Source organism: Streptomyces odonnellii, assembly GCF_000981895.1.
GTDB classification, from domain to species: Bacteria; Actinomycetota; Actinomycetes; order Streptomycetales; family Streptomycetaceae; genus Streptomyces; species Streptomyces odonnellii.
In genome coordinates this window covers 54899-95979 of sequence record NZ_LATD01000005.1, presented here as the reverse complement: position 1 = coordinate 95979, position 41081 = coordinate 54899, and the positions used below count along the sequence as shown (strand labels likewise).

Below are 41081 nucleotides of genomic sequence, written 5' to 3'. Positions count from 1 at the left end.
CCGATCCCCCGACCGACCCGCCCACCGGAGGGGCCGCGCTCTTCGACGACTTCGACTACACCTCGTACACCGATCCGGCGCTCGCCTCCCACGGCTGGAGCGTGCGCGCCAACTCCGGCGGACCCGGGGTGCCGGGCGCCACCTGGGCGCCCGAGAACGTCACCTTCGCCAAGGAGGGGACCAACTCGCTGATGAACCTGGAGACTTCGACCGCCGGTACGAGCGGGACGACCGAGCAGACCGAAGTCCTCACCAGGGCGACGAAGTTCAAGAACGGCACCTACGCGGCGCGGGTGCGGTTCTCCGACACCCCCAAGTCAGGCCCGGACGGGGACCGTCTCGTCCAGACCTTCTTCACCATCAACGACCTCAAGGCCCCGATGGCCGACGACTACGCCGAGTACGACTTCGAGTATCTGCCCAACGGCGGCTGGGGCGAGCCCGCCAACATCCTCTACACCACCTCCTGGGAGACCTACCGGCCCGATCCCTGGGAGGCCGTCAACCAGCACTCCGAGTCCCGGGTCAGCTACGCCGGCTGGCACGATCTCGTGGTCACCATCGACAACAACGCCATCACCTACTACGTCGACGGCCAGACCTTCGGCACGCATGACGCCCGCTATCTGCCCGAGCGGCCCATGTCGATCAACTTCAACCAGTGGCTGATCGACCTGGCGGGCCAGACCAGCACCACACCGCGGGCGTACGACCAGAAGGTCGACTACGTCCTGCACGTCAAGGACCAGGTGCTGACCCCCGCACAGGTCGCCGCGAAGGTGAACGCCTACCGGAAGGCCGGCACCGCCTTCGAGGACACGGTGCCCGCGAGCTGACATCACGGCGCCGGAGCAGCCGGCATCGGGGGAACGGGCGCCGTTCAGGCGGCCGTTCCCCTCCGTCCTCCTCGGGGACTTGACCCTCCTCTTGGTCCATACCAAAATCCCACACACCCGTGCGAACACCGTTCGCATCCCCCCACGTCGGGCCCTCTCTTCGTGCCGTCACGCCAGAAGGTTGACCTACGTGAAGAACCGATGTCTCGCCTGTTCCGTGGCAGTTGTCTCCTCCGTCGTGCTCGGCGGCTGTGGAGTGATGCCAGGTGGGGGCGGCTCCACCACGGTCACCGTCTGGCTGATGAAGGACAGCGTCTCCGACGACTTCCTCGAACGCTTTGTGCGCGACTACGAGGACGAACACCCCTCCGTCGAACTGGACATCAAGATCCAGGAGTGGACCGGGATCGGCGAGAAGGTGCTGGCCGCGCTGGACAGCCAGGACGCGCCGGATGTCATCGAGGTCGGCAACACCCAGGTCGCCCAGTACGCGGAGAGCGGGAATCTGCGCGACCTCACCCTGGAGTCCGTACGGGACCTCGGCAGCGAGGCATGGCTGCCCGGCCTCGCCCAGCCGGGCCAGATCAACGGCGCGCAGTTCGGTGTCCCGTGGTACGCGGCCAACCGGGTCGTCATCTACAACACGGAACTCTTCGCGCTCGCCGGGATCGAGGAGCCGCCCAAGACCCGCGACGACTGGCTGGCCGACACCGAGAGGCTGAACCGCGGCAGCAACCAGGGCATTTATCTCGCCGGCCAGGACTGGTACACCCTCGCCGGGTTCATCTGGGACGAGGGCGGCGAACTGGCCGTCGAGACCGGCGGCGACTGGCAGGGCGCGGTCGACTCGCCCGCGGCGCTCAGAGGCATGTCCTTCTACAAGGACCTCCAGGCGCTGGGCGACGGCCCCACGAACTCCGACGAGGCCAAGCCCCCGCAGGCGGACGTCTTCGCCGGGGGCGATGTCGCGCAGATCATCTCCACCCCCAGCTCGGCACGGCTCATCGAGGAGAAGAACCCGGAGCTGAAGGGCAAACTCGGCTTCTTCCCCATCCCGGGCAAGTCGGCGGACAAGCCGGGCGCGGTCTTCACCGGCGGCTCCGATCTGATCGTCCCGAAGAACTCCAGCCACCACTCGGCAGCCGTCGACGTGGTGAAGGCGCTGGCGGGCGAGAAGTGGCAGACGGATCTCGCCAGGACCATGAGCTACGTGCCGAACAAGGTGACACTCGCCCGTGTCATCCGCGGTGACGAGGGGACCGCGGCGATGGCCGAGGGGGCCGCCGGGGGCCGGGCCACCCCCAACTCCCCGCAGTGGGCGAGCGTCGAGGCCGACAACCCGATCAAGCCCTATATGACGGCCGTCCTCGAAGGCGCGGACCCCGAGGCGTCCGCGAAGGAAGCCTCGGAGCGCATCACCGCCGAACTCGTCTCGGGCTGAACCACCGGTGACGGTAAGGGCTCGGAGGGCGCTCGACCGCGCCCGAACGTCACGGAGAGTCATGGCAAGGTTACGTGCCGGTGAATCCGTCACCCGCTCCGGTCCCCGGCATTCAACCGTCCCACATCCGCTCTCCGCCGTGTGGTCATGTCAAATCCAGCCGGTCACGGAAGAAACAAGGTGCCGGGCCCTTCGCGCCAGCGTCGGGCCCCCGCAGCCGCCTTCCCCACCGGCACAGGAGACAGCCATGTCCGCCATCGCACCCGCTCCGCTCACGACCGCACCGTCGCCCGTCGGCACATCCGCTCCCGCCGACGCCGAGACGCGCTATGTGGTCTCCCTCGCGCGCAACCAGGAGGACGTACGGGCCGCGCAGCGGCTGCGCCACCTGGTCTTCGCCGGGGAGCTGGGCGCCCGCATCGAAGGACCGGAGCCCGGTCTGGACGTCGACGCCTTCGACGCCTACTGCGACCACCTGCTGGTACGGGAGGAGACCACCGGCGAGGTCGTCGGAACCTACCGACTGCTGCCGCCGGACCGGGCCAGGGAGGCGGGCCGGATCTACTCCGACAGCGAGTTCGACCTGTCCCGGCTCGGCCCGATCCGGGACGACCTCGTCGAGGTCGGCCGTTCCTGTGTCCACCCGCTGCACCGCACCGGCGGTGTCATCGCCCTGATCTGGGCCGGACTCGCCCGCTACATGACCAACAGCGGCCACAACTGGCTGGCGGGCTGCTGCTCCATCCCGCTCGCGGACGGCGGCGCCCTGGCGGCCACCACCTGGGCCACCGTCAAGAACAAGAACCTCGCGCCCGAGGAGTACTGGGTCACCCCGCACCGGCTCTGGACTCCGGAGACCGAGGCCGCGCCCGGCTCCGCCGCCGACCTGCCGCCGCTGCTGCGCGGCTATCTGCGGCTCGGCGCCTGGGTGTGCGGCGCGCCCGCGCACGACCCGGACTTCGACTGCGCCGACCTGTACGTGCTGCTCTCGATGCGCCGTACCAACCCGCGCTACCTGCGGCACTTCCTTTCCCTCGTACCGTCCGTACCGTCGGCATGAGCGCCTGGCTGCCCGTCGCGCCCTGCACCCCGCAGGGCTGCGCCACCCACAACGGCCCCGCCGTCGGCATGCTCACCGCGATCGGCCGGCTGGCAGTGGGAATCCCCATCGTCCTGGCCGGGGTGGTGCTCACCCCGCTGGTCTCCCTGTTCAGCGGCGCGCACCGGGACCGGCTGACCCGGATCTGGGCCCGCACCCTGATCCGGGCCTTCGGTCTGCGCGTCCGGGTCGCGGGCGAACCCGCGCCGCCGCGCGGCACCGGGATGCTCGTCGTCTCCAACCACATCTCCTGGCTGGACATACCGCTGCTCGCCGCCGTCTTCCCCGGGCGGATGCTGGCCAAGAGCGAGATCCGGGGCTGGCCGGTGATGGGCGCGATGGCGACCCTGGGCGGCACGATCTTCGTCGAGCGCGAGCGGCTGCGGGCACTGCCCGACACCGTACGCACCCTGGCCACCGCCATGGACGAGGGCTCACGGGTCGTCGTCTTCCCCGAGGCCTGCACATGGTGCGGCAAGGACCACGGCCGGTTCACCACGGCCGTCTTCCAGGCCGCCATGGACGCGGACGCCGATGTCCGGCCCGTACGGCTGACCTACCGCGGTCCCGACGGGGAGCCGTCCGGCGCGCCGGCCTTTGTGGGAGAGGACTCGCTGGGGACCTCGCTGTGGCGGGTGGTGAAGGCGCAGGGGCTGACGGCGGAGATCGCGGTCCTGCCGGTGATCCCCGCGGGCCGGCACCCCGACCGCCGCGCGCTGTCGCTGGCGGCCAGGCTCGCGATCGCGCCGGACGGGGTCGTCACGCCCGACGCGGCTCCCCGGGACACGGCCGACACGGCTTCCCGGGGCACGGTCGGCTTGCGCATGACCAGCAGGCGCACCGGCGGCAGGCGCACCGGAGGCCGGCGCGCCCGCGGCCGGAGCGTCACAGCTCCGGCCGCTTCAGCGCCGACCGCCCAGGCTCCGGCCGTTCCCGTCCGGGCCGCCGCAGCCGCGCAGACCGCGGCCGCTCAGACCGTCCCCGCTCAGACCGCTGTCGCGAGCGACAGCGCGAAGCGGCCCGCCTCGTCGGTCCACCAGTGCGCCAGTTCCAGCCCGGCGGCGGAGAGCTCGGCGCGGATCCCGTCCTGACGGAACTTCGCCGAGATCTCCGTCCGTACCTCCTCACCGGCCTCGAAGTGCGTCACCAGATTCAGTTCGGGGATCTTCACGGTGAGGGCCCGGCGCGCCCTCAGCCGCATCTCGATCCACTCGTGCTCCGCGTCCCAGAGCGCCACATGGTCGAAGTCGCGCGGATCGAAGTCGGCCCCCAGTTCCCGGTCGATGACGGAGAGGACGTTCCTGTTGAACGCGGCCGTCACCCCGGCCGTGTCGTCGTACGCCCTGACCAGGACGGACTCGTCCTTGACCAGGTCCGTACCGAGCAGCAGCGCGTCACCGGGCGCCAGCAGCGCCCGGACCGACGCCAGGAACACCGCGCGCTCGGCGGGCAGCAGATTGCCGATCGTGCCGCCCAGGAACGCGACCAGCCGGGGACCGGGGGTGGCGGGCAGGGCGAGCCCGCCGGTGAAGTCGGCGATCAGGGCGTGCACCCGGAGCCCCGGCCGCTCGCCGAGCAGCGCCTCCGCGGCCCCGGCCAGCGCGCTCTCGCTCACATCGACCGGCACATACACCTGGAGCGAGGTCAGCGCGTCGAGCAGATGACGGGTCTTGTCGGACGATCCCGACCCCAGCTCGATCAGGGTGCGCGCCCCGGTCGCCGCCGCGATCGCGGGCCCGCGCGCCAGCAGGATCTCCCGCTCGGCGCGGGTCGGATAGTACTCGGGGAGCCGGGTGATCTCCTCGAACAGTTCGCTGCCCCGGGCGTCGTAGAACCACTTGGGCGGCAGGGTCTTGGGGGTACGGGTCAGCCCCTGGAGCACATCGGCGCGCAGCGCGGCGCCGGTGGCGTCCTCGGGCAGGGTGCGGGTGATGTCGTACGGGGTCACGCGGGTGGCTCCTTGAGAGGGGAGAGCAGAACATCGGCGCGGGTCGCCACGAGCAGCGTGCGGTCGGGGACCTCGTGCCAGCGCGGATCGTCGTCGTACGGCTCGGACGCCACCACCGTGCGCTCGCCGGGACCGGTGAGGTACCAGAGCGAGTCGCCCCAGGCGGTCGCCGCGATCCGGGCGCCGTCGGTCAGCAGCAGATTGAGCCGGGAGGCGGGCGCGGCCGTGGCGATGTCGAGAACGGTGTCGCTGAGCGCCTGGCCCGGTTCGTCCCCGGCCCGCAGCCGGTGCAGCAGCAGCGCCCACAGCAGCGCGGAGTCGCTGCGGGCCGGGAGGGCGAGCAGTTCCTCGGCGGGCAGTGTCGCGGCGGGGGCCGCGACGCTCGCGGGCCAGCCGTCTATGGAGCCGTTGTGCCCGAACAGCCAGGGCCCGGCGGCGAACGGCGCCGCCGCCGCCTCGCCGTCGGCTCCCGCCACCGTCGCGTCACGCACCGCGGCGAGCAGGGCGCCGCTGCGGACGACCCGGGCCAGATCGGTGAATCCGAGGTCGGCCCAGATGGGCAGGGCACGCCGGTAGCGGGCCGGTACCGGATCGCCCTCGGCGTACCAGCCGACCCCGAAACCGTCGGCGTTGACCGTCCCGTGCCGCTGGCACCGCGGCGCCCAGGACTGCCGGTGGAGCGCGTGCGGAGGCGCGAGCAGCACCTCGCCGAGCGCCACCGGCGGTCCCAGATAAGCGATCTGACGGCACATCAGGACTCCCCGGCGGGGGCGGTACGGGCGGTGCGGAAACCGGAGAAGATCTGGCGCCGGACCGGCAGGTCCCAGTTGCGGAAGGTGCCCCGGCAGGCCACCGGGTCCACCGCGAACGAACCGCCGCGCAGCACCTTGTGGGCGCTGCCGAAGAACACCTCCGAGTACTCGCGGTACGGGAAGGCGGCGAAGCCCGGATACGGCAGGAAGTCGCTCGACGTCCACTCCCACACATCACCGATCAACTGCCGTACCCCCAGCGGCGAGGCGCCCCGCGGATAGCTGCCCGCCGGGGCGGGCTGAAGATGGCGCTGGCCGAGGTTGGCCCGCTCCGGGGTGGCGTCCTCGTCGCCCCAGGGATACCGCAGCGACCGCCCGGAGTCCGGATCGTGCCGGGCGGCCTTCTCCCACTCCTCCTCGCTCGGCAGCCGCCGCCCCGCCCACCTGGCGTACGCGTCGGCCTCGTACCAGCTCACATGGAGCACCGGCTCGGCCGGCGGCACCGGCTCCACCACGCCGAAGCGGCGGCGCAGCCACTGCCCGCCCTCGCGCCGCCAGAACAGCGGGGCGCCGATGCCGTGTTCGCGGATCTGCGCCCATCCCTCCGGGGCCCACCAGCGCTCGTCCGTATAGCCGCCGTCCTCGATGAAATGCAGATAGGCGCCATTGGTCACCGGCACGGTGTCGATGAGGAACGCGGGCACGAGCCGCTGATGCGCCGGGCGCTCATTGTCCAGCGACCAGGGCTCGGTGGAGGTGCCCATGGTGAACGGACCGGCCGGTACGAGCACTTCGGCGGGCAGCCCCGCCGTGTCGCCGGCGGGCGGCGGGGGCGCGGTCAGCGCGGCCGGTCCCCTGCGCAGTTGATGGGTGATGAGCATGGTCTCGTCGTGCTGCTGCTCGTGCTGGGCGATCATGCCGAAGGCGAAGCCCGCGTCCAGCAGCGGGGCACCGTGCAGCGGGGTGCGCTCGATGACGTCCAGGACCCGGCCCCGTACGTCCGACGCGTACGCCCGTGCCTCGGCGGGCGCCAGCAGCGGCAGGGTGGGCCGCACCGAGCGGGGATGCTCGAAGGCGTCGTAGACCGAGTCGATCTCGGGGCGGATCGCCGCACGGCCCGCGACGGTCCGCAGCAGCCACTGCTCCTCCTGGTTGCCGATGTGCGCCAGGTCCCAGACCAGGGGGGACATCAGCGGGGAGTGCTGCGCGGTCAGATCGTGGTCGTCGACGCACGAGGTGAGCAGCGCGGTACGGTCCCGGGCCGTGGTCAGCGCGTCCACGGCCAGGCTGCGCAACTGTTCGGCCGGTATCCCGGCGGCGCCCGTGCCCGTGGGGCTCGTCGCGGCCGCGCCCGTCCCGCCGGTGCCCGTTCCCGTGCCGTTTGTCTCAGCAGTGTCCGTGGAGTCGGTGGTCATGTCCTGGATCCTTTCCGTTCAGTGAGACGCGCAGCTCGTCGGCGGGGCAGCGGCCCGGCACGACATAACGGTCGTTGAAAGCGGCGACGGCTTCCTGTACGGCCGGAGTGGCACCGATGCGCGGAAGTGCTTCCTGGGCGACGGCGAAGCAGGCCATCGCGGCGATGTGCAGCTCGGGGTCGGCCAGTCCGTGCCGCGCGGCGTTGACCCAGAGCAGATTGCGCGGCGCGGGCAGTGAACCCGCCGTCTCCGCCAGCGCTTTGACGGTCCGGTAGACGGTCTCCGACGCCTCGGGATCGTCGAACAGCGCGGTGGTGACCGCGAGCGGCACCATCCAGCCGTCCTCCCCGGGCTGCGCGTCGATCATCCGCAGCTCAAGATGGCCACGCGGCCTGACCGGCGGAAAGAGCGTCGTGAGGTGGTAGTCGAGATCGGCGCGGACCGGCGGGCGCGGTAGCCCGGACCGGATCCAGTCGCGGAAGGTCAGCCCGTCGGGCACCGCCCAGGGCCCCTTGGGCGCCCGGATGCACATCACCGGCGCGTCCAGGGCGTGCGCGGCCCAGCCGGCCCGTGGCTCGTACCGCGAGGACGGCGCCGACGTACGGGGCGGGTCGAGCTGCGCCCACAGCGCCTGCCGGTTCGAGCGCCAGCCGGTCGGTCTGCGCTCCCGCATCGGTGAGTTGGCGAACGCGGCGACCAGCACCGCTCCCAGCAGATGGGCGAGCTGCCAGCGCCGGCCGTAGCCGAGAGGCCCCGGCTCCTCGTGGCCCGCGTCGAGACAGACCTGGATGGAGGCGGTGGACCGCATCATGGCGCGGCCGGCCGGACCGATCCGGTCGAGATAGGTCTCCATCGCGTCATAGCGCGGCTCGCGCAGCAGACGGCCGGGAGAGTGCCAGGGGTCCTGACCGAGACCCGCGAGGGTGAGTCCCGCCGTACGGAGCGCCGCGCGTACGAGGGCCAGATCCGCGGCGGTGGAGGTGATGCACTCCATCAGCGACGCGGCGGGCGCCGAGCTGAGTTCGAGCTGGCCGCCGGGTTCGAAGGTGAGCGCCGATCGGAGGCGGAGGGTCCGCAGTCCGTCGAAGGCTTCGCTGAGCCGACGGGCGGGGACGGGTCGTTCGGGGGAGTGCAGATCGTGCACGAGCCATTCCAGTTCCACCCCTACGGTGCGGGGCGGACCGGTCTTGAAACAGATACCGCGCAGTAGTTCCTCGGCGTCTTTCTCGCCGAGTACGGGTCCCTCGTCGGTGAAACTCTCGGGTGGCATGGCCGGATCCTCCTGTCGAACTCCGTCCCGGGTCCGGGGCGAAGCGCTTCGTCCAACCTAAAGCCCCTGTCGCCGCTTCGCACAAGAGTGCCCCTGACGTCATCGTTTCGCTAGAAATGCAGTTGCCCCGTGCGAGACCGCTCACCCAGGATTCGCTTATGAGCGCACGGCTGCGGGGGATCGCGAAAGAAACCGAGGAGATCGTCCGAATGGGGAGATACCGTGCCCCGGACGGCCGCGACGTGCTGATTCGTGCCGCTCTGGACGCCTCGCTCGACGGGACACGGATGTACGGACCGGAGCCGGTCGCGATTCCGGCCGTAACGGAGGCGGACCGTACGGCGGGCCACCGGACGGCCGTCGAGGTGACCGGTGAGAGCAGCCTCGAGGCCGCCCGGCGGCTGACCGCCGACGCGCCGGACGCGGCGGTACGGCCCGACGGTACGGCAGGACCGGGCGCGGTGGCCGTGCTGAACTTCTCGTCCGCGCGCAATCCCGGCGGCGGCTATCTCAATGGCGCCCAGGCCCAGGAAGAGGCGCTCTGCCGGGCCTCCGCGCTCTACACCACCCTGCTGCGCGTACCGGAGTTCTACGCCCACCACCGCGCCGACCGCAGCCCCTTCTACACCGACCGTGTCATCCACTCACCGGGTGTGCCGGTCTTCCGGGACGACAGGGGCGGCCTCCTCGGGGCCCCGTACCACGTCGGCTTCCTCACCTCGCCCGCGCCCAACGCGGGTGTGATCGTCCGGCGCACGCCCGACGAGGCGCACCGGATACCGGACGCGCTCGCCGCCCGCGCCGAACGGGTGCTGGAGACGGCGGCAGAGCGCGGCTACCGGCGGCTGGTGCTGGGCGCCTGGGGCTGCGGGGTGTTCCGCAACGATCCCGCGGTGGTCGCGGGGACCTTTCACGCGCTGCTCACCGGGGAGGGCCGGTTCGCGGACCGCTTCGACGAGGTGGTGTTCGCGGTGCTGGACCGTACGGCGGGGGCGACGACACTGGGCGCGTTCCGCGAGGCGTTCGCGTAACGGCCGCGGTCGGCCGAGTCCGCGGTCGGCCGGGGCCGCGGCCGACCGAACCCCTGGCCGGCCGGGCCCCCGGCTGGTCGGCTCCGGCCTTCGTCAGCTCCAGCCGTAACGTTCCCGCAGCCGGTTCACCACCAGATTGAACCGCCCCCGGTCCAGCGCGCAGGCCTCCCGCCGCATCCCCTTCTCGTGGACCCGCAGCACCCGGTCGACATCCACCCAGGACTCGCGGCCCGCGCGGTCCCACGGGCCCACCCCGATCGGCACCCACTCGCGGTCGTGGTCGTGCCGCTTGCTGGAGAGCTGTACGGCGAGCAGCGTGCCCGCGGCCTCACGCGCGACCACCAGCACCGGCCGGTCCTTGCCCCGCCCGTCGTTCTCCTCGTACGGCACCCACGTCCAGACGATCTCGCCGGGGTCGGGGTCGCCGTCGTGCTCGGGCGCGTACGAGGTGCGGACCGGGCCCACGGCGCGGGGGTCGGCCTCGGTGGTGGCGGCGGGACCGGTACGGCCCGGCAGGTCGTGGCCGGCCTGCTCGGCGTCGGTGTCGGTGTCGGAGAAGCGCGTCATGCGCACGACGGTAGAACCTCCGCCGCGCACCCCGGCGCCCGGGTCTCCCGGCAGTGCTGACCGGCGGGCCCGGAGCGGCCCGTCCGGCGTTCGAGGACACGGCACGCGTCCGCCCGTCCGGCGCCCGACGACAAGGTGCGCGCCTGCCGCGGGGTGGCTAGCGTCAAACCATGCGCACCGTTCCGCAGCGCTTCGAGATCCTCCTCGTCGCCGAGTTCACCGAGGGCGCCGAAGGCCCGCCCTCCGCCGGCAACGCCCTGCGCTCGGCCGTCGTCGAGGCGACCGGTGACACGGGCGCCTCCGGCTATCCGCGGTACGCGGGCCACGGCATGGTCGCGGACATCGATCCCGAGACCTTCACGGTGGAGGCGCTGCTCGTCGACGGTGAGGAGCTGGACTACGGGCTGTCCGTCCGGGTGCTCCCCGTCGCCCCCGTCTGAGTCCGGAACCCCGCTCCGCGCCCGTACGCTCCCCACTTCCCAGGAACGGCAGGACCGTTGACAGCGGTCGGCGACGGGCAGACACTCGGGGCCCGCCTGATGCGAACCAAAGTTCACCAGGCGAACGCCCCTGTCTGTCGTCGCCGTTGGAGACCTTCCATGCCCCTGCTCGACCCGAAGACCTGGCAGCCCGGCACGCTCTCCGGAGGTGAGTCGGCGGTCGTCGAGCCCGCCACCGGAGACAGGCTCGGTACGGTCACGCTCGCGTCGCCCGACGACATCGCGGCCGTCTCCGCGACCGCGGAGGCCGCGCAACGGGCCTGGGCCGCGACCCCGTATCCGGTCCGGGCCGGCGTACTGCGGCGCGCGGGCGACCTGTTCGCCACGCACGCGGACGAGCTGCGGGAGTGGCTGGTACGGGAGTCCGGCTCGGTGCCCGGCAAAGCGGACTTCGAACTGCGCATCGCCGCCCAGGAGTGCTACGAGGCCGCCGCGCTCGCCTCCCGCCCCACCGGCCAGGTGCTGGCCAGCGCGGAGCCCAGATTCTCCTGCACCCGCCGGGTCCCGGCCGGGGTCGTCGGGGTCGTCGCGCCCTTCAATGTCCCGCTGGTCCTCGCCGTACGGTCCGTCGCACCGGCCCTGGCGCTCGGCAACGCCGTCCTGCTCAAGCCGGACCCGCGCACCGCGGTCTGCGGCGGGCTCGCCCTCGCCGCGGTCCTCGCCGAGGCGGGCCTGCCGGAAGGGCTGCTGCACGTCCTGCCGGGCGGCGCGGCGGCCGGGCAGGCGCTGGTCGCCGACGAGCGGATACGGGTGATCTCCTTCACCGGCTCGACGGGCGCGGGCCGCGCGGTCGGAGAGACCGCGGGCCGCTGCCTCAAGCGCGCCCATCTCGAACTGGGCGGCAACTCCGCGCTCGTCGTGCTCGCCGACGCGGACATCGAGGCGGCGGTCGGTCAGGCTACCTGGGGATCGTTCTTCCACCAGGGCCAGATCTGTATGACCACCAGCCGCCATCTCGTCCACGCCTCGCTGTACGAGGAGTACGTCGAACGGCTCGCCGCCCGCGCCGAATCGCTCACGGTCGGCGATCCGTACCGCGAGGAGGTCCATCTCGGCCCGGTCATCGACAAGGCCCAACTCGCCAGGATCGACGCCCTGGTGAAGGCGAGCGCGGTCCGCGGGGCCAGGGTCGCCGCAGGCGGGCGGCACCAGGACCTGTTCTACCGGCCCACCGTGATCGCCGACGCCGGTGACCACACGCCCGCGTACACCGAGGAGGTCTTCGGACCCGTCGCGCCCGTACGGTCCTTCGCCACGCTCGACGAGGCCGCCGCGCTGGCGGCGGCCGGTCCGTACGGGCTCTCACTCGGCATCGTCACCGCGGACACCGCCCTCGGGCTCGAACTGGCGGACCGTATCCCCACCGGCATCGCCCACATCAACGACCAGACGGTCAACGACGAGGCGGTCGCACCGTTCGGAGGCCTCGCCGCCTCGGGCACGGGTGCCCGCTTCGGCGGCGAAGCCAACCTGGACGCGTTCACCGAGCTGCGCTGGACGACCGTACGACGCGAACCGGCGGGCCATCCCTTCTGAGTTCCGTCGTGGCGACGGGCCACCGGGCCGACGCGTCTGAACTCAGCCGTGGCGACGGCCGCCGGGGATCAGGCGCTCTCGGCGCCCTTCGCCTTCGCCTCGGCCTCCGCGACCGACTTGCGCACCTCGTCCATGTCCAGCGCGCGCGCCTGGCCGATCACATCCTCCAGCGCCGTCTCGGGCAGCGCTCCGGGCTGGGCGAAGACCGCGACATTGTCACGGACGATCATCAGCGTGGGGATCGAGCGGATGTCGAAGGCGGCGGCCAGCTCCTGCTGCGCCTCCGTGTCGACCTTCGCGAAGACGAGGTCCTCGTGCCGCTCCGAGGCCTTCTCGTACACCGGGGCGAACTGGCGGCACGGACCGCACCAGGAAGCCCAGAAGTCGATCAGGATGAAGTCGTTCTCGGACACCGTCCGGTCGAAGTTCTCCTTGGTGAGTTCCACAGTGGCCATGTCCTGGTACCTCTTCCTGACTCTGAGGGGGAAGCCGCCTGCGACAACCGCCGATGACGGCGGCGTATTCCTGGAGCCCCTGCCCGAAGATCATGTGGCCATGCGGCGGGCGCCCCACCAGACTGTCCCCATGACGCAAGCGACGGATGCGACGGAGTACGACGTAGTGGTGCTGGGCGCGGGTCCGGTCGGCGAGAATGTCGCCGACCGCACCAGGGCGGCCGGGCTGAGCACGGCGATCGTCGAGAGTGAACTGGTCGGCGGAGAATGTTCGTACTGGGCCTGTATGCCCAGCAAGGCGCTGCTGCGCCCGGTGATCGCGCGCGCCGAGGCACGCAGGGTGGCCGGACTGCGCCAGGCGGCGAGCGGGCCGCTCGATGTGCAGGCAGTGCTGGCCCACCGCAATGAGTTCACCTCGAACTGGAAGGACGACGGCCAGGTCGGCTGGCTCACGGGCATCGGCGCGGACCTCTACCGCGGCCATGGCCGCCTGGACGGCAAGAGGCGGGTCGTCGTCACCGCTCCCGACGGCGGGACGCGGGTACTGAACGCCCGCCATGCCGTCGCCGTCTGCACGGGCAGCCGCGCCCTTCTGCCCGAGCTGCCCGGGCTTGCCGGTGCCAACCCGTGGACCAGCCGCGAGGCGACGGCCTCGCAGAGCGTCCCGGGGCGGCTCGTGGTCGTCGGCGGGGGAGTGGTGGGTGTCGAGATGGCCACCGCCTGGCAGGCGCTCGGCTCGGAGGTGACCCTGCTGGTGCGCGGCACCGGGGTGCTGCCCAAGATGGAGGCGTTCGCCGGTGAGCTGGTCGTCGAGGCGCTGACCGAGGCGGGCGCCACGGTCCGTACCGGAGTCTCGCTGGCCGCGGTCGAGCGCGCGGGCGGCACCGGTCCGGTGACCGTGGTGCTGACGGACGGCGAGCGGATCGAGGCCGACGAGGTGCTGTTCGCCACCGGACGGGCGCCGCGCACCGAGGACATCGGGATGGAGTCGGTGGGCCTCGAACCGGGATCCTGGCTGACGGTCGACGACAGTTGCCTGGTCGAGGGCAGCGACTGGCTCTACGCGGTCGGCGATGTCAACCGCCGTGCGCTGCTGACCCATCAGGGCAAGTACCAGGCACGGATCGCCGGCGCCGCCATCGCGGCCAGGGCCGAGGACCCGTCCGTACCGGTCTCCGCGCCCTGGGGCCCGTACGCCACCACCGCCGACCACGCCGCCGTACCGCAGGTCGTCTTCACCGACCCGGAGGTCGGCGCGGTCGGACTCAGCCTCGCCGAGGCCGAGCGCGCGGGCCACCGGGTGCGCGCGGTCGACTACGAGATCGGCAACGTGTCCGGTGCCGCGCTCTATGTCGACGGCTACCACGGCCGCGCCCGGATGGTCGTCGACGTCGAACGCGAGATCCTGCGCGGTGTGACCTTCGTCGGTCCCGGCGTCGGCGAACTGCTGCACTCGGCGACGATCGCGGTGGCCGGAGAGGTGCCGATCAGCCGTCTGTGGCACGCGGTTCCGTCGTATCCGACGATCAGCGAGGTGTGGCTGAGGCTGCTGGAGACCTACCGGGACGAGTGACCGCCGCCCGGGCCGCTCAGCCAGGGCTACCCAGTCAGGGCCGCCCAGCCCGGGCCGCTCAGGTATACAACATGGTGCGCCCGCCGCCTGGATGGCGGCGGGCGCGGAGCGGTGAGCTTGCGACCTTGTTACGGGACTATGCGGAGGAGCTTGTTGGGCGAGCCGCTGCCCGGGTTGCCGACCACATTGGACGTGGCGCCGTTCACCAGGGCCGTGGCGACCTGGGCCGGGGTGGAGCCGGGGTGTCCGGCGAGGTAGACGGCCGCCGCTCCGGCCACATGAGGCGTGGCCATCGAGGTGCCCGAGATGGAGCTGCTCGCCGTGTCCGAGGTGTTCCAGGCGCTGGTGATGGCGCTGCCCGGGGCGAACAGGTCGACGCGCGCACCGTAGTTGGAGTAGCTGGCGCGGGCGTCCGTGCTGGTCGTCGCGCCTACGGTGATGGCGTCGGCGACCCGGGCCGGCGAGTAGTTCTGGGCGTTGAGCCCGTTGTTGCCGGCGGCGACCGCGTAGGTCACGCCGCTGTTGATGGAGTTCTGCACCGCGGTGTCCAGCGCGGCGTTGGCGCCACCGCCGAGGGACATGTTCGCGACGGAGGGACCCGAGTGGTTCCGGGTCACCCAGTCGATGCCCGCGACGACCTGTGCCGTGGTGCCGGAACCCGCGTTGTTGAGCACGCGCACGCCCACGATCCTGGCCTTCTTGGCCACGCCGTAGACGTTGCCCGCGACATTGGCCGCGACATGCGTGCCGTGGCCGTTGCCGTCCTGCGCGGTGTTGTCGCCGTCGACGGCGTCGTACCCGTACGCGGCCCGGCCGCCGAAGTCCTGGTGCGTGATACGGACTCCGGTGTCGATGACGTAGACCGTGGTGCCCTCGCCGGCCGTGTCGGGGTACGTGTACTGCTGGTTCAGCGGGAGCGCGGCCTGGTCGATCCGGTCCAGTCCCCAGGACGGCGGGTTGGTCTGGGTGGCGAGCGCGTGCACCTCGCGGTCCTGGAAGACCTTGTCCACGGCCGGGTCGGCGGCCAGTCTCCGTGCCTGCTCGGGCGAGAGGTCCGCGGCGTAGCCGTTGAGGGCCGCCGTGTACGTGTGCTCGACCGTGCCGCCGTACTCCGCCACGACACTCCGGCCCGCCGCGGAGGCGGACTTGAGGCCGGAGGTCTTCTTCAGCGTGACGATGTAGCTGCCCGCCACGGCGTCCTTGGCCTCGGCGCCGACGACGGTGCCGACCGCGGGGGCCGCCTGTGCGGGAGCGGACACCGCTCCGAGAGCCGCGGCTGCCGCCGCCGCGGTGATCGCGGCGGCGATCCGCGTCCTGCTGGTACGCATCCTTGCCATGGTGAGGGGTCCTCCTCATCGAGGTGCGCGGGGTGCGTGCGCAATGTGGGGGACGCATACGGGAGTATGCGCAAGGCGGTGCGCATGGTTCCGTGGCCCGCCTGTGGGAGAACGATCGCGGAGGCCCCGCGCCCTCGACAAGATGGTCTGAGGCCATGTCATCGACATGACATGGCCATGTAATGACTTGGCAATGACGGTAAATCAGGCACCTGTTGTGGACCCCGGGCGGACGATCATCAGGACCGTGACCGTGGCCCAGAGGAGATTGAAGATCCCGGTGACCGTGGCGAGACGGGCGGTCGCCCGGCGCGACTCGGGCTGCGCGGACCCGGGTTGTGCGGAATCGGGTTGTGCGGGCGTCGACTGCGCGGGCTTCGGCTGTGCGGACCCGGGTTGTGCGGACTCCGGGCGTACGGGCTCCGGTTGTGGTGCCTCCGCTCCGGACGGGGCAGAGGCTGCCGCTTCGATCCCGGCCAACAGGGCTTCCTGACGCGGGAGTACGAGCGCGCCCAGGACCCCGGCCGCGATGGCGGTCAGCACGATCGAGACGATCAGCCAGGTGTCCCCGAGCACGCCCATCGAGCTCGCGGTGGCGAAGCCGAAGACCGGGACCGCCGCGCCCATGACGGCATAGACACGGCAGATCCGGTGCAGCAGCCGTACCCATGCCACCGCCTGTGGATCGGTGGGATCGGCCGTCGCGCGGCGGACGGTGGGCGGAAACATGCTGGCTGCCACGGTGACCGGTCCGATCGCGACGATCGCGGCCAGGACATGAACGGTCAGAAGGAATTTCGTCACAGACGGGGACGCTAGGCGGTGGTGCGGCCGGTCAGTAGTGGCATCAGTGCCATGATTCAACGGATTCTCGCCAGGAGGTTTGCCCGGCATCCACACAGCATCCACCGCGTACGGGAACGGCATCTGTTACATATGAAATCGGACACACCGCAGAATCCGCACAGCTCGGGGGCGGCCCTGGCGGTAATCCGTCGGTGGCTTAGCATCTCGCCATGCACACCGTGGCCGTACTCGCGCTCGACCAGGTCATCTCCTTCGACCTGGCCACCCCCATCGAGGTGTTCTCCCGCACCCGGCTGCCCGACGGCCGCGCCGCCTACCGCGTGGTGATCTGCGCCCCGGCGGACGAGGTCGACGCGGGCCCGTTCGTCCTGCGCGCCCCGCACGGCCTCGACGCGCTGCGCGAGGCGGACACGATCATCGTCCCGGGCACCTCGGAGCACGCCGCTCCCGTCCCCGCCGCCGTACTCGACGCGCTCCGCGAGGCCGCGGCGCACGGCACCCGTATCGCCTCCATCTGCGCGGGCGCCTTCGTACTCGCCGCCACCGGCCTCCTCGACGGACTGCGCGCCACCACCCACTGGCTGGCCGCCCCCAGGCTGGCGGAACTCCATCCGCAGATCGATGTCGACCCCGATGTGCTCTATGTCGACAACGGACAGTTCCTCACCTCGGCCGGAGCCGCCGCGGGACTCGACCTCTGTCTGCACATGGTCCGCAAGGACCACGGCTCCGCGGTCGCGGCCGACACGGCCCGGCTCTCCGTCATGCCGCTCGAACGCGAGGGCGGCCAGGCCCAGTTCATCGTGCACGCCCAGCCGCCCGCCCCCGCCGGAGCCACCATGGAGCCGCTGCTCCGGTGGCTCGACGAGAACGCCGACCAGGACCTGACCCTCGACGACATCGCCGTACGGGCCCGGATGAGCAGCCGTACCCTCAGCCGGCGCTTCCGCGAGCAGACCGGCACCACACCCCTGCGCTGGCTCCACCGTGCCCGGATCCGCCGGGCCCAGTACCTCCTCGAAACCACCACCCACTCCGTCGACCGCATCGCGACCCAGGCCGGATTCGGTTCCCCCACGGCCTTCCGGGAACGCTTCAAGCGCGTCGTCGGCACCAGCCCGGGCACATACCGCCGCGCCTTCCGTGGAACCGCCTGCTGACCAGCGGCGGAGCAATGACCGAGCGCCGACCGGGCAGCGGCTGACCAGTCGCCGAGGCGATGCCGTTCACCGGCCGATGACCGGCTGTTGACCGGCCGATGACCGGCGACTGGTAAGGATGTGGCACCTGGGGCATCCGGCTGGAACTCGACGATCAACATGCCATCCCCACATAGCAGTTGCTGTGGCAGACTGCCCGAAAACAGTGGTGTTGCTCGGGGGTGGGAGATGAGCGAGCCGCGATCTGCCCCGACGATCGGGCAGCTCGTCCTCAGCAGACAGTTGCGTGCCCTGCGGCAGAACGCGGGGCTGAGCAGGGAGCAGGCCGGCAAGCTGCTCCGGATCACCCAGGCCACCATACGGCGGATGGAAACGGCCGAGGTCGGCCTGAAAATCCCCTACCTGCAGATCCTGCTGCCCGCGTACGGAGTGGCCGGCCCCGAGGCCGAAGTCTTCCTGCGGCTGGCCGAGGAGGCCAACGAGCCCGGCTGGTGGCAGCGTTACCACGACATACTCCCGGAGTGGTTCAGCGGATACGTCAGCCTCGAAGAGGCCGCCACGACCATGCGTGTCTACGAACCGCACTTCGTGCCGGGCCTGCTCCAGACCGAGGACTACGCCCGCCAGGTCCTCACCACCGGAGCGCTGGGGCGGACGGCCGACTCCGAGCGGATAGAACGCCATGTCTCCCTGCGCTGCCGACGCCAGGCCCTGCTCACCCGGCCGAACGCGCCGGCCTACTGGGCCGTCCTGGACGAGACCGTCCTGCGCAGACCGGTGGGCTCGGCGGCGGTGATGCGGGCGCAGATCGACCGGCTGCTGGACGCGACGGAGCTGCCGAACGTGACACTCCAGATCGCCGAACTGGGCGCGGGCCACCACCCGGGCACATACAGCCCGTTCGTACTGTTCCGCTTCGATGTGCCCGAGGTCCCGGACATGGTCTACATCGAGTATCTGACCGGGGCGCTCTATCTCGACGAGGAGTACGAGGTCGCCGAGCACATGGAGGCGATGGACCGGATGGTGGCGCACGCGGAACCGGCGAGCCGCACGAGAGACCTGCTGATGACGCTCCGGAAGGGATTCTGATCCGTCGCGCCCCAGACCCGCTCGGCCGGCGCGGACGGCGGCGACGGCGCGCGCCGAAACTCGGATGCCTCGGGGCATGAGCTGCGCTAGCGTCCGGGCGCATGGCCCCTTCCCGTACGCGCCCCGCGTACACAGCCGATGAACGGACCCAGCTCCTCGGCTGGCTCGACATGCAGCGCGCGGTCATCCACTGGAAATGCGAAGGGCTCTCCGAAGCGGACGCGCACCGCCCCGTCCTCCCCTCCTCACCGCTGATGACGATGGCCGGACTGGTCTCCCACATGCGGTGGGCCGAGCACCTCTGGTTCGAGGTCATTTTGATGGGCCGTCCCGCCGAGGGACCCATGCTCCAGGGGCCCGAGGACGGCGACATGATGGTCGAGGGCATCCCGCTCGCACAGCTCCTGGAGGAGTACGAGCGGCAGTGCGCGGTATCGGACGAACTCGTCGCGGCCCACGACCTGGACGATGTGGGCCGACACCCGGACTTCAAGGCCGCGGCGGCGAGCGTGCGATGGATGCTGCTGCACATGATCGAGGAGACGGCGAGGCACGCGGGCCACGCGGACGCGATCCGGGAACTGCTCGACGGCGAGACGGGTTACTACTGACGGACTGCTATCGAGCGCGTTCGCGGGGGAGGGGCGCGGCGTCGAACTTGAGCCGCACATCCCCCATGCGCGCAATTCTGGCACGCCCCGGCGCCCTCCGTCGTACGTTCTCCCGCGTGTGCCCGTCCTGCCCGTGATCTCCCGGACATCTCCCGGCGATCCGCCCGCCATGCGCCCGAACACTTCGCGAACATTGGCCGGTCACGCCCCCGACCGTTCCATTCGTGCGCCGAACCGCGGCCGTTCAGATTTCTGCCATCGCGGCGCCACGGCCCATCAGGACAGTGCGCGTGTCACATGCATTCATCAGTACAAGGAGTACGAGATGGGCACAGCAGACAACAACGGCAAGCCGGCGAGACGGGCGCTGCTTCAGGCGGCCCTCGCCGTGCCGGCCGCGGGCGCGGCGGCGACGCTGCTCAATGTCTCACCGGCGCAGGCGGACGCGAGCGCTCCGTACGGCGGGCGGTTCGACGACGAGGTTCCGCGGTTCGCGCTGGCCGTACTGCCGGACACGCAGTACCTCTTCGACGCCGACAGCGCCGACCCGGCGCCGCTGCGCGAGACCTTCCGCTACCTGGTGTCCGAGCGCAAGGAGGCCAACATCGCCTTCATGACGCACCTCGGTGATGTCACCGAGCACGGCACCGAGGACGAGATCGGACTCGCCGCCGACACCTTCGACATCCTGAAGGGCCACGTGCCCTACAGCGTGCTGGCGGGCAACCACGACATCAACGGGGCGGACGACCAGCGGGGCGACTCCGCGTATCTCAGGGAGTTCGGGCCGCGGCGCTACGCCGCCATGCCGACCTTCGGCGGCGCCTCCCCCGACGGCTACAACAGCTTCCACATCGTGCGCGCGGCCGGCCGCGAGTGGCTGGTCCTCGCCCTGGACTGGCGGGTCTCCGACGCGGGTCTCGGCTGGGCGCGCTCGGTCCTCGACCAGCACCGCACCCTGCCCGCGATCCTCACCACCCATGACATCGCCGCGTCCGACGACAGCGGCAAGGCCGAGCTGTCCGGCAACGGACAGCGGCTGTGGAACGGTCTGATCCGCGACCACGACCAGATCTTCCTCGCGCTGGGCGGCCACTACTGGCCTCCGGGCCGTACGGTCCTCAAGAACGCCGCCGGCAACGATGTCCATGTCCACATCACCAACTACCAGGACCGCTACTACGGCGGCGCCGGGATGATCCGGCTGTACGGCTTCGATGTCGCCCGCGGGGTCATCGACGTCGAGACCTTCTCGCCCTGGTTCCTCGCGCGCAATCCGGAGAAGCGGACGCCGCTGGAGGCCGAGACGATCGAACTGACCGGTCCCACCGACCGGTTCAGCCTCGACATCGACTTCGCCGCCCGGTTCGCGGGCTTCGCCCCCGCCGTACCGCCGCCGGCCCGTCCGGCCTCCGCGGTGATGCCGCGCGGCACGGTCGCGTACTGGCGCTTCGATGCCGCCGGCCTGCGGGACGCGGGCACCCCGGGCGCCCCCGTCGCCGACGGAAAGGTCGCGCGCGACCTGACCGGCAACGGCAACGACCTGACCGTGAGTCGGCTGCACTCCAGCGGCGCCGACGCCCTCACCTGGTCCGAGGAGCACCACACGGGCCAGCCGGCGCACGCGAGCCTGCGCTTCGACGGCGGCAAGTCCCCGGACCGCGGCGCGATTCTCACCACCTCCGCCGGCGCGCCTCTCAACAGCACCAAATTCACCTCGGGTTACACCATCGAGACGTTCATCAAGCTGCCGGAGCCCTTCGTGGGCGACCACGCCTGGATGGGCATCCTGAGCTGGGAGGGCCGCAACAGCGAGGCGGGCAAGACCACCGGCTGGTCGCCCGACGAGCCGACGTGCAGCCTCAACATCTCGCCCGAGCGTTTCATCCAGTTCGTCGTCTACGCCCACCAGCAGGACGCCGACCCGACCTCGTGGAGCCACGCCCTGCCGGTCGGGCGCTGGACGCACATCGCCGTGGTCAACGACGGCCGCCGTACGGTGATGTACGTCGACGGCTCGAAGATCGCCCGTAACCCCAGTCAGGCGTCGACGGGCATCGCCACGCTCGGCAAGCCCTTCGTCATCGGCGCGACCCAGTTCGACGAGAAGTTCAGCCAGGGCTTCTACGGCTGGGTCGGCGACACCCGGATCGTCAGCAGGGCGCTTCAGCCGAAGGACTTCCTCACGCCGTTCGCGTAACGGGTGGGAGGCCGCGGTACGGGCCTCCGCGTCCGCGGTCCGCGCCGGGGGGGGGTCCACACGGCTCAGGAACCCCCGGCGCGGCGCCGTCTTCGGTTGCCCAGGCCCGCGTGGGCGCCCCGGCCGCGGCGCCAGTGATGGGTGACCAGCAGGAAGACGGTGGCGAGTACGGCGATCGCCTGGGCGATCGCGGCGACGGACTTCTCGGTGTACCAGACCGGCTCGTACATGTTCGGGAACGGTCCGAGCGTACCGACGTCCACGTACCGGTACACCAGCAGCAGCGCCAGCCCGCCGGCCGCCACGCACCAGGCGAAGAGATCGCTGATCAGCCGGTGCCAGACCAGCAGGAGCAGGGCCGCGAGCGAGCCGAGAGCGGCCTCGATGCGGAAGAGGGTCCCCTGGCTGATGTTCTCCGAGACGAGGTCGTACGCGGGGGCGAGATCGGCGTGGACATAGGCGTTCACCGCCAGACCGGCGGCGGCCACCAGCCGGGCGGCCCCCCTCAGCACACGGAGCTTCCGTCCGCGGCGGGGGGATACGACGGACGTGCCTGAGGACATCGCTTCTCCTGTCTCACCGGTGGCCGCGGACGGGCCCTGGGCCCGGAGCCGGGGGGATCAGTAGAGACCGCCGGTGTCCTGCTGCGGGGTGGTGTTCCTGTTGCCCGCGGTGTCGACGACGTACCACCTGTGGTGGAAGGAGATGTCGCCCTGGCCATTGGTGTCGCCGGGCTTGTGGTCGTCCTGGAAGGTGTACAGGGGGTGGCCGTTGTAGGTGACCTGCCGGGCGCCGTCACTCCGGACGGTGGTGGCGAGCAGCCGCTCCTTGACGCCGCCGCTCCCCGCGGTCGCCCTTCCGTTTCCGGTGACGGTCAGCGGGGACCAGACCGTGACGCAGGGCCCTGTGCAGGTGGACACGTTCTCCGTGTCGCCCTCGAAGAGATAGTAGGGTGCGGCCCGCGCCGTCGACCAGGATCGTGCCGAGTCCGGTGGACCTCGCGGACACCTCGCCCCCGCGCGGTGGGGAGCGGCCCGCGTCGCCGGGCACGGGGGGTGAGGGCGCGGATCGTGAGGGCGTCTCCACCGTGCCGCCGTCGGGTGCCGCACGGGACCGTACCGCCGGTCCGCCCGTACCGCTTCCGGCGCAGCCGGCCGCCGCGGTGCAGAGCAGGGCCGCGGCCATGGCACGGGCCGTGCTGGACGTGCTCCTCATCGAGGCTCCTCCGATCCGGCCGTCGCACGGGCGGCCCGCCGGACAGGGCCTGGCGCCCGGCCGGGGCGGCCACACCCTCCACTACACGGCACCGCCCGGTGCCGGGCCACCGGACAGAGCCGTACGACGTACCCGCGCGGGAGGCCCGAGGCAGCGGCCGGAGCCTCCCCGGGGACCCGCAGCCGACGGCCGGGAAGGGCCAGGGCCCGGGCCCCTCCCGGCCCAGTGCGGCGACTGGCGGGATGAAGCAGAGGGCTCCCTTCCCGGAGGAGCGGAGGGTCCGTTCCCGGAGGAATGATCGTCCGACACATCCGGTACATCCGGCACGTCCCTGCCCGTACGATCCTGCATGACCGGGCCGCAATAAGGAGTCTGACGCCGTGACAGCAGTATCCAAGAGCCCGGGGAACCGGCCGGCGCGCGGCGCGGGACGCCCGCGTCCCCGCGCTCCCCGCCCCCGGATCGGCCGCTGGATCGCCCTGGCCGCCGCCCTGCTCGTGCTGGGCACCTCCGGGACGGGCGGCTGGATCTACAACCGGCTCAGCGGCAACATCCACCGCGCGGGTGTGGACGGCGCACTCGGCGACGACCGGCCGAGCGCCACCCAGGGCGGCCGGAACATCCTGATCATCGGCTCCGACAGCCGCAGCGGTACGGGCGACAGCTACGGCAGAGGCCTGACCACCATGCAGTCCGACACCCTGATACTGCTCCACATCGGCGGTGACGGGCGCTGGGCCACCGTGGTGTCCTTCCCCCGTGACTCCTGGGTCCGGATCCCCGGCTGCGACCAGGGCGGCGGCGCCTACTCCGTACCGCACCACTTCAAGATCAACGCGGCCTTCGCGATCGGCGGTTCGACCGGCGACACGGGCAGGGCCGCCGCCTGTACGATCAGGACCGTCGAGGAGAACACCCGCGTCCGCGTCGACCACTTCCTCATCGTGGACTTCCGCGGGTTCACCGGAATGGTCAACGCCCTGGGCGGAGTCGAGGTCTGTCCCCGGCGGCCCATCCACGACAGAAAGGCCCATCTCGATCTGCGCGCGGGCTGCCAGACGGTCAGGGACTCCCAGGCCCTCGGTTATGTGCGGGCCCGCTACAGCCTCGGCGACGGAACGGACATCGGACGGATCGGCCGCCAGCAGGAGTTCATGCGGGCCCTCGCCGACCGGGCCAAGGCCAGGCTCTATGACCCCGGAGCCCTGTACGGATTCCTCGACTCGGCCACCGGATCGCTGACCACCGATCCCGAACTCGCCGGTCTGAAGCCCCTCTACGAACTGGCCTCGGACCTCAAGAGGGTTCCCACCGAGCGCATTTCGTTTCTGACAGTCCCCAACTACCCACGGGAGCGGGACGTTCCGAGCGACAAGGCCAATGTCGTCTGGAACGCCCATGCCGCGCGGCGGCTGTTCACCGCTCTCGCCCTCGACCGGGAGATGACCGAGGCCAATCTGAACGAGGCGGCCCGCACCCTGCCCCCGGCGGCGAACACCATCCGTATCACCGTCCTCAACGGCACCGGTGTGACCGGCAGGGCCCGTGAGACGGCCGGGCGGCTGCGCGCGCTGGGTTTCCGTATCGCCGTGACCGGCAACGCGCCCGCACGGGCCGCCCGTACCACGCTCGTCCACCCGGAGGGCCTCGCCGCGCAGGCCAGAACGGTGGCGGCACGGATCCCGGGCGTGGTCCCGGTCTTCTCGGACAGAGCCGCCCCGGGCACGGTGACCCTCACCATCGGCCCCGATCTGCCACCGATCGGCGGCTGAACACGCCTTCCCTCAAGAAGACATGACGATACGTCAGGACAGCTTCGGCAGTGACAACAGCGCCTGATAGGCACTCTGGATGAAGTGCTGGCCGACGGTTGGGCCGGAGTTCGCCAGGGCTGCCACGGCGGTGCGGTGGTACGGACAGAATCCGGCGAAGGCGGTGAAGCCCCTGGTGCCGCCGGAGTGGTGGTACACATCGCCGTCCGGCCGGACCCGGATGTTCCAGACGAGCGCCAGCCGCCTGGTGCCGCCGGGCAGCGCGAGCCGGGGGCGGACCACATCCGCGAGCGCCGTTCCGAGGGGCGTCGGCAGGGCCCCAGGACCGGTCGGGGGATCCAGCAGGGCGTCGAGCAGGGTCAGCAGATCACCGGCGGTGGACAGGATCGCGCCCGCCGGGGCGAGCCCCGGGATCCGCCAGGGCGGCCGGGGGCGTCCGTGCAGATGGCCGGTGGCCTGCGGAACACCGGGCGCGCAGGTCGTTCCGTACAGACCGAGCGGGTCCAGCACCCGGTCCGCGAGCAGTTCCCCGTACCCCCGCCGGCCCGGCACCGCCCGCGCCAGGAGATGCCCGAGCAGCCCCACACCGAAGTTGGAGTACCGCACCCGCTCGCCCGGAGGGGCGGACAGCCGGGTCCTGGCGAGCGCGCGCAGCAGATCGTCGGTGCGGAAGCCGGCGTACGGATTGGTGAACCAGCGCGGGACCGCCCCGGCGAGCAGCCCGGGCGGCAGCCGGGGCAGCCCGGAGGTGTGGGTGGCCAGGTGAAGCAGGGTGATGGGCCCGCCGCGCGGTGCGGGAACGGTGCCGTTCGGCAGGAACCGGGTGAGCGGATCGTCGTACGAGACCTCGCCGCAGGCGGCCAGTTCGGCCAGCAGCAGCGCGGTGAGGCACTTGGTCAGCGAACCGGTCTCGAACCGGGTGGCGGCCGTGACCGGTGACCCGCCCTCGCGCGCGGTGCTGCCATAGGTCAGCACGGCCCGCCGGTCACCGTGCCGGAGCGCCACGGCGACCCCGGTGGCGCCACGGGCCGCGCCGGCGATGGCCGCCGCGGGACCGTGGGCCCAGGCGGGCGGCGCCGGCCGGGGGTCGGCCGGCGCCGCCTGTGCCGTCCCGGCGGTGCCCGTCGTCATCGACGGGTGCCGAGGGTGCGGGAGACGGCGAGCGTACCGGCGACCGCGGCCACCACGGTGGTGTGGTGGTGCGCCGCGAAGCGTTCGCCGGCATCCCCGGCGACGGGGTGGCCGTCGCGGGGCATCAGCCCGTCCTCGTGCTGGAGGCGGGCGAGCCGCTCCCAGTCCGCCGGGTCGCAGAGGGGATCGGGCAGCGAACTGCCGACGATCATCAGTTCGGCCACCAGGTCCCACTCGGCGATCTCGGCCCAGATGTCGATCCAGGCGGGCAGCCAGTCGGTGAGATAGGCGGCCAGTTCGACGGGCAGATCGGCGGGGACGCGGCCCCAGTCGGTGAGATGGAAGACCGTGTGCGTCATGTGGTAGGCGGTCATCCAGTCGATGAGCCATGGCTCCGGGAGCGCGCCCAGCCAGGTCGCCCGGGTCAGCGCGGCCCAGTCCGCGGCCCGGTCGCCCTGGTCGAACCCGCCGACCCGGGCGGCGTTGGCGATGGCGAGACGCCGGTTGGGCATCACCTCGACGGCGCGGGCGGAGCGGAGCGAGGTGGTGTGCGCGAGCAGCCGGTCAAGACCCTCGTGGCGGTAGCCGCTCCTGGCGAAGTGGGTGTAGGTCTCCAGCGGGTCGCTCATCATCGGATAGCGCAGCAGCCGCTCATGGAGCATGGCGCCGGCGCCGAGCTGCTCCCAGGAGAAGTCCAGCAGCTCGCGGGCGAGACGCAGCTCGGTGCTGCCGGCCACCGCCTCGCGCAGCACGAGGGAGGCGGCGAGAGCGGTCTCGCCGAGGGGCTTGTAGACACTGTCGGGCTCGGCGAGTTCGGCGGTGGTGCCGGGCGGGAGCGTGCTGTGCTCGCGGTTCGAGTGAAGCCAGGTCAGGGCGCGGGACGTGATCCGATGGGCGGTTTGTGTGACGGGCATCGGCATGACGGGGTCTCGGTCCGATCGGGTGACGGTCTGTCAGACAGGGCCTGGTGAGCGAGTGGGGATACGGAAACGGGAGGATGCGGTCGGTGGGGATCAGCGGGAAAGGGAGGCGCGGTGAGCGGGCGCGGCCCGGCGGTTCGTTGAAGTTGAAACGGGCAGCGGCCCGGGACGAGCGGCGTGGCGGTCGGGTCGGTTGAGATCGGCGGTGCCGAGCGGCAGTGCGGGCGGCGGTCCCGGCGGTGAGGCTGTACGTACGGGCAGCCGGTCGCCCATGAGCGGTCGTCAGACGTCGATCAGTCGGCGCGCGATCGCCGTGTCCAGCGCCAGCCGGTCACCGCCCGCCATCAGCCCGATGTGCTCCACCAGCGGCGCCGGGTCGAGCGGCAGCTCCACCCCGTCCGCGTGCAGCCACGCCAGCCACCGTACGATCCGCGCGGCGGTCGGATAGTCCCTGCGCAGTACGGCACGGGTCGCGCCGCGGGCCAGTGCCAGCGGTGCGCCGCGCGCCGCGTCGTGCACCGGACTCTCCAGCCCCGGCAGCGCCAGCGCGGAGAGCCGGCCCATCCTGACCGACCAGTCCGCCCACCCCGTACCGTCCCTTGGCGCGGCCACCCCGGCAGGCGGCGAGGTCGGCCGGGGGACACCCGTACGCGCGGTGTCTCCGCTGGTCAGGACGGTCAGCAGGGTGACCGTGCCCCAGTCGCGCCAGGCCATCAGCCAGGGCTCCTCGGGCCCGGTCGGCGGCGGCAGCGGCTCCTCCCGCGAGGGCGGCAGGGCCGTGAAGGACAAGGCCACGGCCTCCGCGTCCAGCGGATGGAACGCGGTGCCCGCCAGTACGGCCGGGGCGAGGACATCCGCGCCGAGGATACGGATGGCAGCCAGTGCCGCGCCGGGGTCCCGCTCGCTCTCGACATGTTCGGCGACCATGGCCGTGCCCCCGGCGCCGTGAAGGGCGCCGAGGGCACGCCGTGCCAGGCCGGCCGCTGATTCTTGGTAGGTGGTCCGCGACCGGTCCTGGCTCACAGGCCCTTCGGCTCCTTTGGCTCCTTCGGGGACAGAAGCAACAGCAGAAGCAGCAGGCCCGCCGCCTCCGGCGCGTAGACCGGCGCATCGCTGTAAGGGGCCTCGGGCTCGGCCATGGCCGCACCCAACGCGCGGTGGTCCAGGGTGATTTCTCCCGGCCGGATGGTCTGAGAAAGCATCATGGGCTCCTCGTGTAGACACACTTGCCCTCCCTGGGCAGTGCCATCGCCCACCCTAGGATGAAACCGACAAATCGACCAATCAGGACAGTGGCTGAGCATTCCATACGCTTTCCGCCTCCCCGGAGGGCTCAGGGCCGTCGTACACCCCGCCGTACACATGGAAGGGCACGGTCGTCACCACGATCTTGGGCAGCGGTCGCAGCGCCCGGCGCAGCCGCCCCGCCAGCGGGCTGTGCAGGATGCGGTGCCACCAGTGGCGTACGACGATCTCGGGCAGGATGACGGTGATCGTCAGATCGGGGCGCTGATGGTGCAATTGCTCGATATAGCTGATCAGCGGGGTCACGATGGCCCGGTAGGGGGAAATGACGATTCTCAGCGGCAGATGGTCGCCCCAGAGCTGCCAGCTCTCGCGGAAGCGCCGGGCGTCCTCGTCACTGGGACTCACATGCAGGGCCAGCACGGGCTGCTGGAGAGAGGCGGCATAGGCCAGGGCGCGCATGCTCGCCTGGTGCAGCTCGTCGACCAGGACGACGGAGAGATGTCTGATCTCCTCGGGGGTCTGCTCCTGCTCCTCCTCGGGCGCCTCCGGCTTCTTCCGTTCCCTGCGCTCCACCCGTCTCTTCCTGACGGGGACGCGCTCTGACGGGCCCTCGGCGCCCTCCTTCCCCTCCTTCTTCTCTTCCTCCTCCTCCGGTGCACGGGTCTCCGGCCGCGCCCGGAGCGTACGGCCCGGGATCTCGATGCTCCGCGCGTGCAGCCGCAGCGCCCCGCGCACCGTGTCGTAATGGCGCCTGATCCTGGTGGTCACCAGCAGGAACAGGGCGATGGTGAGAATGGCGAGCCACGCGCCCTCGGTGAACTTGGTGATGCCCGCCGTGATGAAGACCACGGCCGAGAGCACGGCGCCCGTCGCGTTGAAGGCGAGGCTCTTGCGCCAGTGCCGGTCGCGTCGCCGCCACCAGTGGACCACCATGCCGCACTGCGACAGGGTGAAGGCGAGAAAGACCCCGACGGCGTACAGCGGAATGAGTGACGCGGTCTTCCCGTCGAAGGACGCGAAGATCACCGCGGCCAGCACGGACAGCAGGATGATGCCGTTGCTGAACGCCAGCCGGTCCCCGAGCCGCAGAAAGATCCGGGGTGCGTGGTCGTCGCGCGCCAGCAGATACAGCACCCGTGGAAAGTCGTTGAACGCGGTGTTCGCCGCCAGCAGCAGCACCAGTGCCGTCGCCGCCTGGATGAAGATGTACATCCCGCCGGAGCCGAAGCTGAGATGGGCGAGCTGGGAGAGGACGGTCTCCTGCGACTCGGGCACCACACCCGACAGATGGACCACCGCGATCGTGCCCGCGAACAGGGTGACGAGCAGTCCGATCATCCAGGACAGTGTCGTACGGGCATTGCGCCAGGCGACCGGCTCGAACGCGGGCACCGCGTTCGAGATCGCCTCGATACCGGTCATCGCCGTCGACCCCGAGGCGAACGCCCGCATCACCAGCAGCAGACCGACCCCCTCGACCGCGTGTGTCGAAGGCGCGGGCACGGGCTGGAAGCCCCGCCCCGCCGCGTCGTACAGACCCGCGGCCACCAGCGCGAGCACGGCGATCACAAAGGCGTACGTCGGTGCCGCGAACAGCGCGCCCGCCTGTCTGACACCCCGTAGATTCCCCGCCAGCAGCACGGCGATGACCAGCAGCCCGATCAGCACGACATCGTCGGCCAGCCCCGGAAGCGCCGAGGTGACCGCCGCCATCCCGGACGAGACGGAGACCGCCACCGTCAGGACATAGTCCGTCAGCAGACCGGCCGCGGCCATCAGCCCCGGCACCCGGCCGAGATTGTCCGTCGCGACGATGTACGAGCCGCCGCCGTGCGGGTACGCGCGGATCGTCTGACGGTACGACAGCCCGACTGCGAGCATCAGGAAGACGATCGCCCCGGCCACCGGCACCGCGTACACGAGCCCCGCCGTACCGGCCAGTACCAGCACGGCCAGCAGCGCCTCGGGACCGTACGCGACCGACGACAGCGCGTCCGCCGAGAGGACCGGCAGCGCCACGGTCTTCCGCATCCGCTCCCGCGCGATCGCCGTGCTCCGCAGCGGCGCCCCCAGCAGTGCGTGCCGCAGCCACGGACCCGGCCGGCGCCGCCCCGGCGTGCCCGCTTCCACCACGCCCACATCCGCGGGCAGCGGCAGTCCGCCCAGCGGAGGCACCTGGACGATCCGGCCGAAGCGGGCCGGCACGATCTGCGCCGGATCGGGATAGCTGCCGACGTCAGGATCCACCGGCAGCGCCGCGCGCCAGGCGTCACGGGTGGCGGACACCCGCCCCCACTCATGGCCCACCTGCCGCAGCAGCATCGCCTGGTGCGCGTCGGGCTTCTCCACGACGACGGGCACGGGCGTGCCTTCGGTGTCCTCCGTGTTCCGGGCCCGCCCGCCGTCCCGGCTTCCCCGGCCGTCGGCGCCGCCTTCTCCCTGCGTATCCGTCACATCCGTGAGTCTCATCGGCGTGGCCGGGCCGCCCGGCTCTCCCACGGCGGACGACACCGGGTCAGGGATGCCGACAACCCGTTCGGGGGTACGGGGGCTTTCGCCGGGCCCGTCGGGCGGCCGGGTCGTCCTCGGGCGGCGGACGGGCCGCCGTGTTCTGTCCTCGTACCTCGTACCTCGTACGGCGGACGGGCTCGAAGCGGGTTACGGAGCGGTCTTCGGCAGCCCCGGCGGGTTCAGCTCGGAGGAGGTCACGGCCTCGCTCGTCAGGCCCCAGCGCGCCAGCACCTTCTCGTACGTACCGTTCTTGATCACGGTGTCGAGCGCCTGCTGAAGCGCCTTGACCAGGCCGTTGTCCTTCTTGGTGGTGGCCGCGATCTTGCCCTGTACCTCGGCACCGCCGCCCGAGTACGTACCGATGATCTCGGTCTCGCCGGTGGCGGCGGCATGGTAGGCGGCGGTGGGGTTGGGGCCGAGATAGGCGTCGAGGCGGCCGGAGCCGAGCGCGAGGTAGTAGTCGCTCGCGTTCTGGTAGTACTTGATGTCCGTGGCCTTCAGACCGTTCTTGACGTTCTGCTCGCTCCAGTCGACCAGCAGCTTCTCCTGGTTGGTGCCGGAGGCCACGCCGATCGTCTTACCCGCCACGTCCTCGGGGCCCGCGACCTTCCAGTCGCCACCGCCCTTCTTCGTCTCGAACGCCAGATTGTCCAGACGGTAGGTGGCGAAGTCGTACTTCTCCTTGCGCTCCTCCGTGACGGTGATGTTGCCGAACCCGGCGTCGTACTTCCCGCTGTCCAGGCCGACGAAGATGTTCGCCCAGTCGACCGTGTTGTAGTGAGGCTTCAGCCCGAGCACATCCGCGACCAGCGAGGCGATGTCCGGCTCCACCCCGATCACCGTCCTGTCGTCGGTCGCGTAGAAGTCCAACGGCGGTACGGAACCGGCAGAGTTGACGATCTCCAGGGTGCCGCGCTTCCGGATGGCCGCGGGGACGAGCGCGGCGACGGACTCGACCTTCGCCGTGCTGATCCGCTTCTGGTCAGGGCCAAGATTGATCTTCAGCCCCTCGTTCCCGGAGCCCTTGGCCGACACCTCGTCGGTGGCGCCGTCGGCCGGATCGCCGCAGGCCGAGAGGGAGAGCACGGTGATCAGGCCGAGCAGTGCGGCGGTGGTGCGGAGGCGGGTACGTCTGGACGGCACGGAGGGCTCCTCGCTGGATACGGGCGGATGAGAGGGAGTTGAAAGGGCGGGATCGTCACAGGACCTTGGAGAGAAAGGCCTTGGTCCGCTCATGGCGCGGCCGGTCGAGCACCTCGGCCGGCGGACCCTGCTCGACGACCAGTCCGTCGTCCATGAACACCACGGTGTCGGCGACCTCGCGGGCGAAGCCGATCTCATGCGTGACCACGATCATGGTGGTGCCACTACGGGCCAGATCCTTGATCACATCGAGGACCTCGCCGACCAGTTCGGGGTCGAGCGCCGAGGTGGGCTCGTCGAAGAGCAGCACCTTGGGCTCCAGCGCCAGCGCCCGGGCGATGGCCACCCGCTGCTGCTGACCACCGGAGAGCTGCCGCGGATATGCGTCGGCCTTGTCGGCGAGACCCACCCGCTCCAGCAGCCGGGCGGCCTGGTCCACGGCGGCCCTGCGGGGTCGGCGCAGCGCGGAGACCGGGGCCTCGATGATGTTCTCGACGACGGTGAGATGCGGGAAGAGATTGAAGTTCTGGAAGACGAAGCCGATGTGGAGCCGCTGCTTCAGGACCTCCCGCTCCTTGAGTTCATGCAGCTTGGAGCCGGAGCGGCGGTATCCGATCAGCTCGCCGTCGATGCTGACGTACCCGCGGTTGAGCTTTTCGAGGTGGTTGATGCTGCGCAGCAGGGTCGACTTCCCCGAGCCCGAGGGGCCCAGTACGACGGTGACCTCGCCCGTGCGGACCTGGAGGTCGACCCCGCGCAGCACCTCCAGCGTGCCGAAGTTCTTGTGCACACCCCGCACATCGACCATCAGCTCGCCGCTGTTCTCACCCGTGGCGTCGGTGTCGGCAGTCATCGCGGAAAACCTCCGGTGGCGGCAGCGGCCCGCATCCTGCGGGTGAAGCTTCTGGCCCGCTGGAGCGGGGTGGGCGGGGGAGTGCGCTCGGCGCCGCGCGCGAAGTGCCGCTCCACGTAGTACTGGGCGATGGACAGCAGGGTGGTGAGCAGGATGTACCAGGCGGTCGCGACCATCAGCAGCGGTACGACCCGGCCGTTCCGTCCGTAGATCACCTGGACCTGGTAGAACAGCTCGCCGATCGCCATCACCGAGACGATCGAGGTGCCCTTGAAGAGGGAGATGACCTCGTTGGCGGCATTGGGCAGGATGCCGCGCATCGCCTGCGGCAGCAGGATCCGGCGGAGCTGCCGCGGCCGGGGGATGCCCAGCGCCGCCGCGGCCTCCAACTGCCCGCCGTCCACCGAGATGATCCCGCCGCGCACGATCTCCGCGGCGTACGCGGCCTGGTGCAGGGCCAGCCCGATGACGGCGGCCGACATGGCGCCGACCAGGTTCATCGTGTCGAAGCTCCACAGCACCGGACCGAACGGGACGCCGACCCCCAACTCCTGATACAGGTAAGCGAGGTTGAACCAGAACAGAAGCTGGACGATGAGCGGGATCGAGCGGAACGCCCAGATGTACGTCCAGGCGACCGTCTGCAGGATCGCGCTGCGCGACAGCCGCATGAAGGCCAGGACGACCCCGAGCGCGAAGCCCAGGACCGTGCCGTAGGCGGTGAGCTGGAGCGTCACCCAGACGGCCTTCAGCACGGTGTCCGTGGACAGATAGAGAAAGAAGGTGTCCCAGTCCCAGCCCGGATTGGTGACCAGACCGTGGACGAACTGCGCGACGACGACCAGCGCCGCCGCCCCCGCCACCCACCGCCAGTGGTGGCGCGCGGGCACGACCTTCAGCGCCGCGAGGTCTTCCGTACTCGTCAGCACGCCCGTACGGACACCGGCCGGCGCGGAAGCCTGCGCCGGTACGGGAGTCGGCGGTGCCGCGGACGGCGGTACGGGCGGGGTGCCGGCCGGAGTGCCGGTTGCGGTATCCATCGGAGGCTCCTGCCGGCTACTTCGCTTCGGGCGGACTGATCTGCGACTCCTCGATGGCGGAGTCCCGCGTCCCCCACTTTTCGAGGATCCGGCCGTATGTGCCGTTCTCGATCAGCTCGTTGACCGCCCCCTGGAACGCCTTGAGCAGCGGCGAGCCCTTGGCGAACGCGAAACCGACATCGAGCCGGTGGAACTCGCCCAGGAACCTGACCCCGGCCGCGGGCTGGGCCGCCTGGTAGCGCAGCCCGTTGATGGTCGACATGACCACATCGATCCGACCCTGCTGAAGACTGGTCGTGATGGCGCCCTGGTCGGAGAAGACCTTGACCTTGTACGGCTTCTTGCCCGCGTCCGCGCAGACACCTTTCTGCGAATTGAGCGTCGCCTCGAAGGTGGTGCCCGCCGACGTGCCGACGGTCTTGCCGCAGAGCTGTTCCAGCGTGGTCACCTTGTCGAGGCTCGTGTCGTCCTTGCGGACGGCGAACCCCTGCCCGTCATTGATGTAGGTGACGAAGTCGATCGTCTTGCGCCGCTCGTCGGTGACACCGAAGTTCCCGGTGCCCAGGTCGTACTTCCCGCTGCCGAGCGCGGGCAGGATCGCCTCGAAACTCGCGTCCTGGCGCTCCAGTCGCAGCCCCAGCAGCTTGCTGACGGCATCGGCGATGTCGATGTCCAGGCCGGCCGGCTCACGGGTCGAGGTGTCCGGGAAGTACGCGCTGGGCGGCGCCCCCACAAAGGAGGCGATACGGAGCGTGCCCTGCGCGCGGACGTCCGCGGGCAGCAGGTTCGCCAGCGCCGCGTTCTTCTTCAGCGACGAGGTGACGTCGTCCGAGGGCGCGGGCGAGGCGGCGCCCGCCGGCCCGGGGCCGGACACCGTGTCCGCACCGCATCCCGCCAGGACGGGGAGCAGCAGGGCCGCGGCGAGGACGGCCGGCAGTCGGCCGCGCGACGGGCGCGGTGAACGTACGGGACGTACGGGCCTGTCGTCGCGGCGCGCGGGCCGCGTACGGCCCGGGATCAGGGGGCGCACGGGGTCATACCTTTCCTTCGGCGGAGCCGGCGGGACGGCCGGCGAGATCCTTCTCGAACGGCAGCGGGCCGATGGTCTCCGGATCGGCGCTCGTGTCAAACAGGGGTGTGTATCCGGCGGTGAGATAGAGCCCTCGCGCCTCGGGCTGGCGCGGCCCGGTGGTCAGATGGATCCGGCGGTAGCCCCGTGCGGCGGCGGTACGTTCCAGCTCGCCGACCACCCGCAGGGCCAGCCCCCGCCGCCGGTGCGCGGAGTGCGTCCAGATCCGCTTCAGCTCGGCCGTGGTGCTGTCGTACCGGCGGAACGCGCCCCCGGCGACCGGCTCGCCGTCCTCCAGCAACAGCAGCAGGGCCCCGTGCGGAGGCTCGAACTCCTCGTCCGGATAGCGGGCCAGCTCGTCCCGCGAGTCGATGCCGTAGCGGGTGGCGTACTCCCGGCCCAGCTCGCTCAGCATCGGCAGCACCAGCGGATCCGAGAGGGCCGTCCGTACCCAGGTCTGCCCGCCCGGCTCGGCGACGGAGGTCATCAGCCCGCCTCGGCCAGGCTCCGCGCGCCCTCGGCCGCGCGCTCGGCGTCCCGCTTGGCGACCTCTTCACGGACCAGCGGGATGACGTGACGGCCGAAGTCGACGGCGTCGTCGAGCAGGTCGTAGCCACGGGCGGAGATGATGTCCACGCCCAGGTCGTAGTAGTCGAGCAGCGCCGCGGCGACCGTCTCGGGCGTACCGACCAGGGCGTTGGAGTTGCCCGCGCCGCCGGTGGCGGCGGCGGTTGCGGTCCACAGCGCCCGGTCGTAGCGCTCGCCCGACTCCGCGATCGCGATCAGCCGCTGCGACCCGGTGTTCTCGGGCTCTCCCCGGCGGTGGTGGCGCACCAGGACCGGATCGCCCTGCTCCCTGCGCGCCTTGATCGCGTCCACCGTCCGGTGGGCCTTCTCCCAGGCCAGTTCCTCGGTCGGGGCGATGATCGGGCGGAAGGCCACCTGGATACGGGGCGGTGCCGGGCGCCCGGCCGCCAGCGCCGCGGCCCGCACCGCCTCGATCTGCTCCGCGGTCTTCTCCAGCGGCTCGCCCCACAGGCAGTAGATGTCGGCCTCGGCGCCGCCCGCCTCGTACGCCGCGGGTGAGGAGCCGCCGAACGACACACCGGGCCGCGGCTGCTGGACCGGGAACACATCGCTGACGAAGTCGTGGAAGCGGTAGTGCTCGCCCTCGTGGTCGAAGGCCTCGTGCGAGGTCCAGATCCGCTTGACGATCTCGATGTACTCGCGCGTCCGCGAGTAGCGCCGGTCCTTGGTGAGCGTGTCGCCCTCGCGGCCCTGCTCGTGGTCGTTGCCTCCGGTGATGAAGTGGACCGTGAGCCGCCCCTCGCTGATCCGGTCCAGCGTGGCGAAGGTCTTGGCGGCATACGTCGGATACGACACGTTCGGCCGGTGCGCCAGCAGGATCTGGAGCCGGTCCAGCCGGGAGGCGATGAACGCGGCAGCCGGCGCCGGATCGGGCGAGCCCGAACCGTACGCGAACAGCACCCGGTCCCAGCCGTGGTCCTCATGGGCGCGGGCGAGCCTGAGCGTGTACTCCTTGTCGAACGCGGCGCCGGAGCGGGGATTCGTCTCCGACCCGTCGTGGGTGGCGGCGATACCGAGGAACTCCACAGGCATGACGGACCTTTCGAGCGGGGAAGAGGAGCCGCCCGTACGCGGCCGGAGGGCATGCCGAAGGAACCCTGGGCACACGCCGCGGGACGCGGGACGGCGGCTCGACGGAAGAGCTGTGGCAGACGCGGGCAGGCGGAACTCGGAAGCTCGCGGACGGCGACTCGGAAGCGATGGCGCAGACAGCGGAATGGCGCGTGGAACGTCAGGGAGACGACGGCAGCGTGCGCCCGGAGGAGAAGCGGAGAGAGGCCCGCCGCGGAATCACCGAGGGAGGGAGGGGCCGGTCGGACGGCCCGCTGCCGGGTCAGATGCGACTGGTGCCGGGAAGGGCGTCAGGCGCAACAAGAGGCGGACCACACTCGACCGAAGTCGATGTGGCCGCGGGTGACCAACGGCGGCTGCTTCTGCATGGAGCCAATTGAGCACGGTACGTTCACCGAAGTCAACCGGTGCCCGCACTGTGGTCCGGCACCGCCGCTCCTTGACAAGGGCGCCGAGTCCGCCCGTACGATCGAGGGACGTACGACCCAGTGGTGCCCGGCCGTTGAGTGAAACCGGGGCCGGCACCGGGGCGTACCGGCCGTGTTGAGGGACGCGGTGTGCGCGAAGAGGTCCGCAGTACGCAGTCCACCGCCGCCCGCTCTCTCCCGCCGGAGCCCCCTCATGTCCGCAACCCCCGATGTCCTCGGTGTATCAGGCCCGTCCTCCCCAGGCCCGTCCCCTTCAGGCACGCCCTCCTCGGACACGCCTTCTTCGGACACGTCTTCCTCGGGCGCGGCCTCTCCGAAGCGGGATCTGTCGCCGCCCGGGGCCGATGAGATCACCCGTATCGTGCCCCGCCGTCACCTCGGCCGGTGGCTGTCCGGCACCGTGGCGCTGCTCTTTCTCGCGATGGTCGTCAACTCGGTCGTCCGCAACGAGCGGTTCCAGTGGAGTGTGGTGGGCCAGTACTTCACCACGCCCGCCGTACTGGACGGACTGCTGCTCACCCTCTGGCTCACCGCGGGTGTGATGGTGCTGGGATTCCTGATCGGCACCGTCTTCGCCGTCATGCGGCTGTCCGCCAACCCCGTTCTGCGCACGATCAGTTGGGGATACGTATGGATCTTCAGATCCACCCCGCTGCTGGTGCAGCTCCTGTTCTGGTTCAACATCGGCGCGCTCTATCCGACGCTCGGCGTCGGGATCCCCTTCGGCCCCGAATTCCTCACCTTCAAGACCGTGAACCTCTTCGGCGCGGGACTCACCGCCCTGATCGGGCTCACCCTGCACGAGGCGGCCTACGCGGCGGAGGTGGTGCGCGGCGGCATCCTCTCCGTGGACAGCGGACAGACCGAGGCCGCGCAGGCGCTGGGGCTGAGCCGCGGGCGGGTGCTGCGCCGGATCATCGTGCCGCAGGCGATGCGCTCCATCGTCCCGACCGCGGGCAATATGCTCATAGGCACTCTGAAGGGGACGAGCATCGTGAGCGTCCTCGCCGTACAGGACCTGCTCTTCTCGGTGCAGCTCATCTACAACCGCACGTACCAGGTGATCCCGCTGCTGATGGTGGCGACCCTCTGGTACATCGCGGTCACCAGCGTGCTGTCCGTCGGCCAGTTCTACGTCGAGCGGTACTACGCGCGCGGCGCGGCCCGCGAACTGCCGGCCACTCCGCTCCAGCGGCTGCGCCACCGGACCGCGGACCTGGCGGGACGCCTCCGTACCGCCACCGCCCCGACGCGCTCGCCCGCCGGAAATCGGGAAGAATTTCACAAGTAAGAGGAGAGAGGCACGAACGAGACAGTACAAAACTGTACGAAAAGAGTGTGAATCCCATGCGAGTGGCATTCCTCATGGCCCCCAAGGGCGTGGAGCAGGTCGAGCTGACCGAACCGTGGCAGGCGGTGGGCGACGCCGGCGGCGATCGCGTACTGGTCTCCACGGCACCCGGGGAGATCCAGGCCTTTGACGGCCTGGACAAGGCGGACACGTTCCCCGTCGACAGCACGGTGTCCGAGAGCGGCGTGGACGACTACGACGCGCTGGTCCTGCCCGGGGGCGTCGCCAATCCGGACGCCCTGCGGATGGACCCGAAAGCCGTGTCGTTCGTCAAGGGCTTCTTCGACGCGGGCAAGCCGGTGGCGGCGATCTGCCATGCGCCGTGGACGCTGATCGAGGCCGATGTGGTGCACGGCAGGACGATGACCTCGTGGCCGAGCCTGCGGACCGATCTGAGCAACGCGGGCGCCACCTGGGTCGACGACCAGGTCATGGTCGACACCTCCGCGCCCAGCACCCTGATCACCAGCAGGAAACCCGCGGACCTCGACGCCTTCTGCGCGACGCTCCTGAAGGAACTCGGGATCTGAGATACCCGGGATCGGAGGACCTCGGGATCCGACGACACCGGGTCCGAGCCGCCGGGGAGAGCCTGGAAGGACAACGAGAGGAGCGATTCCCGTGAAGAGTTCCGCGAAGAGTTCCGGGAACAGTTCCGGGAAGGGTACGCGCCCGCCCGTGGACGAGGTCGTGGTGGCGCTCACCAACGGGGCGAAGGAGGACGCGCACGCCGTGTTCGGTGTGCTGCGCACCGCCTTCGCCTGCGACCGCGCCGCCGACGACATCCCCCGGGAGGTGGCCGAGCGCCGTCCCACCGTATGGATCGCGACGTACGACGCCTCCCGAATGCGCAGGAAGCCGGGACCCGCGAAGCTGGACGCACCACTGACGGCCACCCTTCAGGGCGGCTACACCGCGGTGGACAGCATGCGGAAAACCCTGGCCTCCGTGTTCACCGTCCGTGACATCGGAACGGCCTTCGGCGACCAGGAGGAGGAGATCCAGGTGCGCCTGGAGAGCGGGTAAGCGCCGGTGTCCTGGGCGTGAACCGCCTTCATGTTGCGGTCATGGAGAGGCGACCTCACCCTGAGGATGACCCAGAAGTGGTTATCGCTCACGCTTCGTGCTCGGGGGTCGTTGGTACGTCGTCAGCAGTGGTACGGGTACGCGGCAGCGGTACGCGGTTGACGCCGGCGGCAGGGGTACAACGTGGCGAAGCCTGTGGGCCTCTGCGTGAGGAGCCTCGACCATGACAGTTCCACTCGCCCGTCACCACGTGGTGGAATTGCACGCCTCCCCGGAGCGCGTCGCGCAGCTCCGGCATATCGTCGCAGCCCATCTCCGGCGCTGGAAGCTCGAACTGCACGTCGATCCCGTCGGCAGGGCCGTCGCCGAACTTCTGACCAATGTCCATCGTCATACCGGCGACGACAACCACTGTGTACTCGAACTGCGCTGGACGGGCCGCCATCTCACGGTGTCCGTCGAGGACAACGGCCCCAGGATGCCCCGGCTGCGTACCGCGGGCGGCGGAGGGCTGGCGCGGGTCGCCGCGCTGAGCGACAGCTGGGGCACCTGCCCCACGGCCCAGGGCAAGGTCATCTGGTTCACCAGAAGTGTGCGCAGCCCGCAGGACATACCGCGGGGGCCGCGGGCCCCGCTCGGCGGACTCGACGCCGCGCGGCGCCAGCCGGTCCCGGAGCCCGCCCCCTTCCCGGATCTCCCGGCTCTTCCGGTCCGGCCGGCCGTTCCCGTACCGGCCTGACCGCATGTGACCCGCGCTGACGTGCCGTACATCCAGAAGAAGCGCCGTACACCACGCGGGAGTTCACCCGCTTCCGGTGTACGGCGCTCGCCTCCGGTGTACGTCGCTTGTCGTGTACCGCCTCTGCCGCGCTCTCACCGCGTTTCGTCCGCCGTGCTCGCAGCACCGCGTTCGCCGTGCTCCCGCGGCTCACGGCGGCCCGTACTCGTCCTCGTCGCCGTACGGCATCTCGTCCTCGTCGGCATACGGGACCTCGGACTCCTCCGTGTACGGAATGAGATGCACCGCGGCCTCCTCCGCCGACGCCGCGGCACCGTCGATCCCCACATCGCTCGCGATCATGTCCTTCTCGGCGTCCTCGTGCGCTCCCTCGTCGGGCGCCACCAGTCGCCCCGAGCGGTCGTCGCCGACCTCGTCGTCGAGCGTCTCGCCCTCTCCGTACGGCAGATCGCCGATGCCGTCCCCCACCGGGGCCGTCAGATCGGGGACCTCCTCGGCGAGCCGCTGGTCCAGCGTCTCGCCCCTGCGCTGCTCGGCGGCCGTCGTCCCGGTGTGCTCCACGCCCAGCGGGCGCTCCGGCGGCGACCAGCCCTCGTCGAAGGGGTCGGAGCCGCGGTCGAGCAGGGTGTCCTCGGGGTCGAGGATGCCCTCGTCGTCGATGATCTCCGAGCCGTCCGGCTGGTAGACCTCGTCACCCATCAGCCCGTCACTCTCGTCGCCGTCGCCGCTCACGTCGTACTCCCAGGGCCTCGCTCCCCGCGGGCCGGCCGTGCGCCGGCGCGTCGGGGTCCTGCCGGTGGGAAGGGGCGGCTCCTTCCTCTGGGTCCACCTTCCCACCTCTCCCCACCGTGTCAACCGGCGGAAGAAGCCCAGGTGGGGCGGCTCGTGCTGCGGGGTCCGCGGGGCGCGCGGCGGGCCGGGGTGTTTGTCGCCGCCCTCGGCGGGCACGTGACAAGTCGTCCCGTACGACCCGTTATGTAACAGTCCGGAGTCGAACGTGAGCCAGAAACGCATAGTCATCGTCGGGGCTGGATTCGCCGGCTACGAAGCCGCCCACACGCTCTCCCGCCGCCTGAAGGGCAGAGCGGAAGTGGTCCTGCTGAACCCCACGGACTACTTTCTCTATCTCCCGCTCCTGCCCCAGGTCGCCGCGGGCATTCTGGAGGCGCGCCGAGTGACCGTCTCCCTCCCCGGGACCCTGCGGCGCGTACGGCTCGTCCTCGGCGAGGCCGACCATGTCGACCTGGAATCGCGGTGTGTCGGCTACCGGGGACCGGAGGGCGAGCGCGGCGAGCTGACGTACGACCGGCTCGTCCTGGCCGTGGGCAGTGTCAACAAACTGCTGC

40 protein-coding genes (1 of these 40 cut by a window edge) are annotated in these 41081 nt (G+C 71.0%); 18 read left to right on the top strand and 22 right to left on the bottom strand.

Annotated features, from left to right (window positions below):
* The 4 genes from WH07_RS01035 to WH07_RS01020 all read left to right on the top strand — a co-directional run.
* Positions 1 to 836: glycoside hydrolase family 16 protein (locus WH07_RS01035; RefSeq protein WP_046494248.1), on the top strand; the 836-nt coding region annotated here is incomplete at its 5' end.
* A gap of 190 nt (positions 837 to 1026) precedes the next feature.
* A complete protein-coding gene (locus WH07_RS01030) occupies positions 1027 to 2277 on the top strand; it encodes an extracellular solute-binding protein (RefSeq protein WP_046494247.1) in 1251 nt (416 codons plus the stop codon).
* A gap of 247 nt (positions 2278 to 2524) precedes the next feature.
* Complete coding sequence (locus WH07_RS01025; protein WP_046494245.1) at positions 2525 to 3337, top strand: GNAT family N-acetyltransferase; 813 nt, start codon at positions 2525 to 2527, stop codon at positions 3335 to 3337.
* The gene (locus WH07_RS01020) at positions 3334 to 4467 is read left to right on the top strand and encodes a lysophospholipid acyltransferase family protein (RefSeq protein WP_046494244.1); all 1134 of its coding nucleotides are present in this window, start codon (positions 3334 to 3336) and stop codon (positions 4465 to 4467) included. The genes WH07_RS01025 and WH07_RS01020 overlap by 4 nt, the downstream gene beginning before the upstream one ends.
* Here the strand turns inward: WH07_RS01020 and egtD are convergent.
* The 4 genes from egtD to egtA are packed head-to-tail and all read right to left on the bottom strand — an operon-like array spanning position 4362 to position 8761.
* Complete coding sequence (gene egtD / locus WH07_RS01015) at positions 4362 to 5324, bottom strand: L-histidine N(alpha)-methyltransferase (RefSeq protein ID WP_046494243.1); 963 nt, start codon at positions 5322 to 5324, stop codon at positions 4362 to 4364. The genes WH07_RS01020 and egtD overlap by 106 nt on opposite strands.
* Entirely contained in the window at positions 5321 to 6076 is a 756-nt protein-coding gene (egtC, locus tag WH07_RS01010) for an ergothioneine biosynthesis protein EgtC (RefSeq protein ID WP_046494242.1), read from the bottom strand. Before egtC ends, egtD begins: the two co-directional genes overlap by 4 nt.
* Positions 6076 to 7491, bottom strand: a complete 1416-nt coding sequence (egtB, locus tag WH07_RS01005) for an ergothioneine biosynthesis protein EgtB (protein ID WP_079022849.1) — start codon at positions 7489 to 7491, stop codon at positions 6076 to 6078. The genes egtC and egtB overlap by 1 nt, the downstream gene beginning before the upstream one ends.
* Positions 7463 to 8761, bottom strand: coding sequence for an ergothioneine biosynthesis glutamate--cysteine ligase EgtA (egtA, locus tag WH07_RS01000; protein WP_046494241.1), 1299 nt, complete (start codon positions 8759 to 8761; stop codon positions 7463 to 7465). The genes egtB and egtA overlap by 29 nt, the downstream gene beginning before the upstream one ends.
* A 158-nt stretch (positions 8762 to 8919) precedes the next feature.
* On the opposite strand from egtA, the gene WH07_RS00995 reads away from it, so the two are divergent.
* On the top strand, positions 8920 to 9792 hold the full coding sequence (locus WH07_RS00995; RefSeq protein WP_046494240.1) for a TIGR02452 family protein: 873 nt from the start codon (positions 8920 to 8922) through the stop codon (positions 9790 to 9792).
* Positions 9793 to 9885: 93 nt separating this feature from the next.
* Here WH07_RS00995 and WH07_RS00990 read toward each other — a convergent pair whose 3' ends face one another.
* A complete protein-coding gene (locus tag WH07_RS00990; protein WP_046494239.1) occupies positions 9886 to 10359 on the bottom strand; it encodes a type II toxin-antitoxin system PemK/MazF family toxin in 474 nt (157 codons plus the stop codon).
* 170 nt (positions 10360 to 10529) lie between these two features.
* Here WH07_RS00990 and WH07_RS00985 point away from each other — a divergent pair, with 170 nt between their 5' ends.
* On the top strand, positions 10530 to 10799 hold the full coding sequence (locus WH07_RS00985; RefSeq protein WP_046494238.1) for a hypothetical protein: 270 nt from the start codon (positions 10530 to 10532) through the stop codon (positions 10797 to 10799).
* A gap of 159 nt (positions 10800 to 10958) precedes the next feature.
* A complete protein-coding gene (locus WH07_RS00980; protein ID WP_046494237.1) occupies positions 10959 to 12395 on the top strand; it encodes an aldehyde dehydrogenase family protein in 1437 nt (478 codons plus the stop codon).
* 68 nt (positions 12396 to 12463) lie between these two features.
* Here WH07_RS00980 and trxA read toward each other — a convergent pair whose 3' ends face one another.
* Complete coding sequence (trxA, locus tag WH07_RS00975; protein ID WP_046494236.1) at positions 12464 to 12850, bottom strand: thioredoxin; 387 nt, start codon at positions 12848 to 12850, stop codon at positions 12464 to 12466.
* A gap of 130 nt (positions 12851 to 12980) precedes the next feature.
* Here trxA and WH07_RS00970 point away from each other — a divergent pair, with 130 nt between their 5' ends.
* Positions 12981 to 14423 carry a dihydrolipoyl dehydrogenase family protein gene (locus WH07_RS00970; RefSeq protein WP_079022853.1) on the top strand — a complete coding sequence of 481 codons (1443 nt, stop codon included), beginning with the start codon at positions 12981 to 12983 and terminating at the stop codon, positions 14421 to 14423.
* A 128-nt stretch (positions 14424 to 14551) separates the two neighbouring features.
* Here the strand turns inward: WH07_RS00970 and WH07_RS00965 are convergent, their stop codons facing one another.
* Both WH07_RS00965 and WH07_RS00960 read right to left on the bottom strand, forming a co-directional pair.
* On the bottom strand, positions 14552 to 15760 hold the full coding sequence (locus WH07_RS00965) for a S8 family peptidase (RefSeq protein ID WP_046494234.1): 1209 nt from the start codon (positions 15758 to 15760) through the stop codon (positions 14552 to 14554).
* 204 nt (positions 15761 to 15964) lie between these two features.
* Positions 15965 to 16564, bottom strand: a complete 600-nt coding sequence (locus WH07_RS00960; RefSeq protein ID WP_046494233.1) for a hypothetical protein — start codon at positions 16562 to 16564, stop codon at positions 15965 to 15967.
* Between the two features lie 212 nt (positions 16565 to 16776).
* Here WH07_RS00960 and WH07_RS00955 point away from each other — a divergent pair, with 212 nt between their 5' ends.
* From WH07_RS00955 to WH07_RS00940, 4 genes are all read left to right on the top strand, one after another.
* Positions 16777 to 17727 (top strand): GlxA family transcriptional regulator, encoded by a 951-nt coding sequence (locus tag WH07_RS00955; protein WP_046494232.1) that lies wholly within the window; start codon positions 16777 to 16779, stop codon positions 17725 to 17727.
* A 228-nt stretch (positions 17728 to 17955) separates the two neighbouring features.
* Positions 17956 to 18819: a helix-turn-helix domain-containing protein gene (locus WH07_RS00950; protein ID WP_046494231.1), complete on the top strand. Its 864-nt coding sequence runs from the start codon at positions 17956 to 17958 to the stop codon at positions 18817 to 18819.
* 101 nt (positions 18820 to 18920) lie between these two features.
* Positions 18921 to 19430, top strand: coding sequence for a DinB family protein (locus WH07_RS00945; RefSeq protein ID WP_046494230.1), 510 nt, complete (start codon positions 18921 to 18923; stop codon positions 19428 to 19430).
* A gap of 325 nt (positions 19431 to 19755) precedes the next feature.
* A complete protein-coding gene (locus WH07_RS00940) occupies positions 19756 to 21630 on the top strand; it encodes a LamG-like jellyroll fold domain-containing protein (RefSeq protein WP_046494229.1) in 1875 nt (624 codons plus the stop codon).
* A 65-nt stretch (positions 21631 to 21695) separates the two neighbouring features.
* Here the strand turns inward: WH07_RS00940 and WH07_RS00935 are convergent, their stop codons facing one another.
* On the bottom strand, positions 21696 to 22142 hold the full coding sequence (locus tag WH07_RS00935) for a hypothetical protein (RefSeq protein ID WP_232788656.1): 447 nt from the start codon (positions 22140 to 22142) through the stop codon (positions 21696 to 21698).
* Between the two features lie 108 nt (positions 22143 to 22250).
* Positions 22251 to 22550 (bottom strand): COG4315 family predicted lipoprotein, encoded by a 300-nt coding sequence (locus WH07_RS40735; RefSeq protein WP_052744181.1) that lies wholly within the window; start codon positions 22548 to 22550, stop codon positions 22251 to 22253.
* A 675-nt stretch (positions 22551 to 23225) separates the two neighbouring features.
* On the opposite strand from WH07_RS40735, the gene WH07_RS00925 reads away from it, so the two are divergent.
* On the top strand, positions 23226 to 24617 hold the full coding sequence (locus WH07_RS00925) for an LCP family protein (RefSeq protein WP_232788655.1): 1392 nt from the start codon (positions 23226 to 23228) through the stop codon (positions 24615 to 24617).
* 33 nt (positions 24618 to 24650) lie between these two features.
* On the opposite strand, the gene WH07_RS00920 is transcribed toward WH07_RS00925, so the two are convergent.
* The 11 genes from WH07_RS00920 to WH07_RS00870 form a co-directional block, all read right to left on the bottom strand.
* Positions 24651 to 25748 (bottom strand): serine hydrolase domain-containing protein, encoded by a 1098-nt coding sequence (locus tag WH07_RS00920; protein WP_079022848.1) that lies wholly within the window; start codon positions 25746 to 25748, stop codon positions 24651 to 24653.
* Positions 25745 to 26668: a DUF6895 family protein gene (locus WH07_RS00915; protein WP_046494227.1), complete on the bottom strand. Its 924-nt coding sequence runs from the start codon at positions 26666 to 26668 to the stop codon at positions 25745 to 25747. The genes WH07_RS00920 and WH07_RS00915 overlap by 4 nt, the downstream gene beginning before the upstream one ends.
* A gap of 282 nt (positions 26669 to 26950) precedes the next feature.
* Positions 26951 to 27691 carry a hypothetical protein gene (locus WH07_RS00910; RefSeq protein ID WP_046494226.1) on the bottom strand — a complete coding sequence of 247 codons (741 nt, stop codon included), beginning with the start codon at positions 27689 to 27691 and terminating at the stop codon, positions 26951 to 26953.
* Positions 27688 to 27873: a hypothetical protein gene (locus WH07_RS00905; protein ID WP_376386584.1), complete on the bottom strand. Its 186-nt coding sequence runs from the start codon at positions 27871 to 27873 to the stop codon at positions 27688 to 27690. Before WH07_RS00905 ends, WH07_RS00910 begins: the two co-directional genes overlap by 4 nt.
* Before the next feature lie 79 nt (positions 27874 to 27952).
* Complete coding sequence (locus WH07_RS00900) at positions 27953 to 29947, bottom strand: APC family permease (RefSeq protein WP_232788660.1); 1995 nt, start codon at positions 29945 to 29947, stop codon at positions 27953 to 27955.
* 627 nt (positions 29948 to 30574) lie between these two features.
* Complete coding sequence (locus WH07_RS00895) at positions 30575 to 31570, bottom strand: ABC transporter substrate-binding protein (RefSeq protein ID WP_046494225.1); 996 nt, start codon at positions 31568 to 31570, stop codon at positions 30575 to 30577.
* 55 nt (positions 31571 to 31625) lie between these two features.
* Positions 31626 to 32423, bottom strand: a complete 798-nt coding sequence (locus WH07_RS00890; RefSeq protein WP_046494224.1) for an amino acid ABC transporter ATP-binding protein — start codon at positions 32421 to 32423, stop codon at positions 31626 to 31628.
* Complete coding sequence (locus WH07_RS00885) at positions 32420 to 33463, bottom strand: amino acid ABC transporter permease (protein ID WP_079022845.1); 1044 nt, start codon at positions 33461 to 33463, stop codon at positions 32420 to 32422. Before WH07_RS00885 ends, WH07_RS00890 begins: the two co-directional genes overlap by 4 nt.
* Before the next feature lie 16 nt (positions 33464 to 33479).
* Positions 33480 to 34400 (bottom strand): ABC transporter substrate-binding protein, encoded by a 921-nt coding sequence (locus WH07_RS00880; RefSeq protein ID WP_046494270.1) that lies wholly within the window; start codon positions 34398 to 34400, stop codon positions 33480 to 33482.
* A 97-nt stretch (positions 34401 to 34497) separates the two neighbouring features.
* Positions 34498 to 35019 (bottom strand): GNAT family N-acetyltransferase, encoded by a 522-nt coding sequence (locus WH07_RS00875; protein WP_046494223.1) that lies wholly within the window; start codon positions 35017 to 35019, stop codon positions 34498 to 34500.
* A complete protein-coding gene (locus WH07_RS00870; protein WP_046494222.1) occupies positions 35019 to 36152 on the bottom strand; it encodes an LLM class flavin-dependent oxidoreductase in 1134 nt (377 codons plus the stop codon). Before WH07_RS00870 ends, WH07_RS00875 begins: the two co-directional genes overlap by 1 nt.
* A 660-nt stretch (positions 36153 to 36812) precedes the next feature.
* Between WH07_RS00870 and WH07_RS00865 the strand changes: the two genes are divergently transcribed.
* From WH07_RS00865 to WH07_RS00850, 4 genes are all read left to right on the top strand, one after another.
* Complete coding sequence (locus WH07_RS00865; RefSeq protein WP_079022844.1) at positions 36813 to 37910, top strand: amino acid ABC transporter permease; 1098 nt, start codon at positions 36813 to 36815, stop codon at positions 37908 to 37910.
* A 56-nt stretch (positions 37911 to 37966) separates the two neighbouring features.
* Positions 37967 to 38500 (top strand): type 1 glutamine amidotransferase domain-containing protein, encoded by a 534-nt coding sequence (locus WH07_RS00860; RefSeq protein ID WP_046494221.1) that lies wholly within the window; start codon positions 37967 to 37969, stop codon positions 38498 to 38500.
* A gap of 91 nt (positions 38501 to 38591) precedes the next feature.
* Positions 38592 to 38996, top strand: a complete 405-nt coding sequence (locus WH07_RS00855) for a hypothetical protein (protein WP_232788654.1) — start codon at positions 38592 to 38594, stop codon at positions 38994 to 38996.
* Between the two features lie 223 nt (positions 38997 to 39219).
* Positions 39220 to 39735, top strand: a complete 516-nt coding sequence (locus tag WH07_RS00850) for an ATP-binding protein (protein WP_046494220.1) — start codon at positions 39220 to 39222, stop codon at positions 39733 to 39735.
* Positions 39736 to 39924: 189 nt separating this feature from the next.
* Here WH07_RS00850 and WH07_RS00845 read toward each other — a convergent pair whose 3' ends face one another.
* Positions 39925 to 40434 carry a DUF5709 domain-containing protein gene (locus tag WH07_RS00845; RefSeq protein WP_232788658.1) on the bottom strand — a complete coding sequence of 170 codons (510 nt, stop codon included), beginning with the start codon at positions 40432 to 40434 and terminating at the stop codon, positions 39925 to 39927.
* 298 nt (positions 40435 to 40732) lie between these two features.
* Between WH07_RS00845 and WH07_RS00840 the strand changes: the two genes are divergently transcribed.
* Positions 40733 to 41081 carry the start of an NAD(P)/FAD-dependent oxidoreductase gene (locus tag WH07_RS00840; RefSeq protein ID WP_046494219.1) on the top strand. It continues 1001 nt past the right edge of the window, so 349 of the gene's 1350 nt are visible here — the first part of the coding sequence; it begins with the start codon at positions 40733 to 40735; its stop codon lies off the right edge, out of view.

Coding starts and splice junctions, on each gene's coding strand:
- WH07_RS01025 (WP_046494245.1), top strand. CDS start 2,525: ATGTCCGCCATCGCACCCGCTCCGCTCACGACCGCACCGTCGCCCGTC.
- WH07_RS01020 (WP_046494244.1), top strand. CDS start 3,334: ATGAGCGCCTGGCTGCCCGTCGCGCCCTGCACCCCGCAGGGCTGCGCC.
- egtC (WP_046494242.1), bottom strand. CDS start 6,076: ATGTGCCGTCAGATCGCTTATCTGGGACCGCCGGTGGCGCTCGGCGAG.
- egtB (WP_079022849.1), bottom strand. CDS start 7,491: ATGACCACCGACTCCACGGACACTGCTGAGACAAACGGCACGGGAACG.
- egtA (WP_046494241.1), bottom strand. CDS start 8,761: ATGCCACCCGAGAGTTTCACCGACGAGGGACCCGTACTCGGCGAGAAA.
- WH07_RS00995 (WP_046494240.1), top strand. CDS start 8,920: ATGAGCGCACGGCTGCGGGGGATCGCGAAAGAAACCGAGGAGATCGTC.
- WH07_RS00990 (WP_046494239.1), bottom strand. CDS start 10,359: ATGACGCGCTTCTCCGACACCGACACCGACGCCGAGCAGGCCGGCCAC.
- WH07_RS00985 (WP_046494238.1), top strand. CDS start 10,530: ATGCGCACCGTTCCGCAGCGCTTCGAGATCCTCCTCGTCGCCGAGTTC.
- WH07_RS00980 (WP_046494237.1), top strand. CDS start 10,959: ATGCCCCTGCTCGACCCGAAGACCTGGCAGCCCGGCACGCTCTCCGGA.
- trxA (WP_046494236.1), bottom strand. CDS start 12,850: ATGGCCACTGTGGAACTCACCAAGGAGAACTTCGACCGGACGGTGTCC.
- WH07_RS00970 (WP_079022853.1), top strand. CDS start 12,981: ATGACGCAAGCGACGGATGCGACGGAGTACGACGTAGTGGTGCTGGGC.
- WH07_RS00965 (WP_046494234.1), bottom strand. CDS start 15,760: ATGGCAAGGATGCGTACCAGCAGGACGCGGATCGCCGCCGCGATCACC.
- WH07_RS00955 (WP_046494232.1), top strand. CDS start 16,777: ATGCACACCGTGGCCGTACTCGCGCTCGACCAGGTCATCTCCTTCGAC.
- WH07_RS00950 (WP_046494231.1), top strand. CDS start 17,956: ATGAGCGAGCCGCGATCTGCCCCGACGATCGGGCAGCTCGTCCTCAGC.
- WH07_RS00945 (WP_046494230.1), top strand. CDS start 18,921: ATGGCCCCTTCCCGTACGCGCCCCGCGTACACAGCCGATGAACGGACC.
- WH07_RS00940 (WP_046494229.1), top strand. CDS start 19,756: ATGGGCACAGCAGACAACAACGGCAAGCCGGCGAGACGGGCGCTGCTT.
- WH07_RS00920 (WP_079022848.1), bottom strand. CDS start 25,748: ATGACGACGGGCACCGCCGGGACGGCACAGGCGGCGCCGGCCGACCCC.
- WH07_RS00915 (WP_046494227.1), bottom strand. CDS start 26,668: ATGCCGATGCCCGTCACACAAACCGCCCATCGGATCACGTCCCGCGCC.
- WH07_RS00905 (WP_376386584.1), bottom strand. CDS start 27,873: ATGATGCTTTCTCAGACCATCCGGCCGGGAGAAATCACCCTGGACCAC.
- WH07_RS00900 (WP_232788660.1), bottom strand. CDS start 29,947: ATGCGGAAGACCGTGGCGCTGCCGGTCCTCTCGGCGGACGCGCTGTCG.
- WH07_RS00890 (WP_046494224.1), bottom strand. CDS start 32,423: ATGACTGCCGACACCGACGCCACGGGTGAGAACAGCGGCGAGCTGATG.
- WH07_RS00885 (WP_079022845.1), bottom strand. CDS start 33,463: ATGGATACCGCAACCGGCACTCCGGCCGGCACCCCGCCCGTACCGCCG.
- WH07_RS00875 (WP_046494223.1), bottom strand. CDS start 35,019: ATGACCTCCGTCGCCGAGCCGGGCGGGCAGACCTGGGTACGGACGGCC.
- WH07_RS00870 (WP_046494222.1), bottom strand. CDS start 36,152: ATGCCTGTGGAGTTCCTCGGTATCGCCGCCACCCACGACGGGTCGGAG.
- WH07_RS00865 (WP_079022844.1), top strand. CDS start 36,813: ATGTCCGCAACCCCCGATGTCCTCGGTGTATCAGGCCCGTCCTCCCCA.
- WH07_RS00860 (WP_046494221.1), top strand. CDS start 37,967: ATGCGAGTGGCATTCCTCATGGCCCCCAAGGGCGTGGAGCAGGTCGAG.
- WH07_RS00850 (WP_046494220.1), top strand. CDS start 39,220: ATGACAGTTCCACTCGCCCGTCACCACGTGGTGGAATTGCACGCCTCC.
- WH07_RS00845 (WP_232788658.1), bottom strand. CDS start 40,434: ATGGGTGACGAGGTCTACCAGCCGGACGGCTCGGAGATCATCGACGAC.